This is a genomic window from Tamaricihabitans halophyticus, assembly GCF_004340875.1.
Lineage (GTDB): Bacteria > Actinomycetota > Actinomycetes > Mycobacteriales > Pseudonocardiaceae > Tamaricihabitans > Tamaricihabitans halophyticus.
Window position 1 is genome coordinate 57,672 of record NZ_SLXQ01000016.1, and the last position, 52,871, is coordinate 110,542.

Sequence of the window (52,871 nt, forward strand, 5' to 3'; positions counted from 1 at the left end):
AGGCCTATGTCGCGGTGTTCGACGATTTCGTGCGTCGAGTGCGACCGGATGGCGTGCTGATCGTCTGTGCCGACGATCCGGGCGCGGTGGCCCTGGCCGAGCGGGTGCACGGGGTGCGTGTTCGCTACTACGGGCGCTCGGCGACGGGTTCCTCGGACGCAACGGTGCTTGACTACCGGCCAAGCGGTACTGGTGGGGTAGTCACCGTGGCGCTCGAGGGCGCGGAGTTCGCGGTGCGAACCTCGGTGGTCGGCGAACATATGGCGGGTAACGCGATCGCCGCGCTGCTTGCTGGACTGGAACTCGGCGCGCCAAGGGAAGCGTTGCTGGACGGGCTCGCCGCCTTCGGTGGGGTGCGGCGGCGCTTCGAGTTCAAGGGGCGCAGTGTCGGTACCCCGCAAGGAGTGCGGGTCTATGACGACTACGCGCATCACCCGACCGAGGTGGCCGCGCAGTTGCGCGCGGTGCGCGAGGCCGCCCGCCCAGGCAGGGTGATCGTGGTCTTCCAGCCGCACCTGTACTCGCGTACCCGCGCCTTCGCCACTGAGTTCGGCACGGCCCTCGGCCTGGCCGACGAAGTCGTCGTGCTGGACGTCTACGGCGCGCGCGAGGAACCGGAACCGGGGATCAGCGGCGCGCTGATCGCCGAAGCGGTGCCGCTGCCGGCCGAACACGTGCACTACGAGCCCGCCTTCGATCGGGTTCCCGGACTGGTTGCGGATCTGGCCGCGGACGGCGATCTGGTGGTCACCATGGGCGCCGGGGACGTCACCATGCTCGGCCCCGAGGTGATCGTCGAACTGGACCGGCGTGCGGAAGGGGCCCCGCAGGGATGACCACGACGCGGCGCGCGACGAGCAGGGCGCGAGCTCGCCGTGCTCGGTATGAGCGCCAGCGCGAGCGGGTCAACCGGTCGGACCGACATCCGAAACTGCCGAGCAGGCGCAGGGCACACGCGCGCCGTTGGGTGGCGCTCCTCGTCCTGCTCGGGGTACTCGGGGTGGCGTACCTGCTGCTGTTTTCCGGCGTGCTTGGGGTGCGTTCGGTGGAGGTCGACGGCACCACGGGGTTGTCCAAGCACGAGGTCCGGGCGGCGGCCGAGGTGCCGATGGGACAGCCGATGTTGCGAGTGGACACCGACGAGCTGGCCACCCGAGTGGTGGACAAACTGCCGAGGGCGGCGACCGCGGAAGTCTCCCGATCCTGGCCGAGCACGCTGCAGATCCAGGTCACCGAACGGGTGCCGATCGCCATTTTCGAAGCCGACGACGGTCCCCGGTTGGTGGACAAGCACAGCGTCGCGTTCAAACCGGCTGGCGACGTGCCCAAGGGGCTGCCGCGGCTGGAGTTGGACGCGGTGTCTCCCGAAGACAGGATCAGCACAGCCGTCATCAAATCCCTGCGGTCGATGCCGGAAGGGCTACGCGGGAAAGTGACATCCATGACCGCCGACACACCCGGCAGCGTGGAGTTCCGGTTGGCCGACGGAAAGCTTGTGCGCTGGGGTAACGCCGCCGACGGGGAGCGTAAGGCCGCGGTACTCGCCGCATTGCTGCAACAGCGGGGGAAGATCTTCGATGTATCCAGTCCCGAGCTGCCCACCGTGTCCTGAGCCGTCGACCGAGCCGAACCGAGACGTGCGCCGACCGGGTCGCTGGTGTGCCGTCAGTGGGACGCGGACCAGGGGATATTACTCGGTGGCATCGGGGCTAACGAGGGGCCCGGCGAACAACCGCCAGGTGAGCGGAAATTAATCTCCCCTTGCCGACACGCGGCGTGGCTGCTGGACCATGGCAGTCAGGATGCCTACCGTCCAGCAGAACGTTGGTAGTTGACATAACTCTAACCCTCTGGTTGAGGTTTAGGTTACGCGTTCGGTGTCGACCACACAACGGTGCAGTCAGTACCCATGATCAGGAAGGCGGATCCGATGACGCCCCCGCACAACTACCTCGCGGTGATCAAGGTCGTCGGTATCGGCGGCGGCGGGGTCAACGCCGTGAACCGGATGATCGAGGTCGGCCTGAAAGGTGTCGAGTTCATCGCGGTGAACACGGATGCGCAGGCCCTGTTGATGTCCGACGCGGACGTCAAACTGGACATCGGTCGGGAACTGACCAGGGGACTTGGCGCGGGCGCCGCGCCGAGCGTCGGGCAGAAGGCCGCCGAGGACCACCGTGACGAGATCGAGGAAGTCCTCAAGGGCGCCGACATGGTGTTCGTGACCGCCGGCGAAGGCGGTGGCACCGGGACCGGCGGAGCGCCCGTGGTGGCGCAGATCGCGCGCAAGCTCGGCGCGCTCACCATCGGCGTCGTCACCCGCCCGTTCTCGTTCGAGGGCAAACGTCGCGGGCAGCAGGCTGAGGACGGAATCCAGGAGCTGCGAAACGAGTGCGACACGCTGATCGTGATTCCCAACGACCGGCTGCTGCAGCTCGGCGATATCAGCGTCTCGCTGATGGACGCGTTCCGCTCCGCGGACGAGGTGCTGCTCTCCGGTGTGCAGGGCATCACCGATCTGATCACCACTCCCGGGCTGATCAACCTGGACTTCGCGGATGTGAAGAGCGTGATGTCCGGCGCGGGCAGCGCGCTGATGGGCATCGGCTCATCCAGGGGCGAGGGACGTGCCGTGCAAGCGGCCGAGAAGGCGATCAACTCGCCACTACTCGAGGCTTCCATGGACGGCGCGCATGGCGCGCTGCTGTCCATCGCCGGCGGATCCGATCTCGGCCTTTTCGAGATCAATGAGGCCGCCTCGCTGGTACAGGAGTCGGCGCATCCGGAAGCCAACATCATTTTCGGCACGGTGATCGATGACTCGCTCGGTGACGAGGTTCGGGTCACGGTGATCGCGGCCGGATTCGATGGCGGGACGCCCACGCACAAGAAGCTGGACCCGACGACGGTCGGTTCGCGGGGTGCCGCGACGGCTTCTGCCGAAGCGGGGCAGGTCGGCGGCGCGGCGGATGGGAGCGGTGCCGCGGCGCAGTCCGCGGGGGCGCAATATCCCGCACAGCCCAACGAACCGGCGGGTGGCCCGCAGCAGTCGGCAGCTCCCGCGACGGGTACCGGCCCCGGGGCCGGAGCGTCGAACCCGATGGGCGGCCCGATTGGTAACGGTGCCGCCGGTAATGGGCACGGCGGCAACGGATACGGCGGTAATGGGCTGGCGGGTAACGGACAGGCTCCGGTCACGCATGGTCCGGTAGGTGGCCCCCCACAGCCAGGGGCGACCCATCGTGGTGTTCCCGGTGAGCGTGGTCACCAGGGAAACCTGCCTGCCAGGGCCGTACCGGTCACCGAGGACCCCGGCGACGACGAGGTTGACGTCCCACCGTTTATGCGCCGCTGAGTTCGCACGTAGCAGAATGCGAGGGTGAGGCCCGAAAACGGTTCGGGCGGCACAACCGGTGAGGTGCAGGGTGCGAGTTCGGCGAGTAATAACCACGCGCGATGGGGGAGCCTCGCGAGCGCCCTACGACTCGTTCAACCTTGGCGACCACGTCGGCGACGAGTCCGCCGCCGTCGGCACCAATCGCGCACGGCTGACCAGCGAGCTTGGCCTCGGCGCGGATCGCGTGGTGTGGATGGAACAGGTGCACGGCCGTACCGCCAGCGTGGTCAGCGGCCCGCGATCCGGGCCGGTACCGGCAACCGATGCGCTGGTCACGGCGCAGCCGGGGTTGGCGGTGGCGGCACTGGTCGCCGACTGTGTGCCGGTCCTACTCGCGGATCCGGTCGCAGGCGTCGTCGCGGCCGCACATGCCGGCAGGGTCGGTGCCAGGGTCGGGGTGGTACCCGCGGCGCTCGCCGCGATGCGCACCGCCGGTGCGGAGCTGGCCAGAGTGGAGGCACTGCTCGGCCCGTCCATCTGCGGTGCCTGCTACGAGGTGCCCGCCGAGATGCGCGATGACGTGGAGGCGCGACTACCAGGCAGTGGCTGCACGACCCGGAATGGATCGCCAGGGCTGGACCTGCGAGCTGGCCTGTGGCACGAGCTCACCGCCGCCGGAGTGGCCAAGATCGGCGTGGATCCGCGCTGCACGCTCGAGGAGCGCAGCCTGTTCAGCCACCGCCGAGAGGGCACCACCGGCCGATTCGCGGCGGTGACCTGGGTCGAGGCGGCGTGACCGAACAGCGCAAAGCCGAGCTGGCCGAAGCGCTCGCCGAAGTCCGTGCGCGGATCGAGCGAGCCTGTGTACGCGCCGGCCGGTCACCGAGCGAGGTACGCATGCTCGCGGTCACCAAGACCTTTCCGGCCAGCGACGCCGCATTGCTCGCCGATCTCGGCGTCACCGATCTCGCGGAGAACAAGGTGCAGGAGGCCGCCGGCAAAGCGGCTGAAGTGGGGAGCCTGCGACCGGACGCGACGGTGCGCTGGCATCTGGTGGGGCAGCTGCAGCGGAACAAGGCCCGGTCGGTGGCGCGCTGGGCAGCGGAAGTGCAGACGGTCGACTCCACGCGGGTGGCCGGCGCGCTGGACAGGGCGGTGCGGTCGGCCCGGGAGAGCGGCGAACGGACCGGCCCGCTGGATGTTCTGGTGCAGCTGAGCCTGGACGACGATCCGGCGCGTGGCGGCTGCCCGGCCGCCGAACTTCCCGAAGTGATCGACAACATCACTCGTTCGAGTGAAATGTCGTTCCGTGGCCTGATGGCCGTGGCCCCGCTTGGTGTGTCACCCGATTCAGCGTTCGAACGGCTCGCGGAGATTGCTGCGCGTATTCGTCATGATCATCCCGAAGCGACCGAGTTGTCCGCTGGGATGAGCGGTGATCTCGACGAAGCCATCGCGCATGGGGCGACATGCGTGCGTGTCGGAACCGCATTGCTCGGTGGCCGACGGTTAACCTCCGGATAGCAAAATCACCCGGTAGGTCCAGCCGTGCGATTCGGCGGCGGGAGTTCCGGGTGGGATCGGGGAGTGAGGGAGCCGGCTCACGGCGCGGGGTCCTTCTCGGCAGTCGCGGAGGAATGGCATGAGCGCACTACAGAAGCTGAAGGCGTACTTCGGCATGGTGCCGGCGGACGAGGACGACTACGGCCCCGAAGACGATTACCGCGGCGATTACCGAGACGGTTACCGGGACGACGACTACTACTACGACGACGAGTATGACGATCTTCCGGAACGTCCAGGGCGGTCTCGGCGCGGTTTTGACGGGGCACGTAGCGGATTTCGGTCCGACGATCTAGACGATGACTACGAGCCGACGCCGCGGGGTGGCGGTGGTCGGGGTGGTAGCCGACCGATGCCGGCGGTGCAGGGGGCGCTGGCGATGGACTCACGGCCGGAGCCGGTTGCCCGGCTGCGGTCGGTCCCAGAGAACGCCCGGCAGTCGAGCAGTTACCCAATGGGAAGGATCACCACGCTGCACCCATCGAGTTTCCAGGAAGCTCGTACCATCGGGGAGAACTACCGGGAAGGTACCCCGGTGATCATGAATCTCACAGATTTGGACGATGCCGACGCGCGTCGGCTGGTCGATTTCGCGGCGGGACTCGTGTTCGCCATGCGCGGCTCGATGGACAAGGTCACCAACAAGGTGTTCTTGCTCTCACCGCCGGATATTGACGTCACCGCGGAAGACACCCGGCGTATTGCTGAGGGTGGGTTGTTTCACCGTGGCTGACAGATGGCAGAGTAGTAGGCGTGGATCCGGTCTTGATCGCGGTGTACTACCTGCTATTCGCGTTCTGGCTGCTACTCACGGCACGTGTCGTGGTTGAGCTGGTTCGTGCGTTTTCGCGTGAGTGGCGTCCCGCCGGAGGGGTTGCGGTGACGCTGGAGACCATCTACACAGTGACCGACCCACCCGTCCGGTTAGTCCGTCGGTTGATTCCGATGGTTCGGATTGGCGGCGTCGGACTGGACTTATCGATTATGGTGCTGCTGTTGGTTGTGTTCATACTGATGCAACTGGCATATCCCGGGTGATCGGGGCTCCCGGGTGCCCGCAGAGCCATGGAGTGCGTGAGGTGATCTGATGTCGTTGACCCCCGCTGACGTACATAACGTCGCGTTCAGCAAGCCTCCTATTGGCAAGCGGGGCTACAACGAGGACGAGGTAGATGCCTTCCTCGACCTGGTTGAGACGGAACTAGCTCGACTGATCGAGGAGAACAACGACCTGCGGCAGCAGGTTGAGCAACTGGACGCGCAGCTGGAGACGGCGCGTTCGGACCTCGACAGCGCGCGGTCCAGCGCGAGCAGTTCGAGTGCGAGTCTGACGCCGCCCCGGGCGGCCGAGGAACCGCGTCGACTAGCCCCGGTGCCGCCACCCAGCGCGTTGGAGCAGACCGCGGGTGGAGCGGATGGCGGTGACCACCATGTGCAGGCCGCGAAGGTGCTTGGCCTGGCGCAGGAGATGGCCGATCGGTTGACCGGTGAGGCCAAGGCCGAAGCCGACGGCATGGTGACCGAGGCGCGGACGAAGGCCGAACAACTGCTTTCGGACGCGCGGTCCAAGTCGGACTCGATGGTGAACGAGGCACGTACGCGTGCCGAGACCATGCTCAATGACGCGCGTACCCGTGCCGAGACGCTCGATCGGCAGGCCCGCGAGAAGGCCACCAGCTTGGAGCGCGAAGCGCAGCGCAAGCACAACGAAGTGATGAGCACGATCAACGCGGAGAAGACCAGCCTCGAGAAGAAGATCGAGAAGCTGCGGACATTCGAACGCGAGTACCGGACGAGGCTGAAGGGCTTCCTGGAGGCCCAGTTGCGCGAACTCAGCGACCGGGGGTCGGCGGCACCGTCGTCACCGCCGTCGAACGAGGAGGGGCATTCCGCCTCGGCGTCATCCGGTCAGGGGTATTCGTTCGGCCCGCGTGCCGCGGAGGCAGGCTGAGCTAACCTGCAGTAGATTGGTCCTGATCCGGCACGGGGATGCCGGATCAGGACTACTGCTGCACGGGAAGCCAATTTGCTCTACATCGTTCTCCTCCTTGCGCTTGCCGCGCTAGGTCTACTGGTTGCCGCGATCGTTCTCGCGGAGACCCTGTGGGCCTGGATTTCGATCGGCGTGAGTGTCCTCGCGGCGATCTTGTTGTTGACGGACCTGATTCGGCAGCGCAAGAAGCGTGCCGAGCGGGCTGCCGCTGAGGAATCGGCGGCTGGCGCGGCAACAGCCGACGCCAACGAGGCCGACAGTCCGGACGCGGGTCCCGAGGACGACGGTGCCGGTTCGGTCGATGAGGCCTCGACCGAACCGCCGGCGGAGGAAGCCACCGACGCCGCCGATCTGTTGATCGTCTCCGAACTCGATATCGAGGTCCGGGTCGTTGACGAGTATCCCCGATACCACCTGGTCAGTTGTCGCTGGTTGATCGACCGCGACACGATTTCGGTCGCCATAGCCGAGGCCCGTGACCTCGGGTTCACCCCGTGTGCGTTGTGCACTCCGGACGCCACGATCGCCACTCACCACCGGGAAGGCAACGGCGCGGACGCGGCCCAAGCCGACACCGCTGGACGAAGTCAGGAATCCTGAGCCGGCGCGAGTAGCTCCTCGGCCGCGTTGCTTGACCGCAGCACGTCCACGACCAGAACAGTCGCCAGCAGATCGTGCTCCGCGTCCAACGCGGAGCCAGGATTGGTCGGCAGGTTCCCGAGCGAGTCGCCCTCGGACCGGTTGTCCAGACGACCCCGTTCCGTGCCGGGCGCGCGTAGCGTCGCCGCGGACCAGTTCAGCCATGGCAGGAGCGGTGCGGGTACGCCGTCGACGAGCAGCGTGGCACAGACGTTGTGTACCCCCCACAAGCCGTCGGCGAGTCGCGTCAGTGCCTGCTCGGTTGCTTCGGGTGGCTGGGCACCGCCTGGCTCGAACGCGGTGAGTTGCTGTTGCGCGAGGCTGGCCGCACGGTACCGAGCGCTGAGTTCGCGAGAATCCGGCTGCCCGGACGGCCGGTCGGCCACCTGGTCCAGTAGCGCGCTTGTCGCGGCGCGGGCCGACCGCACCCGCTCCGCGACACTTGGCGGCCGGACTCCCGGGATCGCGGCAAAGCCGAACAGCAGGCCGATCGCCACGGCCAATGCGATCAGCAGCAAGTACTCGATCAGCAGTTCCCGCGGGTCCAGCTGCCGCGTCGTCGCGTTCATACCCACGGCCATCAGCACGATGCACCCGTTGAACACGGTCGGCGCGGTGCGCATCACGGAGGCGCCGAGCAGTACCGCCACCAGCGCGACGGGCAACAGCGCGGATTCGGGTAGCAGCCAGAGCACGAGACCGAGCAGCACCGCGCCACCCACCGAGCCGAGCACCCGCTGTCGCGCTTTGCTGAGGCTGTCCCGCCAACTCGGCTGCATCACCGCGAAGGTGGTCAGCAGGAACGAGATGGTCAGTGGATCGCCCGGATGCAGGCGGGCGACCGCCAGGGCAAGGCAGACCCCCAGCGCGCAGCGCACCGCGTGGCGCAGTTGTGCCGAGCGCCAGGACAGCGTGCCGCGCAGCGTCGACCTCAGCAGGTCCGCGCCCTGGCGTCGGGGTGGTCGCACCCGGCCGGTGGCGCGCTCGGTGCTGGCGGCGTGCACGCGGTCCAATGCGGCCCACAGTTCGGTGAGCAGGTCGACTGCGCCCGCGGGCATCGGCGGCTGCTCGGCCCGTGCTACCTCGGGGGCCGAACCAGCGGCGGCCGGGGCCCGCACGTGCTCGGCGAGCCGCGCCGCTTCGGCCGAGGCCGCCCGCAGCGTGGTGCTAACCCGCTTGGCTTCGGTGCTGGTCAGTACACGCGTCTGGGTGCGGAGTAGGCCACGCACCGAGTGATAGCGCAGGGCCGCGCCGAGCACCTGGCCGGTCCAGCGCGGCGGCCGGTCGCCAAACCACAGACGGCCGGCCCGTTCGATGGCGTCGGTCGGGGCGCCTACTGGTTGCTCGCCGGCCGGCGCGTCCTGCTCACTGGCGAGCAGATCGGCGATGGCGGTACGGGTTGGCTTGCTCGGATCGCGTGCCCCGGCGAGCAGGCGGACCACGATCGCGAGGCCGACCGCGAGCGCCGGCGCTGCGAGTAACTGGCCGATGCTGGCCGCCCCGGTCAACTGGTAGCCGTAACTGAACAGTGCTGCCATGCCCAGGCCGAGACCGACGGTCACATATCGACTACCGAAGGCGGGCAGCAGCCCGGCACCGAAGATGATCACAGTGAGCAGCGCGATCGCGCCAACCACGGTGATCTCGGCAAGCAGCCGGGGTGCGGTGGCGGCCAGGATCAGCGTCGGGCCGAACCGGGCGAGCAGGCGCAGATCAGCATGTAGCGATCCACCGAACGCCGCCAGCATGCAGAACATCGCGCACAACGCCGCGAGTACGGCCGCGTTACCGAGGCCGAGTAGCACTCCGAGCCCGCTGATCCCGCCGATGACCACGATGAGCAGGACTGGTGTCAGCAGTGCTTTCATGACCGCGCCCACGTCGACATGACGGTCAATGTAAACGCGGTTGAGCCGGCCCGCTAACCTGGAGTGATACGGCGTTGATCCGGCGATCACCGGGAAGCCTCCGGAAGAACGGGCACGTTGCGAGCGGCCTCAGTAGAACCGGACGGGTACGGCCCGTCACAGCCGAACGAAGAGGCGCTGTCGTGAACGCGCGACAGGCAAGCGGGGTGGTACCGCGGTATCCCGCCAGCTGCCAGGCGAAGCAACGCCGGGCAGCCGGTGGTGTGTCGTCCCCGTGTGGGTCTTCCGGCCCGTGCGAGTGACGAGGTAACCGCGAGGAGCACCAACGATGGCCTATCCCAAGGCAGTGCACGGCAACGGCACCGGCGAGGTGCCGGCACAGCCGTCGTTTCCCGAGCTGGAATCGGCGGTGTTCGACTACTGGGACGCGGACGGCACTTTCGCGGCCAGCGTCGAGGCGCGCCCGGCCGGTGAGCACGGCGCGAACGAGTTCGTCTTCTACGACGGGCCGCCCTTCGCCAACGGCTTGCCACATTACGGGCATCTGCTGACCGGCTACGTGAAGGACATCGTGCCGCGCTACCAGACGATGCGCGGCAAGCGGGTGGAGCGCCGGTTCGGGTGGGACTGCCACGGCCTGCCGGCCGAGGTGGAAACCGAACGCCAGCTGGGCATCGCGCACAAGAACGATATCGAGGCGATGGGCATCGAGAAGTTCAACGATGCCTGCCGGTCCTCGGTACTGCGCTACACCGGGGAATGGCGCGACTACGTGACCCGCCAGGCGCGCTGGGTCGATTTCGACAACGACTACAAGACACTCGACCTGCCCTACATGGAAAGCGTCATGTGGGCATTCAAGTCGTTGTGGGACAAGGGATTGATTTACGAGGGATTCCGCGTCCTCTGGTACTGCTGGCGATGCGAGACCCCGCTGTCGAACACCGAAACGCGGATGGACGACGTATACCGGGACCGGCAGGACCCGGCGGTCACCGTCGGCCTTCGACTGTCCGCTTCGGACCCAGCACTGGACGGCGCGCTCGCTCTGGTGTGGACGACCACCCCGTGGACGTTGCCGGCGAACCTGGCCGCCGCGGTGCATCCGGCGGTGGACTACGCGCTGGTCCGCGTGAATGGGGAGCGCTACCTGCTTGCCGAGGCACGCGTCGCCGCCTACGCGCGGGAGCTGGGCGAGGACCCCGAGATCATCGCTCGCTACCGGGGAGATCAGCTACTCGGCCTGCGCTACCAGCCACCGTTCGACTTCTTCCTCGGCCAGGACAACGCGCACCAGATGCTCTCCGCCGACTATGTCACCACCGACGACGGCACCGGCATCGTGCATATCGCACCGGCCTACGGTGAAGAGGACAAAGTGGTCACCGACGCGGCCGGTATCGACCCGGTCACTCCGGTGCTCGCCAACGGGCAGTTCGGCGCGGAGGTTCCGCCGTACGCGGGGATGCTGATCTTCGAGGCGAACCCGGTGATCATCCGGGACCTGAAGGCGAGCGGGCTGCTGCTGCGGCACGAGACCTACGATCACCCGTACCCGCACTGCTGGCGGTGCGACAACCCGCTGATCCAGCGGGCGGTCTCCAGCTGGTTCGTCGCTGTCACGAAGTTTCGTGACCGGATGGTCGAGCTGAACAAGCAGATCAACTGGGTGCCCGAGCACATCCGGGACGGCCAGATGGGTAAATGGCTGGAAAACGCCAGGGACTGGTCGATCTCCCGGAACCGGTACTGGGGTTCGCCAATCCCCGTGTGGATATCGGATGACCCGGCCTATCCGCGGACCGATGTATACGGTTCGCTGGATGAGCTGGCGCGGGACTTCGGGGTGCGCCCGGCCGATCTGCACCGGCCGCATGTGGACGAGCTGACCCGGCCGAATCCGGATGACCCGACCGGTAAGTCCGCCATGCGTCGAGTGCCCGAGGTGCTCGACTGCTGGTTCGAGTCCGGGTCGATGCCGTTCGCGCAAGTGCACTATCCCTTTGAGAACGCCGAGTGGTTCGAACACCACTATCCCGGCGATTTCATCGTGGAGTACACCGCGCAGACCCGCGGCTGGTTCTACACCCTGCATGTGCTCGCCACCGCGCTGTTCGACCGGCCGGCTTTCCGGAACTGCGTGGCGCACGGCATCGTGCTGGGCAACGACGGCTACAAGATGTCCAAGTCGCGGAACAACTATCCGGACGTGAACGAGGTGTTCGCGCGGGATGGTTCGGACGCGATGCGGTGGTTCTTGATGGCCAGCCCCATCCTGCGCGGCGGCGACCTGGTGGTGACCGACCGAGGTATCAGGGACGCGGTTCGGCAAGCCGTGTTGCCGCTGTGGAACTCCTGGTACTTCCTCGCGCTCTACGCGAACGCCGAGGGCATCGAGGGACGCTGGCGTACCGACAGCCAGCACGTGCTGGACAGGTACGTGTTGGCCAAGACGCACGAACTGGTGACCGATGTCAGCGCCGCGATGGACGGTTATGCCATCGCGGACGCCTGCACCACGGTGCGCGAGTTCCTCGAGGTGCTGACGAACTGGTATGTCCGCCGCTCCCGGGAACGGTTCTGGGCAGGAGACCGGGATGCCATCGACACACTGCATACCGTGCTCGAGGTGACCTGCAGGGTGGTCGCTCCACTGCTCCCGCTGACCTCGGAGCAGGTGTGGCGCGGGCTGACCGGGCAACGCTCGGTGCACCTCACGGACTGGCCGAGTGCGGTCGACGAGCTCCCCTCGGATGCCGCGTTGGTCGCCGCGATGGACGGCGTGCGCACCGTGTGCTCAGCAGCGCTGTCGCTACGCAAAGCCAACAAGCTGCGGGTGCGGTTGCCGCTGGCCAGGCTGCTGGTCGCGGCCCCGAACAGCGCGGACCTGGAACCGTTCGTGGCGCTGATCGCCGACGAGGTCAACGTCAAACAGGTCGAGTTGACCGCGGATGTGGCCGCGCACGGCCGGTTCGAGCTCGTGGTCAATGCGAGGGCCGCCGGCCCCCGCCTGGGTGGTGCGGTCCAGCAGGTGATCAAGGCGGTCAAGGCGGGCGAATGGTCGTGGACGGCCGACGGCGACGTAGCCGCGGCTGGGGTGGAGCTGCGCGAAGGGGAATACGAGCAGCGGCTGGTGGCCACCGACCCCGGTGCGGCCGCGGCCTTGCCTGGCGGGCAGGGCCTGGTCGTCCTGGGCACCGAGGTGACCGAGGAACTCGCCGCCGAGGGAGTGGCGCGCGACCTGGTGCGGGTGGTGCAGCAGGCACGGCGGGCGGCCGAACTGGCGGTCTCCGATCGGATCACCGTCACGGTGCAGGCCGCCGAGGACGTGTGCTCGGCGGCACGGGCGCACCAGGATTTCCTCGCTGGGGAAACGCTGGCAGACGAGGTGCGCTATGCCGACGTCAGCGATGGTTTCACTGGTTCCGTTGGGGATGGGGAAGCGGTCTCGGTGCGGGTCGTCCGCGTCGCTGAGTCCTGAGCAACGGGTGCGGCCGGACATGGTCCGGTCGCACCCACTCGGTGAAGATGAAAAAATCCTCATGCTGTACTCACCTCATTCACGGCATGCGTCAGGGACGGTGGAGCCATGAGTCGCGCACCCCGTGCCGCCGCGCTCGCGGCGGTGATCGCCCTGCCTGTCGGCGCGGGCTTGGGTGCATACCTGTTCATGTCGACACCGGATCCACCGACGGCCCCGCCGATGGTGCGGATCGGCTCGGCCGATCCGTCCGTGACTGGTGGGCCCGCCGAACCGACCACGACCACCGAAACCACGAAGCCCCCGCCGAAAAGGACCCCGCTGCCACCGCCGCCACCAGTGGATGACGACGATGACGATGATGACGACGACGATGACGACGATGACGACGACTGAGCCGGGCTCGGCTGTCGCATCGCCGTATGGGGCGCTAGTGGAATTGTGGGCGGGCCGTTGAGCCAAACTGGGCCATTGGGTCAAATTGGGCCCCCGCCGCCGACCCGTCCGTTATCCCTCGGCGGACCGCCATCGGACAGGCGTACCCAGCCGATGGCGACGGCCGCCCGGCTACGGCGTGATCCGGGAAAACTGGGTGGCAGCCGGGTACCCGCGCGGCTGCAGATCGTCGGCTGGTTCGTGCTCGTGATGGCGGTCGGCCTGATCAGTGTGGTGTTGCTGCTGCGGCATTCGCTGGTCAGCGAGATCGAGGAACGGGCCAATCGCGCGCTGGAACAAGATGCTGAGGAGTTCCGGAGCTTCGCCGCCGCCGGACACGACCCGACGACCGGGCAACAGATCAACGATCCGCAGCTGTTGATGCAGCAACACCTGCGGAGTCAGTACACCGATTCCGCCGAACTGCTCCTCGCCGTTACCCGAACACGAGACGGTCTGGACATCCAGGAACAGGGCAACGAATCGGTCCGCCGCGTACCGCTTGGCCAGCAGCGGCTGCGTCCGGTCGTTGAGGGTGCCGCGAACTCCGGAACCCTGGAGACCGCGCGCGGCGAGATGCGCTGGATCAAGGTGAACGTGCTGCCCGCGAACAGTGCCGCGCAAGAGCCGCAAGCATGGTTCGTGGCCGGCTATTTCCTTGACGCCGCGCAGGAATCCGCGGAGAGCACGGTACGCACGCTGTTGATTGCCAGCGGGTTCGCGCTGCTGTTGGGGGCCGGCGTGTCCTGGGTCGTCGCGGGGCAGATCCTCGCGCCGGTCCGCACCGTGCGCCAAGCGGCGGCCGCGCTCACCGAACATGACCTGACGCACCGGATTCCCGTGCAGGGGCGCGATGACATCGCCGCGCTGGCGCAACAGTTCAACGCGATGCTGGACCGGCTGGAAAGCGCGTTTCGTAACCGCCAGCAGTTCCTCGACGACGCTGGCCATGAACTGCGCACGCCCATCACCATCGTGCGTGGCCATCTCGAGGTGATGGGCTTCAGTTCGGCCGGTTCGCCGGATTCGGCCGAAGCGGCCGAGCGCGCCGAGGTGATCCGGCTGTGTACCGATGAGCTGGATCGGATGGCCCGGATCGTCGAGGACCTGTTGCTGCTCGCCAAGGCGGAGCAGCCCGACTTCGTGACGCCCGTTGATACCTCCGTTCCCGAACTCACCAGCGATATCGATGCCAAGGTGCGGGCGATCGCGCCGCGCAAGTGGACACTGGAGCGGATCGGCGAGGGCAACGCCTGGCTTGATCCGCAGCGGGTGACCCAAGCGGTGCTGCAGCTCGCGCAGAACGCGGTCCAGCACACCAGCGATGGCGACGAGATCCGGATCGGTTCGACGATCTACCGCGGAGTGGTGTCCTTCTGGGTCACCGACACCGGGCCGGGTGTGCGCCAGGAAGACGCCGAGCGCATCTTCCAGCGGTTCGCGCGAGCCCCTGGCAGCGCGCGGCAAAGCGAGGGTGCCGGGTTGGGGCTGTCCATTGTCAAAGCGATCGTCGACGCGCACCACGGGCGGGTACGCCTGGTTTCCCAGCCGGGCAACGGCGCGACGTTCGGTATGGAGTTGCCGGCACGGCCGGATATCGAGTTGGGAGGGTAAGCGTGCCCCGGATCTTGATCGCCGAGGACGAACAGCGAATAGCATCCTTTGTGGACAAGGGACTGCGGGCGAACGGGTTCACCACGGTGATCGTCGCGGATGGCAACGCAGCACTGGCCAGTGCCGTCGCGGAACCGTTCGACCTGGTCGTGCTCGACCTCGGGCTGCCAGGTAGGGACGGATTCGACGTGCTGCGCGCCATGCGCCAGTCCAATGTGCACACGCCGGTGATCATTCTGACCGCGCGGGACGCGGTCGGCGATACCGTGGCTGGCCTGGAGGGCGGCGCCGACGACTACATGACCAAGCCGTTCCGGTTCGAGGAGCTGCTCGCCAGGGTGCGGCTGCGGCTGCGCTCGCCGGAACGGCCGAGCGAGGTCACCGTGCTACGGCACGCGGATCTCTCGCTCGATCTGCGCACCAGGAAGGCGCAGACGGAGCACGACACCATCGATCTGACCGCGCGGGAGTTCGCGCTGCTCGAGTTGTTCCTGCGGCACCCTGGGCAGGTGCTGTCCAGAGAGCAGATCCTCTCCCACGTCTGGGGCTACGACTTCGACCCTGGCTCCAATGTGGTCGACGTGTACGTGCGCACGCTGCGACGCAAGATCGGTGACGGCTACATCCAGACGGCACGTGGAATGGGCTACCGGCTCGGCGGCTGAGCCCCGCTAGCGGTGGGCACGGGCGAGGCGTAGATGAAAGCGCCCTCATCTTCGCCTCACGGTCGGCTCAGGCTGGCTTGGCAAGGTTCTTGGTATGCCCGCCAAAACCGAGCCCGTCACCAGGCCGCTGGCCTGGCAGCCGAATCGTGCGCAGTGCGAGCAGCCGACCACCGAGCTGCCCGCGCAGGGCCAGCTCACCAGGTATGCCACCGCGCCGCGGCCGAGGGTGCCGCAACCCGAACCGCAGCGGAAGATCCCGCGCGCGGCGATTGGCCTGACGGTCGCGGTGCTGGCACTGATCACGCTTGCGTTGTTGTTGCCGGGAGCAGACAGCGGGCTGCCTGGCGCCGGGCGGATCACGCTGGTGGTGTTCGCCGCCGCGGTACTCGCCTGGATGTTCAGCCCACTCGACGACACCTACATCGGGTTGTGCGCGGTGTTCGCACTGGTCGCCACCGGCGTGCTCAGTGCCGATGAGCTCTTCGGCGCGCTCGGCGGGGAAACGATCTGGCTGCTGATCGCCGCGTTCGTCCTCGCCGCGGGACTGTCCAGCACCGGGTTGCCCACCAGGGTCGCGGTGCTGCTGATCGCGCGGGCACGCAGCGTGCGCGGGCTGGCACACCTGATCACCGCGGCGTTGGTGCTCACCGCGTTCGCCGTGCCGGCGACGTCCGGGCGGGCGGCGCTGGCGCTTCCGGTGTTCCTCGGCCTGGCGAAGGCACTGCGCGACCGGGAGAAGGTCGTGCGGGCGCTGGCCGTGCTGTTTCCCGCGGTGATCCTGCTTTCCGCGGTGGCCACCGTGGTCGGCGCGGGAGCCCACCTGATCACCAGCCAGATCCTGGCAAACACCGTTGGTACCGGTATCGGTTACGGGCAATGGTTGCTGCTCGGCGCGCCGTTCGCGATCGTCAGCTCGCATCTCGCCGCGGAGCTGGTGCTACTGCTGATGGTGCCGCGTGCGCAGCGGCGGCTCCGGCTGACCCTGTCCGCGGAACAGCTCGCCACCGAGGCGGGTACCGCCGTGCGGGGCCCGCTCACCAGCGCGCAGCGTCGCGCGTCCGGCATCCTCGCGATCGTCGTCGGGTTGTGGTGTACCGAGTTCCTGCACGGTATGTCACCGGCGCTGATCGCGCTGTTCGGCGGATTGCTGATCACCGCGCCGAAGTTGGGCACGGTGGGTATGTCCGGCGCGCTTGGCTCGATCCCGTGGTCGCTGCTGCTGTTCATGGCATCGACCGCGGTGCTCGGTGGTGCCCTGGCCAGTTCCGGGGCAGCCGGGTGGTTGACGGCAACGGTGTTTGGCACCGGCGGCGGCTCGCCCGTGCCGTTCCTGCTCGGCGTGATCGTAGTCAGCGCCGCGGCACATCTGGTGTTGCAGTCGCGGTCCGCGCGTTCCTCGGTACTCGTTCCACTGCTGGTGCCGCTCGCCGTATCAGCCGGCCTGAACCCGATCGCCATCGCGTTCGCGTCCACGGTGGCCGCTGGGTTCTGCCATACGCTGCCGTCCTCGGCGAAACCGGTCGCGATGTTCGGTGCGGTCACTGAGGTGCCCACCTACCGCCGCACGGATCTGCTGCGGTTCTCCGCCATCGCCGGTCCGCTGCTGGTGCTGCTCGTTCTTGGCTTCGCGTTGTATGTCTGGCCGCTGCTCGGTCTGAGCCTGCGCTGAGATTCTGTCCACTATGGAGGTCACAATGTCCACTCACCAATCCCTGCGCATTGTTATCGCGCCGAGCGGTTTCAAGGAATGTCTGGATGCCGAGGCGGTCGCGGCTTCGATCGGACGCGGCGTCGGCAGGGTGTTGCCGGACGCGGTCGTGGACTCGATCCCGCTTGTCGACGGTGGTGAGGGGTCCGCGCGTACCTTGGTTGCCGCCACCGGCGGCCGGCTGGTTCCGGTGCGGGTGACCGGCCCGCTGGGGGAACGGATCCGGTCACACTTTGGCATTCTGGGCGGACCGGGTCCGCGAACGGCGATCGTGGAGATGGCCGCCGCGGCCGGCTTGCGTTTGGTGCCAAGGGATCGGCGCGATCCAGGGGTTGGTTCGACCTACGGTGTGGGTGAGTTGATTCGTGCCGCGCTGGACGCCGGGGCGCGGCGGATCGTGGTCGGCTGTGGTGATTCGGGTACTTGCGATGGCGGCGCTGGCGCACTTCGGGCGCTGGGGGTACGGCTGCTCGACGCCGCGGGCGCGGAGGTGGCGTCAGGAGGCTATGGCCTTGCCGATGTCCGCACGATCGACCGGTCCGGAGTGGATCCGCGGTTGGCCGGTGTGGACATGGAGCTGGCCTGCAACCCGCACAATATGTTGACTGGCCAGCGCGGAGTGGCGCGGGTGTTCGGGCCGCAGAAGGGCGCGGACGAACACCAGGTGCGGCTGCTGTCGGCGGCGATGGACAACTGGGCGCGGGTGCTCGCCAACCACGGCGCCGAGGTGCGGACACTGCCAGGAAGTGGCGCTTCGGGTGGGCTCGGCGCCGGGCTGGCCGGCCTTCTCGGGGCACGGCTGCGGCCACGGTTCGAAGTGTTACTCGGGCACGTTGACCTGGACGCGCGCCTTGCCGATGCCGATCTGGTGATCACCGCCGAGGGGGCGATCGACCACCAGACCCCGCTTGGCAAGGTGCCGGCTGAGGTTGCCCAACGCGCCAAGCGCTTCGGCAAACCGGTGATCGCGGTGGCTGGCACGATCGGCGATCGTGCGCACCGGAACTACGCCGCGGGTATCGACGCGTTCAGCGGGATTCTGGCCGCGCCGGTAGCGCTCGCCGAGGCCATCGAGCACGCGCCCGAGCTGATCGCCGATGCAGCCGAGCGCTGCCTTCGGCTGGTGCTGGTGGGGCGCGCGCTGGGGGTGACTCCCGCGACGGTGCCGGCCGCGTGACGGAAATGCGTGTTTTTGCCATGATCGGACCATGGATGCGGGTTTCCGGTTCGCGGTTCGGGTGAAGCCAGGCGCCAAGCGCGAAGCCGTTGGGGGCTGCTGGTCCGGCGCCCTGGGTGACGCGCTGGTGGTGGCGGTTGCCGCGCCGGCGGTGGAAGGGAAAGCCAACGCTGCCTTGTGCGCCGCGCTCGCCGGTGCGTTCCAGGTGCGGGTCAGCGCGGTCCGAGTCGTTCGGGGCGAGCGCGGGCGGGACAAGCTGGTTGAGCTGGATCCGGCGCCGGAGGGCGCGCCGGACCGGCTACGCCAGCTCCGCGCCCGCTGATCGGCACCGGTCAGCGGGACGGCTTCAGTTCCTGCCGTGCCCGTGTAGCGCAAGCCGGTGAAAATCGGCGCGCACCCACTCGATATCCGGATTCTCCCTGTTCGGATGTACCCGGTTGGTGAGTAACACGGCATAGCGGCCGGCCGCGGGGTCGATCCACAAGCTGGTGCCGGTGAACCCGGTGTGGCCATAGGAATCGTCGCTCACCATATCGCCGACCGGACAGCCCACGGAGTCCTTGCCCTGCCAGCCGAGCATCCGCCGCAGGCCAAGGTGCTCGGTCTGGCAGCTGATCATCGTCGCGTGCGTTTCCGGTCGGAGCAGCGTGGGGCTGCCGCTGAGCAGTTCCCTGCCGAGCAGGTCCAGATCGGCGCGGGTGCCGAACAGTCCCGCGTGGCCGGCGATTCCGCCGAGTACGACGGTGTTCTCGTCATGTACCTGGCCAGTGACCAGCTGGCCACGCCATGCGCAGTACTCAGTGGACACCGCGCGTCGCGCGCCGGAACTTCCCGGCAGGAAAGCGGTTTCGTGCATCCCGAGCGGCCGGCAGACCAGTTCGGTGATCAGCTCGGCAAGCCCGCGGCCAGTGGCCGCTTCGGCGAGTAAACCGAGCAGGATGAACCCGGGGGAGGAGTACTCCACCAGGCTGCCTGGCGCGCCGCGCAGCGGCACGGCGTAGAGCGCCTCGAGCAGTTCGGCTCGACTCGGATGCGACCGGAACAACGGCACCCCGCCCGGCAGCCCCGAGGTGTGCGCGAGCAGCTGCCGCACGGTGATCCGCGCTTTGTCGCCGCCGCGCGACTGGGGGAGATACCGGTCGACGGGATCGGACAACCGTAGGGCCCCACGATCGGCGAGTGCGAGTACGGCCAGACCGACGATCGGTTTGGTCACGGAAGCCAGGTCCCAGAGTTCGGTTCCGTCCACCGCTGGCCCATCCCAGCGCCGGGTACCGAGCTCGCCGGCGGTGAGTGTGCCCTCGGTGGTGCCGACTGACCAGGCGGCGGCGGAGTAGACGCGCCGGCTTCGCCCTTCATGCAGCAGCTCGGCGACTGCGCTCACGCCGTTCCTCCTTCGATGATGCCGAATGCCCGCGCGCGCGAAATGGCGCCGATTCCTTGACTGCCAAGGGATCGCGAGACCTGCTCCGCCGCTTCGGCAACCAGCGGGCCGAACACCGCGATGCTGTCCTCGTCCAGGGTGAACGTCAGTCCGGACACGCTGATCGCGCCAGCAACCTGGCCGAGCCCGTCCAGTACGGGCGCGGCCACACAGCGTACGTTCGCCTCGTTCTGCTCGTCCTCGACGATGTACCCGCGCTCGTCCAATGCGGACAGTTCGGCTCGGATGTCCGCCGGATCGGTCAGGGTTCGCGGAGTACGGGCGAGCAGCTCGCGACCGTCCAGGATCTCGGCCACCTCCGCCTCGGGCAACCTGGCGAGCATCGCGCGTCCCACCGCGGTGCAGTACAACGGCACGTTCCCGCCGACCTGCGAGGTCATCCGGTACGCCTGTGCCGGTTCGATCTTGGCAAGGTACACCGCGCTGTGGCCATTGCGGATCGCGTAGTGCACGGTGTGCCCGGTGCGCCGCTGTAGCTCGACGAGGGCGGGCCGAGCCAGCTGGCTGTCACTACTGTCCGCGAGCGCCGCCGCGGCCATGCCGAGTAACCGGGGGCCCGCGTGATAGCTGCCGCCCGGCGCGCTGACCGCGAAACCGGCGTCACTGAAGGTCTGGAGCATCCGGTGCACGGTCGGTTTGGCCAGCCCGGTGTGTTTCGCCAGCTCGGCCAGTCGGTGTGGACCACCAGGGCGAACCAGCGCGCTGAGCACGTCGAGTGCCTTCTCTACCGCCCCCTTGCCTGGCCCCACGCCGGGGGCCTGCTCGCCGTTTCCTGGTTCGTCCGCGTTCGCTGGACCGCCGTTGACAACCGTCGCCATGCGTTCTAGCTTAGCGAATCAATATTCCATGTGACGGAATGCTATGTCGATGAATAGAACGACGTAGAGGAGTCGTGTAGGTGAGCACTCAGCACCCGCCTCGCCAGGGACCGCGCTACACCAGGCGGGACCTGCTTCGGTTCGGTGGGCTCGCGGTTCCGGCACTGGGGGCGAGCTGGTTGTTAGCCGGCTGCGGCGGGCCGAGCGCCGCCAGCGCGGCCGGCAACGTGCTTCGGGTGACCCAGTCCGAGGACCCCAAGACCCTTGACCCGCAGAAGCAGGGCGATATGCCCTCCATGAACGTGCTGATCAACATGTTCGACACGCTGACCAGTAGGGACCAGCGCAACCGGCTGGCACCGCGACTCGCGTTGTCCTGGGCCTCGCTGGACGAGCACACCTGGCGGTTCCGGCTCCGGCCTGGTGTTCGGTTCCACAACGACGAACCCTGTGATGCCAACGCGGTGAAGTTCAGCCTGGAAAGACTGCTCGATCCGAGCACCGCCTCGCCGATCGTCGAGTTGCGCTACGTTGCCGGTGCCACCGTGATCGACCAGCACACCGTGGATGTGCACACCAGCCAGCCCGACCCCATCCTGCCGGCCAAGGTTTCGTTGTTCGGTGGGGTGATCGTGCCGCCGAACTACCTTGACCGGGTCGGTTCGGACGGCTTCGCTCGCGAGCCGGTAGGCACCGGGCCGTTTCGGTTCGAGAGTTGGGAACGCGATCACGAGCTGCGGCTGCGCGCCAATCCGACGCACTGGTCAGGGAAACCGGCGCTGTCCGGGCTGGTGTTCCGGCCGATGCCGAACCCGGCCTCGGCGCTGGCCGCGCTGCAGAGCGACGAGGTTGACCTGGTCGCGAACCTCACGCCGGACGCCGCGCGGCAACTGGACGGTTACGCCGGCGTCACCATCGACAGCTACCCGGGTATCCGTACCGCCTATCTCTCGTTGAACACCGAGGACGGCCCGCTGCGCGACCGGCGCGTACGCCGCGCGCTCAACCACGCGGTGGATGTCCCGCTGCTGATCGACGCCGTACTGGACGGCAAGGCGCGCGAGGTGCCGACGATGATCCCCCGGGAGTCGTTTGGCTTCGACGACAGCGTGACACCCTTCACCAGGGACGTGGCGCTGGCGAAACGGTTACTCGCCGAGGCCGGCTACCCGGACGGTTTCGACACCACGCTGACCGCGTCCAACGACGATGCCCAGGTGGCGCAGGCGATCTCCGGGCTACTTCGCAAGGCAGGCATCCGGGCGAGCGTGAACCTGCTCGACCCCGGGACCTACTCGGACCGGCTGACCTCGGACAACCGGGCCGCGCTCGGTCCCATCTACCTCGCAGCGAGCACCGGCTGGACGGTCGACGGCCAGAGCAATGTGCAGTCCAACGTGCGCAGAGACCGGCGGCAGAGCAGGTGGCGTTCAAGGGAGGCCGATCAGCTTATCGATGCCCAGGAACTGTCCACGTCGGACTCTGAGCGGCTACGCGCGTTCGGCCGGCTGCAGCGGCTGCTGAAAGAGGAAGCGCCGTTCGTTTACCTGTATCAGCTGGACTCGATTTTCGCCCGGAACGACCGTCCACGCTGGCGGCCGAACGTCGTTGGCTCGCTCAACATGGCCAGTGCGGAGGTGACCGATGGCTGAGCTCACGGTCCGGGATCGAGAAGGCTCGCCTGGCAAGAGTGCGGAACCGAGGACCGGCGCCGGTGCCGGGTTGCTGCGCGGCATCGCGACGAAGCTCGGCACCGCGCTGATCGTGTTGTTCTGCGTGGCCACCGTGTCCTTCTTTCTCGTGCGCCTTTCCGGTGACCCGGTGAAACTGTTGCTGCCGCCGGAGGCCACCGTCGAGCAGGAAGCGACCCTGCGCGCCAGCCTGGGGCTCGACCGTCCGCTGCTCGTGCAGTACCTGGACTATCTGGCCGGGCTGCCCAAGCTCGACTTCGGGACCTCGCTGTTCTACGACCAGCCGGTCGCCGAGGTCCTGTTCGGACGTCTGCCGGCCACCCTGCTGCTCGCCGGCGCGGCCATGGTGGTGTGCCTGCTGATCGCGATCCCCGCGGGGATCATCGCCGCGCTGCGCCGTGGTCGGGCAACCGACTCCGGAGTGATGGCCGGTGTTCTGATTGGACAGTCGACGCCGCCGTTCTGGGTGGGCATCCTGCTGATTCTGGTCTTCGCGGTGCAGTTCCAGGTACTTCCCGCATCCGGGTACGGAACCTTCGCGCATCTGATCCTGCCGGCGATCACCCTCGCCGTGTACTCGGTCGCGGTGATCGCCCGGCTGCTGCGCTCCTCGCTGATCGACGTGCTCGGCTCGGACTACATCCGCACCGCCCGCGCGAAGGGGCTCGGCCCACGCGGCGTGATCGTCGGCCACGGCCTACGCAACGCCTCGTTGCCGGTGGTGACGGTCATCGGCCTGGAACTGGGCAGCCTGCTCGGTGGCGCGATCCTGACCGAGCAGGTGTTCTCCTGGCCGGGTATCGGCCGGCTCACCGTCGAGGCGATCACCAATCGGGATTTCCCGCTGGTGCAAGCATCCGTGCTGTTCTTCGCGGCGGCCTTCGTCGTGGTGAACCTGCTCGTCGACGTGTCCTACACGCTGCTTGATCCCCGAGTGAGGTTGCGGTCATGACGATGACACTGGCCCCCCGCGCGGGCGGCGCGCGGACCGGGATGCTGCGCGCGGTACTGCGTAACCGCCTGGCCGCCGGCGCACTGCTCGTCCTGTTGCTGATGGTGCTGGCCGCGGTGCTCGCGCCGCTGATCGCCCCACATGATCCGAACGCGCAGGATCTGCTCGCTCGGTTACGCCCGCCAGCCTGGCATGCCGAAGGCGATGCCAGCTACCTGCTCGGCACCGACCAGTTGGGCAGGGACCTGCTCAGCAGGATGATCTATGGTGCCCGCGTTTCGCTGCTGGTCGGCGCGGCGGCCGCGCTGCTTGCCGGCACGCTCGGCGCGATCATCGGGTTGGTCTCGGGTTTTCTCGGTGGCTGGTTGGATCGCGTGCTGATGCGGTTGGCGGATGTGCAGCTGGCCTTCCCGTCGATCCTGCTGGCGCTGGCGATCGTCGGCTTCGTGGGCTCCGGGCTGTGGACCGTGGTGCTGGTGCTCGGCTTCACCGGGTGGGTCGCCTACGCCAGGGTGGTTCGTTCCGAGGTGCTGTCCTTGCGCTCGAGGGAGTTCGTCACCGAAGCGCGGGCGATCGGGGTGCGGGACCGAACCATCATGCGCCGGCATCTGCTGCCCAACGTGCTGGCACCGCTCGCCACGATCGCCACGTTGCACGTGGCCGCGGCGATCGTGGCCGAAGCCTCGCTGAGCTTTCTCGGTCTTGGCGTCCCAACGGACATCGTGACCTGGGGAGGGATGCTCTCCGACGGCCAGCTGTATCTGGGCACCGCATGGTGGATAGCGGTGTTCCCCGGTCTCGCCCTGATGCTTACCTCACTGTCCATTAACGTCACTGGCGACGCGCTGCGCGACGTCGCGGATCCGAAGGCCTATCGCCGATGAGTCCGGTATTGCGGGTAGACGAACTCAGTGTCCAGTTTCGACTCGGTACGGAAACCGTGCACGCGGTACGGGATGTGAGCCTGCGGGTCGACCCTGGCGAGATCCTTGCCGTGGTTGGCGAGTCGGGTAGCGGCAAGACCGCGACCGCGCTTTCCGTGCTCCAGCTCAACCCGGTTCCGCCCTGCGTGTACGCGGGCGGCGAGATCCGCCTCGACGACCGGGATCTCCTTCGGCTGTCCGAAAAGGACATGCGAGCGGTGCGCGGCAATGATATCGCGATGATCTTCCAGGACCCGATGACCAGCCTGAACCCGCTGAAGCGGGTGGGCGCGCAGGTAGCCGAGGTACTGCACCGACATCAGGGCGTATCCAGGGCGAGCGCGCGAGCGGCCGTACCGCCCGCCCTGGCCGAGGCCGGTATCGCGAACCCCGAACTGCGTGCCGAGCTCTATCCACATCAGCTCTCCGGCGGTCTGCGGCAACGCGTGATGATCGCCATGGCGCTGATCGGTCGACCACGGGTACTGATCGCCGACGAGCCGACCACCGCGCTGGACGTCACCGTGCAGGCGCGGATCCTGGACTTGCTGGTGGAGCTTGCGCAGCGGCGCGATATGGCGGTCATGCTGATTACCCACGATCTGGGTGTGGTCGCGGAGGTCGCGGACCGGGTCGCGGTGATGTACCAGGGCCGGGTGGTCGAGGACGGTTCGGTATCCGAGGTGTTCGGCGCGCCAGCAGATGACTACACCGCGCGGTTGCTGCGCGCGACGCCGCGATTGGAGCGGGTATGAGCCTGGTGGAATTGGACAACCTGCGCAAGGAGTTTGGTACGGGGCGGCAGGCCGTGCCGATGGTCGCGGTGGACGATGTGAGCCTGTCGGTGACCGAGGGCGAGACCTTCGCGCTGGTCGGCGAATCCGGTTCCGGTAAGACCACCCTCACCAGGTTGCTGCTCTGGCTGCTGGAACCGAGTAGTGGCACCGTGCGCTTCGACGGACAGGACCTGGCCACGCTGTCGGCGGCGCGGATGCGTGCGGTACGGCGGCAGATGCAGGTAGTGCTGCAGGATCCGTATTCCAGTATGAACCCACGGATGCGGGTGACCGACATCGTGGCCGAACCACTGGTCACCCACGAACCAGGGCACCGCGGCCGGCGGGCTCGCGGGAAACTTCGTGCCACCGTGGGCGAGTTGCTCGATGCCGTTGGCCTGGCGCCCGACGTGCAGGACCGCTATCCACACGAGTTCTCCGGTGGCCAGCGTCAGCGAATCTCGATCGCCCGCGCGCTCGCCCTACGGCCACGCTTGGTGGTACTCGACGAGCCAACCAGCGCGCTCGATGTGTCGGTACAGGCTCAAGTGCTTGATCTGCTGGCGGACTTGCAGCGGCGATTCGGGCTGACCTACGTTTTCGTCTCGCACAATCTCGCCGTGGTACAGCGGATCGCCGACCGGGTCGGCGTACTGGCCGGTGGTCAGCTCGTCGAAGTGGGGCAGGCCGCGCAGGTGTTGCGAACACCGGAGCATCCGTACACCCGGGCACTGGTCGACGCGGTTCCGCATCCCGATCCGGTTTACGCGCGGCGGCGCAAGGCGGCCTCATGACTACCCGATGCGCGGTCAGAGCCGGGAAAGCACCAGACCCGCCGCGCCGAGCAGCGCGATGTCGTCCACATCGGTGTCCGCGACCGACACGGTTGGCTGTTCGGCGCCATGCCGCCAGGAGGAATCCTCGTGCAGCCGATGCTCGATCAGTTCGCGGAACCGGTCGCCGCCCAGCCTGGCCTCGCCGTGCAGCACGAACAGCCCTGGAGCGAACAACTGTTGGATATTGAGCAGCCCCAGTGCCAGATTGTCCGCGTACTCCGCGAGCACGACGCCCGCCGCGGGATCCGCGCTGGCGGCGAGCGAGGCCACACTGGCTCGTTCGCCGAAGCCGGCGGTCGCCGCCCGGGCGCGCAGCCATGGCGTGGTGGCCACCGTCTTCCAGCAGCCGCGTGCGCCGCAGGTGCACCGCGCCCCGCTGGCCGCCACGGTCATATGCGCGCCACTGCGGCCACCAGGCGGGGCAAGCACCTGCCCGTCGTACAGGATTCCCACGCCAAGTACCTCGCCGGTGGACACCGAGGCGAAGGTACTGCGCCCCCGCCCGGCGCCGAACCAGCGATCGCCAAGCACCTGCAGCCGTGCGCGGTGTTCGATGTGGACCGGAACCGGCGAGACCGTCCGCAGCACCTCGGCGATCGGGTATCCGCGCAGCGCCGGTACTTCGTGCGCCTGCAGGATCACGCCGGCTTCCGCGTCCACCAGGCCGGCCGCGGCGACCCCGATGGCCACCGGCTGATCCGGACCGAAGCATTCGGTCGCCACGGCCCTGAGCGCCGCGTCGATCTGGGCGGTATCCGGAGTGCCCGTCGGGTAACTGACCTGTGTGCGCCGCAGTACTCGACCGGTGCGGTCCAGCAGGGCCGCCCGGACACGCCCGGGCAGCAGTTCCAGCGCGCCGAGTCCGCCGTGGCTGGCGGGCTCGGCCGCGGGCTGCTCGGCCGGCTCCTCGACAAGGCGCAGCGCCGCTCGGTGCCGACTGCCAGAGGTCATCCGCACACCATGCCACGACGAGCGCGAAAGGTGGAGCAACGATGCGTCAACTAACGGAGCTGACCTGGCGGGAGGTTCGCGAAGCCGGGAGCGGGGCGATCGCGGTGCTGCCGATCGGCTCGCAGGAACAGCACGCCGCGCATCTGCCGATGGGCACAGACACCATGCTGGTCGAGGCGGTTCTCGACCGGGCGGCAGGGCTGCTGACCGGTTCGCCGGAGCTGATCCGGCTGCCGGGTCTGCCGTTCGGGCACAGCCAGCATCATTTGTTCGCGGCGGCGGTATCGCTGCGGCCGCAGACGCTGCATGCCGTACTGCTGGACGTGTTCGACTCGCTGGTCACCAGCGGGTTTCGACGGGTACTCGTGGTCAACGGGCACGGCGGTAACGAGGAGATGATGCGGGCCGCGGTCAAGGAGTTCGCGCTGCGTACCGACGTGGCCATGGGCGCCTGCTCCTACTGGGCGCTGGACCCGGCGGATCCGGGGAGCTCGCCGGGCCACGCCGGCTGGTTCGAGACCTCGCTGATGTACGCGGTGCACCCGAAGCTGGTGCGGGTCCCCGTGGCTCCGCGCCCGGCGGGCCCGGAGCCACTGTTCCACCGCCCCCCACATCCGGGGCTCGTGGTGGAGCGGTACGGCGAATGGGCACGTGCCGGGGGAGCGACCGACGACGCCTCCCAGGCCAGCGCGGACAGCGGGGCGGAACTGCTGGCGGCACGCGCGCGGGGCCTCGCCGAAGCGATTCGGTCGTTCGACGCGGCGACCAGCGACAGCCACGGCTAGCCAGGTTTCAGTAGCCAATCTCTACGGGCGGAGTACATGAAGATCACCGAAGTGGACGTATGGGTCGTCAACCTACCGCTGACCAACCCGTTCACCAGTTCCTTCGAAACCAAGACCGGCGAAACCCGGACGATCGTCCGGCTACGGACGGATGCGGGTATCGAGGGTTGGGGCGAAACGATGTGGGGCGCTCCGGTCGCCAGGCTGGTGCGGGAGCTGGCCGATGACCTGATCGGTACCAGCCCGTTCGCACTGGAAGCGTTCCACCGCAAGCAGCATATGGTGCCGTTCTTCTACGGCTACCTCGGCTATGCCGCGCTCGCCGCGCTCGATGTGGCTTGCTGGGACGTGATCGGCAGGACAACCGGCCAATCGGTCACCGATCTGCTCGGCGGCGCGGTCCGGCACGAAGTGCCGATCACGGCGCTGGTCACTCGAGCGGACGCCCCAGCGGGGCGGGATATGGCGAAGGGGATCGCCGAGCACGCGGCGGCGGTTGTCGAACACGGCGGGTTCGGCGCGGTGAAACTGAAGGGCACCAGCGATGTGGCCGGCGATGTGGCGATCCTGCGGGCGATCCGCGCCGCGCTGCCCGAGGTGAACCTGCGGGTGGATCCGAACGCCGCGTGGTCGGTGCCGGATACCGTCCGTGTGGGGCCGGCACTGGAGGAGCTCGATCTGGAGTACCTCGAGGACCCGTGTGTCGGTATCGAGGGGATGAGCCAGGTACACCGCAAGGTTCGGATCCCGCTGTGCACCAACATGTGCGTGGTTCGCTTCGAGGATTTCGCGCCGGCCGTGCGGCTGCGCGCGGTGGATGTGGTGCACGGCGACGTCTACAAATGGGGCGGGATCGCCGCGACGAAGGCGCTCGCCGCGCACTGCGAGACCTTCGGGTTGGGCATGAACCTGCACAGCGGCGGCGAGTTGGGAATCGCGACCGCGGCACATCTGGCGGTGGTGGCCAGCACCCCGATCCTGTCCAGGGCGATCGACAGCATGTACTACCTGCACGCCGACGATATCGTCGCGCCGCTGGAACTCACTGAGGGGCGATTGGCGGTGCCGACCGGCCCCGGTCTCGGGGTCACCGTGGACGAGGACAAGCTCGCGCATTACGCCGCGGTGAACGCCCGCGACGGTGACCTCACCGGCTGAGCAGTGCTCGGTGACCGCGATGGTGCGGGATCTTCGCGGTCACCGAGCGTCGCGCTAGCTCGTCGCGAGCGTCCAGAGGGCATACGCGATCGCGTCGGTGTTCCGGTCGAGCGCGGTCTCGTTGACGTTGTCCACCGTGTCACATGACTGGTGGTAGCAGCCGTCGAAGGCCTCGCCAGCGGTGCCGTCCCACTTTTGCGCCTGCTCCTCGGTCATCTGGCCCTCGGCGCCGGTGAAGGTGCCACCCGTCGGCACCCCGGCGTCCGCGAACGCGGCATGGTCGGAGCGGCCACCGAGATCGATCAGTTCGGTCTCGACCCCGGTAGTGTCGAAGTACGCGTTGAGCGTGTCGGTCAGTTCGGCCGAACCTTCCGGCTGCCCCTCCGGGGAGTACACGAAATACCCGGCGTTGGGCGAGCCGGTCATATCGAAGTTCAGGTACCCGCTGAGTTTGTCCAACTCGGCCGCCGGCAGGTTCTGCACATAGTGGCCGGAGCCGAGTAGCCCCAGCTCCTCGGCTCCCCACCAGGCAAACCGGAGTTGTTTGTTCGGCTGTAGATCCTGCTCGGCGACCGCCCGCGCGACCTCGAGCAGCCCGGCCGTGCCGGTGCCATTGTCATTGATCCCCGGGCCGTTCGGCACGCTGTCCACGTGACCGCCGAGCATCAGTACCTCGTTGGCATTGCCAGCCGGCCAATCGGCGATCAGGTTCCATCCCGTGTCGCCGTCCGCGGAGAACTCCTGGACCGTCGTTTCGAATCCCAGCGCGTCCAGTTCGGACTGCAGGTAGTCCACAGTAGCCTTGTGACCTGGTTGTCCGTGTGCCCGGTTTCCGCCGTTCTCATCGGCGATCCGTTGTAGCTCGCCGAGCTGGGCCTGCACATCGGCCACCGGAATGTCTGGTGGCGCGATCGCGGGGCTAGCGGCCGGCGCGGCAGCGGCCGAACCGCCGGCGACCAGCACCGTCGCCGCGAACAGGGCCGGCAGGACAGCGCGTAGTGGGGAACGAACGGTCACGACGCCTCCTCAGTCGAATGTGCTCGGTGCGTCACAGGGCCTCTCATCGTGCCCCGCGTCACGATGTACTGGCTAGGTTCTTTCGGAGGGAACGCGCGGGAGGAGGCGGCGGTTGGAACTCGCGGAGATGATCGGTATCGGCTCCGCGGTCGTGCTGATCGCGGCGCTGGCGGTACGCGTCTCGACCCGCCTTGGGCTGCCATCTCTGCTGCTCTACCTGGCGATTGGGGTGCTGCTTGGCGAGGCAGGTATTGGCATCGAGTTCGATAATCCGCGGCTCACCCAGCATCTCGGCATTGCCGCCCTGGTGATGATTCTTGCCGAGGGCGGGTTGACCACCCGCTGGTCGAATGTTCGACCAGCGCTCAAGGAAGGGTTAGCCCTTGCCACCGTCGCCGTCGCGGTGAGCGTCGGTGTCGCCGCGGTGGGCTTCCACTATCTACTCGGGCTCGATTGGCATACCGCGTTTCTGTGGGGTGGGGTGCTGGCTTCGACCGACGCGGCGGCCGTCTTCAGCGTGCTGCGCTCGGTGGGGGTGAGTAAGCGGCTGGCTGGCACGCTCGAACTGGAATCCGGACTCAATGACGCCCCGGTCTATATCGTCGTGGTCCTGCTGGTGTCTTCCGCGACGGTGGACTGGGGTTTCCCGCTGCTCATTGGCTATCAACTGGTGTTCGGCGGGGTAATCGGCTTGGCCGCGGGCTGGTTGGGTGCCAGGGCACTGCGCAGGGCCGCCCTGCCGGCGACCGGTCTCTATCCACTGGCCACCGTCGCGGTGTGTTTCGCCGCCTTCGCCGCGGGGCAGCTGAGCGGCGCTTCGGGATTGCTGGCTACCTACGTCGCTGGCTTGGTGCTGGGCAATTCCCGCTTGCCGCACCGTTCGGACACGCTCTCCTTCGCCGAAGGGGTTGGCTGGCTGGCCCAGATCGGACTGTTCGTGTTCCTCGGGTTGTTCGCCTCGCCGGGCAGGTTGCTCGATGCGCTGGTGCCGGGACTGGTCGCCGCCGGTGTCGTCTCGCTGCTCGCCCGACCGATCTCGGTGGTGCTTTCCGTGTACCCGTTCCGGATGCCGTGGCGCGAGCAGGCGTTCCTTTCCTGGGCTGGGTTGCGCGGGGCGGTGCCGATCGTGCTCACCACCATCCCGCTCAGTGAAGGGCTTCCCGGCGCCGCGTACCTGGTCGATGTGGTGTTTGTACTGGTCATCGTGCTGACCCTGGTGCAGGCAAGCACGCTGCCGGCGCTCGCCCGACTGCTGCGCCTCGAGCGCGGGGCCGAGCCGAGGGAGGTCGAGGTGGACGCCGCGCCGTTGGACACCATGGGCGCCGAACTACTGCAGGTACGTATCCAGCCGGGATCCCGGCTGCACGGGGTGTACCTTTCCGAGCTGCGCCTGCCGGTTGGCGCGAGTTTGAGCCTGATCGTGCGCGATGGCGCGGGGTTCACTCCGCAACCGGGCACCCGATTACAGGAACGCGATCAGCTGCTGGTTGTGGTGACGGCGCGGCAGCGCGAGGCGACCGAACGGCGGATCAGGGCGGTGGACCGCGCCGGCAGGTTCGCGCGCTGGAAGGGCGAGAGCGGCCGCTGATAATCCCGCTAAACCTTGAAGAACGCGGTCACGGATCGTCGCCGATTCAACGGCGCGGGGTGGGTCGCGTGGCTGGCGAGCTTCCGCTACGCTGTCGGCGAAGGTCATGAGTGCCAGCGCGAAGCCCCGGCTTGCTGGCCGGCAACCCTCCGACCGCGGTGGGGTGCCCCGGGTGAGGACCTGGCCAGTACCAACACCGGTACGGGCAAGCGCGGGCCCAGCGGGTCCGAGGACCTCCTGGGAGGCTTTGGTTTGACCACCACATGTGATTCGCCCACATTCGACTCACCCGGCACGGCCGCCGTTCGGACGGCGCGCAGCCAGCCGGCGATACCCGCGGTGCTCGGCGCCGAGCTCACCGTGCCGCTGGTGACCGGCGAGCGGGTGCCCTACGCCAACTTCGACCACGCGGCAAGCACACCGTGTCTTGCCCAGGTGCGCGACGGCATTGACGAACTGCTGCCCTGGTACGCGAGCGTGCACCGGGGCGCCGGGTTCGGCTCGCAGGTGACCACCAAGGTCTACGAGCGCGCTCGGCGGATCGTCGGTGAGTTCGTCGGTGCGCGGCGTGGCGATGACGTGATCTTCACCAGGAACACGACCGACAGCTTCAACCTGCTGGCCCGCGCGCTGCCGAAGCACACTGCGGTGGTGCAGTTCGATACCGAACACCATGCGGCCCTGCTGCCATGGCGCGGCCCGTACGTGTCCCGGCTCGCCACCCCGGAAAGCGTGGCCGACGCACTGTCCGCCGTGGACAGCGCGCTGGCAAGTAGTCCGGTCGGCCCCCGGTTGCTTGTGCTCTCCGCGGCGTCCAATGTCACCGGCGAGCTGTGGCCGATTCGCGAACTCAGCGCGGTGGCGCGCAAACACGGCGCCAGGGTGGCGCTGGACGCGGCCCAACTCGTCGCGCACCGACCGGTCGACATGACCGAGTTCGATGTGGACTATCTGGTGTTCTCCGGGCACAAGCTGTACGCGCCGTTCGGCGCGGGTGCGCTCATTGGCCGGGCCGACTGGTTGCGTGCCGCACCGCCGTATCTGGCCGGCGGTGGCGCGAGCAAGCAGGTGCGCGCCGAAGCGGGAACGCTGCACGTGAGTTGGCAGGACGGTGCCCAGCGGCACGAAGCCGGCTCGCCCAATGTGGTCGGGGTTCACGCCATCGCCATCGCTTGTGCGACGCTCAGCCGGCACTGGACGGCGATCGAGCGGCATGAGCGGGAGTTGACCCACCGGCTGCGTGCTGGTCTCGACACGGTGCCGGGGCTACGCCGGCTGGCGTTGTTCACGCCGGAGCGGGCCGGGCTGGGTGTGATCAGCTGCGGTATCGCCGGTACCGATCCCGGACTGCTTGCCTGCGCGTTGTCCGCCGAGCACGGGATCGGGGTCCGCGTGGGCGCGTTCTGTGCCCATTTGGCGACTCGCCGCTTGCTCGATGACCAGACCGAAGGACGTGCGGCCCTGCGGGTGAGCATCGGTCTGGGTACCACCGAGGAGCAGGTGGATCGGCTGGTCGCCGGGCTACGTGGATTGGTCCGGAACGGGCCCCGGTGGAGTTACGAGGTGCTGGACGGGGACTGGGCGCCGCGGCCGGATCCGCGCCCGCTGCCACCGTTTCTGGATTGACCTGGACAATGGGCAGGTGACCACCGAACCAGACGAGCAGTCCGGCCCCGAATCGCAAGTCGAGGTCAACGAGCCCAAACGTCGAGTCGGCGTCCTTGCCCTGGTGGCGGTCGTGATCGTCATACTGGATATCGTCACCAAGGTCATCGCGCTTGCCGCCCTGGAAGGCAGCGAACCCGTCCGCCTGCTTGGCGGCGCGGTCTACCTCCAGATCGTGCGTAACCCGGGCGCGGCGTTCGGCATGGCCACCGGGATGACCTGGCTGCTCAGCCTGATCATGATCGCGGTGATCATCGCGATCCTGGTGCTGGCTCGAAAGCTACGCTCCGCGGGTTGGGCATTCGGGCTCGGCCTGATTCTGGCCGGTGCTTTCGGCAACCTCATCGACCGCATCTTCCGCGCACCCGGACCGTTGCAGGGGCATGTGGTCGATTTCGTTTCGGTGTTCGCGCCGGACGGTCGGATCTGGCCGGTGTTCAACGTCGCTGACTCATCGATCGTGGTGGGTGGAATCCTGATCGTGTTGCTCTCGTTGCTCGGCAGGGACTACGACGGGCGGCGCGCGACCCGGCGCGGGCGCGATGGCGGCGATGCGGAAGAGGCGCGGTCATGAGCAACTCGCGGACCCTGCCAGTGCCGGACGGTTTGGACGGTATGCGGGTGGATTCCGGGCTGGCGAAGCTGCTCGGGCTGTCCCGTAGCAACGCGGCCGCGCTCGCCGAATCCGGCGAGGTTCTTGTGGATGGCGCGCCAGCGGGTAAATCGGACCGGCTGACGGCCGGCGCATTGCTGGACGTGACGCTGCCGGAACCCGCTCAACCGGTGCCGGTGGCGGCCGTGCCGGTGGCCGGGCTACGGGTATTGCACGCGGACGAACACATCATCGTGGTGGACAAACCGGTTGGGGTCGCGGTGCATCCGAGTCCAGGATGGACTGGTCCGACGGTGATCGGCGGCCTTGCCGCCGCGGGCTATCGCATCTCGACCTCTGGAGCAGCGGAACGGCAAGGTGTCGTGCACCGGCTGGATGCGGCAACTACCGGGGTGATGGTGGTGGCCACCAGCGAACACGCCTACACGGTGCTCAAGCGAGCCTTCGCGCAGCGCACCGTGGACAAGCTTTACCACGCGCTGGTGCAGGGCCACCCGGATCCGTCGGTGGGCACGATCGACGCGCCGATCGACCGGCATCCGCGGCATGACTACAGGTTCGCCGTTGTCGCCACCGGTAAGCCGAGTGTGACGCACTATGAGGTGGCCGAGGCGTTCCGGGCCGCCTCGCTGCTCGACGTGCATCTGGAGACTGGGCGTACCCACCAGATTCGGGTGCATTTCTCGGCGATGCGACATCCCTGCGTCGGAGATCTGACCTATGGCGCCGATCCGGTGCTGGCCAAGCGGTTGGACATGAGCCGGCAGTGGCTGCATGCCAGAACCCTGCGCTTCGCGCATCCCGAAGACGGCCGGACCGTCGAATACACCAGCGAGTACCCGGACGATCTCGCGCACGCGCTCGAGGTGCTCCGCGCCGAATCATGACCCACCCTCCGCCACCGTGCGATCCCTCAAGGACATGGTCAGGTGGGGCAGGCGGCTGTGCTCAACCGGGTGAGGTGATAGGCAAGTACCCGGCGCGCCGAGTCCGGAGTGTGCCTGCCGAGCAGTAGCGCGTCGCCGATACCGGCGATCACGGTCAGCAGGATGTCCGCCTCGAGGATCGGATCGAGCCCGGTGGGCAGTTCGCCGGCGCTCTGCGCGAGCGTCAGTTGGTCGGCGAGCAGGTCAAGAAGTCGTTGCTGACCACTCTGGTACGTGGCTGCCAGCTCACGGCTGGCGAGCACCCGAACGAAGAACGCCGAGCTGACCAGCGCCTCGGTGCGGCCTTCCGCGTCGAGCGGGAGCAAGGCTTCGGCCAGCGCGCGGACCACCGCCAGCGGTGTGTCCGGCGCCGTCCATTCCAGCCGCGCCCGCACCTTGGCATCCACCCGCTCTCGCAGGTGGGTCGCGGTGAACGTGAGCATCTCCTCGCGCGAGGAGAAGTAGTGCTGTACCCGGCCCTTGGACACCTGGGCTTCTTCGGCAACCCTGGACAGGCTGACCGCTTCCAGGCCATCCCGTGCCGCGATCCGCCAGAGGGCTTCGGCGATCTGCTGGCGCCGCTGCGTGTGATCCACCTGCTTGGGCAAGTCCACTCCTCAATCGCCGGGTCGAGTCGCGACGTCTGCCAGACTCGTTTACAATCCGATCGTACCGTAAAAAGGATGGTTGCTGTGCGAGTAGCTCACTTCACCAGCGTCGAGGGACGGTCGCGGTTCCGAGCCGCCTATGACCGTGCGATGGACGCGCTTCCCGTGCCCGCGCTCACCCAGGACGTGGACACACCGTTCGGCAGCGTGCGGATGCTGCGATTCGAACGCGCCGGCAAGTCCACTGTTGGCGGATCCGGAGCCGCTGGCGGCGAACCGTTCGTCCTGTTGCCAGGCAAGGCGGCACCCGCCGCGATGTGGGCACCGAATCTGGCCGCGCTCACCGCCGAACGCACCGTGTACGCCATCGACCTGCTCGGCGAGCCGGGGATGAGCGTGCAGAGCGTGCCGATCCGGCGTACCGCGGATCAGGTCAGCTGGCTGCGCGCGGCGCTTGCCTCGATCGAGGCGGACCGGGTGCATCTCGTCGGCCACTCCATTGGGGGTTGGCATGCGCTCACCTTCGCCGCGCATGCGCCGGAGCACCTGGCTTCGGTGGCCATACTCGACCCGGCGAACACCCTTGATCGCATCCCGATGTCGACCGTGGTGCGTTCGATCGGAGCCACCTCGATCGCGCCCGCCTGGCTGCGCCGCCGGTTTTTCGCGTCGCTGGCCGATGACACCGAGGTGGACACCCAGGATCCGATCGTTGACCTGCTGGATATCGCGATGCGCTGCCACAGCTCGGCGTTGCCGCTCCCGGAACGCCCGAAACCCGCGATGCTTCGCTCGGTTCGGGTGCCGGCACTGGTCGTTCTGGGCGGCCGGAGCACGATGCTGGACCCGGAGCGGGCCCGCGCCGTCGCCGAGGCGCAGCTGCCGGACGCGCGGGTCGAAGTGTGGTCGGACGCCAGTCATGCACTGCCGGGTGAACATCCAGAGCGGACAGCCGCCCGGCTACTCGAATTCGCCAGGGAGGCGCGGCGGTGAACAATCCACAATCGACTGATATGGCGGATGCCGACCGCGAGTCGGGTACCACCGCCGATGTCCCAGCCGGGAAGTCCACGGGCGGCAATCGTGAGTTGATCACCGTAGCGATCCTGGACATCGTCGCGCCAGTGGCGCTGTACTACGGGCTACGCGCACTGGGCCTCACGCCATGGTTGGCGTTGTTGCTCGGCGCTATCCCGCCGGCCGCGCGGGCGTTGTTCTCCCTCGTGCGGCATCGGCGAATCGAGTGGTTCGCGGTACTCGTACTCGTGCTGATTGCGGCAAGCGCGGCCACCTCGTTCCTCAGCGGCAGTCCGCGATTCCTGCTCGCCAAGGACGGCGCGATCACTGCGGCGCTGGCGGCCGTGGTGCTGGCTACCGTGCGGGCGAGCAAACCGGCGATGTACTCGGTTGGCCGGATGATGGTCTCCGGATCGGGGCACGATCCGAGTGATTGGGACGAGCGGCTGCGGACATCGGCCCGGTTCCGCCGGATCTGGCAGGTACTGACCGTGCTGTGGGGAATCGGTCTGTTGCTGGACTCGGTGCTGCGGGTGGTGTTCGCCTACACGCTGCCGGTGGATGTCGTCCCCGGGCTCAGTACCGTCCAGTGGCTCGTGCTGCTGGTGGCCTTGCAAATAGTTAGCCAGGTGTACCTGCGCAGGCCGGCGAACCGGCCACTGGTGTTCGACTAGCCGTCAGTCTTCCACCAGCCAGGTGAGTGCGCGCGTCTCGTCGCCGGGTTGCGCGCTCCACCGGACCTCGCGCAGTGCCACGGTCTCGCTGAGGACGAATACCGTATGCCCGCCCGCGGTCTCTCCGGGATTCACCCCGATGCCATGGGCAGGGCGCGACGAAAGGGAGACCGGGGTCTTGTTGATGGTGCGACCGTCCGTGGTGATCAGCACCAGGTAGTTGTCCGGTAGCGAGGGGAACGGCACCGTGCCGTGATTGGCCAGCTCGGTGTGTACGACCACCGCGCGTTCCCCCTCGGCGAGTTGGTATCCCGCCGCGGTGAACAGGAAATCGGCCGGATCCTGCAATTCGACGAGCTGGATGGACAGGGGTTCACCTTCCAGGCCAACCGTTTCCAGTGTCTCGCCGACTTTCCCGGAGCGCCGCCCACCGCCGACCGGCCGGGTTCGTTCCATATCGGCCGCACCGTGGCCGGATCCCTGGTGCGTCGCACCGGCGAGGCCGCTCTGCTGATCACCCCTTGCCCAGTTGGACAGCTGCGGTGGACCCCACACTCCAAAGGTGCTGCCGCCTGGCTGCGGCTGCGCGGAGAACCGCGGCGGTCCCGCCGGGTGGGGCGTGGCGTTGGGTGGCATCGATCCCAGCGGTGCCGACCCCGGTGGTACCGCCGCTGGCTGCCGGCCGGCGGCCGGTGCCGCTGGAGGTGGCGGCTGGGCGGCGGGCCGGGGAGGGGGGTACGGCCCGGAAGGGGTACCGCGTACCGAATACGGTCCCGAAGGCGTTCCATGCACCGGATAGCGCCCGGACGGCGTGCCCTGCGGATGTCCACCGGCGGCGTTGAGCGCCGCCCGGATACCGTTCGGATCACATTCGACGCCGACGAGCAACGGCAGTCCGGACGCCGAAAGCGCGATGAGTCGGGAGGCCACTTCGCGCGGATCCATCCCGAGCCGGGCGGCGACATCATGAACCGCGGCACGGCCCAGCTCGGCCACGGCGGCCAGCAGGCGGGCGTCTACGGGATCTGTCGCTACCACGGAGTGTCACGCTACCGCCTTGATCCAAGCCGTGTGCGACTACGTCCCCGCGCGGGGCGGCCGCGAACGCGGTCAGCGCTCGGTGGCTACCCGTAGCGCCGGGCGCCGTGGTTCGTCGACGCGTAACACCGTATCGGCGACCACAAGTGGATTCACGGTCCGCTCGTAGCGCTGATAAGCCGGCAGCGCCCAGTGCTCATCCGGCGGGGTTTTCCTGGCCAGTGCCGGGTGCGAGAGCCAGAGGTGCACGACGTGGTCGAACGGCAGTTGCCGGCCAAGTAGCAGCTCGCCGTCAAGCAGCAACACGCCTGGCGTGGGCAGGGGCTGCCGGCTGGCCCGTACGGAGCGGTCGGTTGTGGTGTCCCACAGCGCGGGCAGCAGGTAGCCGTTGCCGTCCTCGCCCAGCGGGAGGAGTACTTCGCGGCGCAGCGCCCCGGCGTCCACCCAGTCGGCGGATCGCGCGGCTGGGTTGGTTCGACCCCGCTCGAGCCGCACGGAGGCCGGCCGCTGGAAATCCCACGCGGACACCCGAACCGTCGCTATCCCGCGCAGTCGGAGCGGATCGACAAGGGTGTCCGCGAGCTCCTCGGGTCGAGCCGCGGGAGCACCGTCCACCGCGACGCGCAGCCGACTCCGCTCGCGGGCGCCTGCGGCCAGGGTGTCGGCGAGTTCGTCAACGAATCGTTCCGGGGTGATGGGCCGTAACCGCACGAGTCCATGGTGCCGGTAGCGGGGTCGGCACGTGGGGTCGGCCACGTTCTGGCCAGCCGCGGGGTATTCGGGTTGCCGGGCGCGCCGTGCTGCCAGAGACTGCGCGAATGCTCCTCATCCGGCAGGAATGCGCGGGCGACGCCGAGGTGATCGCCGCGCTGCACGCGGTGGCCCATACGGATACGGACATCAGGGTTCCCGCGCTCGTCGGGGAGCTGCGCAAGGGGTCGGCATGGATACCGCAGCTGTCGCTGGTCGCCGTGGAAAACGACGATATCGTTGGGCATGTCCTCGGTACCCGGTCCTCCGTCGGTGGTCGGGATCTGCCGGCGATCGCGCTGGCCCCGCTCGGCGTACGGCCGGATCGGCGGGGCAGGGGGATTGGTTACGCGCTGTGTAGCGCGGCGATCGCGACCGCCGACGCGGCGGGGGAGTCGCTTCTCGGCATCTGTGGCCCCGCCGAGTTCTGCGCCCGCGCGGGGTTCGTGCCCGCCGCCGATTACCGGATCGATTGGTCCGGCCCCGCCGAGTTGTACGTGCGGGCGCTGAACGCCTATCAGCCCGCGTTCCGTGGTGAGTTTCACTACGCCGCCGAGTTTGGTGCGCCCGTACCACAGCAGCCCGTAGGGTGACGACGGTGACACCCGAAGAACTGCTCGCCGCTGACCGCGCCCACGTCTGGCACCCGTACGCTCCGATGCCCGGAACCGGTGAGCCGCGGTTGGTTTCGGAGGCGAGCGGGGTCCGGCTGCGGCTGGCCGATGGGCGCGAGCTCGTCGACGGGATGTCCTCGTGGTGGTCGGCGATCCACGGTTACCGGCACCCCGTCCTCGATGGGGCGGTTACCGAACAGCTCGGCAGGATGAGTCACGTGATGTTCGGCGGGCTCACCCATGAGCCGGCGATCCGGCTGGCCAGCACGCTGGTGGAGATCACACCGGAGCCGCTACGGCATGTCTTCCTCGCCGATTCAGGATCGGTGTCCGTCGAGGTCTCCATCAAGATGTGCCTGCAGTACTGGCGCTCGATCGGGCAGCCGGCCAAACGGAAACTGCTGACCTGGCGAGGCGGGTATCACGGGGACACCTTTCACCCGATGAGTGTCTGCGACCCGGAAGGTGGGATGCATTCGCTGTGGCGCGGGGTGCTCCCGGAACAGGTCTTCATCGAGCGGCCACCGATGGGCTTTCAGTCCGGTGTGGACTCGTCCTATGTGGAGCAAATGGCGAAGGTCTTCGCCGAGCAAGCCGATGAGCTGGCCGCCGTGATTATCGAGCCGGTCGTACAGGGCACGGGCGGGATGCGGTTCCACGATCCCCGCTACCTGCACGTGTTGCGGGAACTCTGTTACGCGCACGACGTGCTGTTGATCTTCGATGAGATCGCCACCGGTTTCGGGCGCACTGGCGCGCTGTTCGCGGCCAACCACGCCGAGGTGAGCCCGGACGTGCTGTGCCTTGGCAAGGCGATGACCGGCGGCTACCTGACCATGGCCGCGACACTGTGTACCGAGCGCGTGGCCGACGGCATCTCCCGCGGTGAGCTCCCGGTACTTGCCCATGGGCCGACCTTCATGGGCAACCCGCTGTCGTCCGCGGTGGCGAACGCCTCGATCGAGCTGCTGCTCAGCGAGGACTGGCGTGCGCGAGTCGGTCGCATCGAGAGCGAGCTGGTCGCGGGGTTGGCCCCGGCGCGCGAGCTGCCCGGCGTGGCGGACGTGCGTGTCCTCGGCGCGATCGGGGTGATCGAGCTGGACCACCAGGTGGATATGGCGAAGGCGACCGACGCGGCCATCGCGGCGGGGGCGTGGCTGCGTCCGTTCGGCCGGCTCATCTACGCGATGCCCCCGTTCATCTGCGACAGCGCGGAGGTGGCCGTGATCACCCGCGCGATGGTCGCCGCGGCCACTGCCGGGTGATCCACCCGATCTAGTACCCCGCCGGGTTGCGCCGCACCGGCACGGTCGTAACCTGATCGTTCGTGAGCGTGCTGGTGATCACTGGAACGGGTACCGGAGTCGGCAAGACGATGGTCACCGCGGCGATCGCGGCGCTCGCGGTCGCCGACGGTCAACGAGTCGCCGTGGTCAAACCGGCACAGACCGGAGTTTCCGCCGACGAACCGGGCGATGTGGCCGAGGTTGTCCGGCTTTCCGGGGCGGGGACCGCGCGGGAGTATGCCCGCTATCCCGAACCGCTGGCTCCGGCGACCGCCGCGCGCCGAGCTGGGATGGCCCCGGTGCGGCCGGCCGAGGTCGCCGCAGAGGTGGCAGAGCTGGCCTCGACCCACGATCTGGTGCTGGTGGAGGGCGCTGGCGGGTTGCTGGTGCGATTCGACGACGAGGGCGCCACGCTCGCCGATATCGCCTGGTCGTTGAGCGCGCCACTGCTGGTGGTCGCCGAAGCCGGCCTGGGCACCCTGAACGCGACCGCGTTGACCACCGAGGTGGCCGAGGGTCGCGGCCTGCACAGCGCGGGCGTAGTGATCGGTTCATGGCCAGCGGGTCCCGGGCTCGCCGAGCAGACGAACCTGCACGACCTGCCTGTCGTCGCGGGCGCGCCATTACTCGGCGTGCTACCTGAGGCGAGCGCGGGTGTACCGGCCAGCGAGTTTCGGCAACGGGCTCGGCGTTGGTTGTCCCCGGTCTTCGGCGGCGAGTTCGACGCGGACGCATTCGTCCGCTCCGGGTGTGCTCAATAGTGGCGAGCGTGATCTGGCTCGCATCGGTCGCCTATCGTTGTACGGCAGACTGACCGGCGGCCCATTACCACCTGACGGGGAGGCGAAGTGACCGCAGCGGCAACGCACCAGGCCGAAGGTAACCAGGCTGAGCAGGACATTCTGCAGGTCGCCAGGGAACAGGTCGTCGAGCGCGGCGTCGGGTTGTCCGAGGAACAGATCCTCGCCGTGCTTCGGCTGCCGGACGAGCGGATCTCGGACCTGCTTGCCCTCGCGCATGACGTGCGGATGCGCTGGTGCGGTCCGGAAGTCGAGGTCGAGGGGATCGTGTCGGTGAAAACCGGCGGCTGCCCCGAGGACTGCCACTTCTGTTCGCAGTCCGGCCTCTTTCCCAGCCCGGTGCGCGCTGCCTGGCTGGATATCCCCGGGCTGGTGGAGGCAGCGCGGCAGACAGCCGCGACCGGTGCCACTGAGTTCTGCATCGTGGCCGCCGTGCGTGGCCCGGACAAGCGGCTGATGTCGCAGGTGCGGGACGGGATCAAGGCCATCGCCGATGCGGGGATCGACATCCAGATCGCCTGCTCGCTCGGCATGCTGACCCAGGAACAGGTCTACGAGCTGGTCGAAATGGGGGTGCACCGGTACAACCACAACTTGGAGACGGCCCGGTCGCACTTCCCGAACGTGGTTACCACGCACACCTGGGAGGAGCGCTGGGAAACGCTGCGTATGGTGCGTGAGGCCGGTATGGAGGTCTGTTCCGGCGGCATCGTGGGGATGGGCGAGTCGGTCGAACAGCGCGCCGAGTTCGCCGCGCAGCTCGCCGAGTTGCGGCCGCACGAGGTGCCGATGAACTTCCTCATCCCACAGCCGGGCACGCCGTACGAGGACTTCGAGATCGTCGAGGGTAAGGATGCGTTGCGGACCGTGGCGGCCTTCCGGCTGGCGTTGCCGCGGACGATGCTTCGATTCGCCGGCGGCAGGGAACTGACCCTGGGCGATCTCGGAGCGGAGCAGGGCATGCTCGGCGGGATCAACGCGATCATCGTGGGCAACTACCTGACCAATCTCGGCCGACCGGCCAGCAAGGACCTGGAGATGTTGGCCGAGCTGCAGATGCCGATCAAGGCACTGAGTGACACCCTGTGACCGGAGCCAGCGACGAAGCAGCCGAGCCGCGCGAGGCGGCCGCGTTCTGTTCCTGGTGCGGTAAATCGGCGGTCGAGGGCGGCCATGACACCTGCCGGATGCGGTTGACCGCGATCGACCCGCCCCGGTACTGCCCGCGGTGCGCGCGTCGAATGGTGGTGCAGGTGACCCCGGCCGGATGGACCGCGCGGTGCAGTCGGCACGGGGAAACGGCGTCCACACCGGCCACCGGATAAGGTCTGACTCGTTACGCAACGAGGAGGTCCGGTTGTCCCAGGCAGAGATCGGCAGGGATGAGCTCGCCGCGTCGTTTGTCGCGCGCCAGCAGCGTCCCAGAGTTGTGATCAAGGCCGATCTGCTTCCCGCGATCAGCGTGCTGTCCACTATCGGGTTGATCGGGATACCGCTCGGGTGGTTGTGGTCCGAGATCGCGCCCGCACAGCAGCTGCAGGTGGTCGAAGGCGGCACCGTGCCGCTGCCCGCGGAGACCTACCACCGGTTCGACGGATTGGTCATTTTCGTCTTGCTCGGCCTGGTGGCTGGCCTACTCACCGGGATAGGGGTGTGGCTGCTGCGGGAGCGGCGCGGTCCGGTGATCATGCTGGCCGCGGTGCTCGGTTCGACACTGTCCGGGTGGCTCGCCCTCCAGATCGGTGGCTCCTTCGCGCAGAGCGCCTACGAGATCACCGGAACGCCGGAGATCGGCGACGTACTGGCGAAGGCACCGGAGATCGAATCCGCCTTGGTGCTCATCGCGCAGCCGTTGACCACGGTGTTGGCTTACGGACTGCTGGCCGCCTGGAACGGGATGGATGATCTCGGCAGACGACTCGGTTGAGCGCGCGGCGATCAGTTCATTGAGGTGTGGTGGGCGAGTTCGGTGCCGTGTGTTGGCACCGCGCGTAGCCTGCTGAGCAGGCCGGCTTCCATGGCGAGTAGTTGGCTCACCATGCGCAGTCGCCGCAGCGGATGCCGTTCGGCCAGCAGCCGCTGCCGGTCCGTCGACGCCAGTAGGCAATCGGCGGCTAACAGGTAGGGGAGTTCACCGGGGCCGGTGTCCGGATCGGGGCTGGCCCAGTCGCTCCGCTCGGCGGCGGCGGCACGGTACCGCTCGTACGCGGCACGCGCTGTGTCGACGAGCCGGGTTGTCGTATAACTGGCCCGCGAGGGTAGCTCGATATCTGGCAGCCACTCGACCTCGGCCATCAGGTACGGCTTGCGCTCCGCGTCGATCGCCCGGATGCGGAACCGATGTTGACCGTCGGTGTGGATGTCATATCGGCCGTCCGGCAGCTGCGTGGTCTCCCGCAGTACTGTCGAACAGCCGATCTCTTGTACCTGGTCGAGCCGTTCGATCTCGGTTGACCAGGCGTCCCGGATAGCGACTACGCCGAACCGGCGGTCCGGCACGGTGCCGCGCACCAGATCGACGGTCAGTTGCCGGTACCGCGGCTCGAAAATATGCAGCGGTAGCGGCGTTCCCGGCAGCAGCACGGTGCGCAACGGGAACAGCGGAAGCACGTCAACCACGCGTCAACAGTACGTCGACCGATGGTGGTGTGCTGGCTCAGCTTCGCGTGCCGGGTGGGCGTAGTACCGCGAACGGATCGGTGACCTGCATACCGTGTTCGGTGAAGCGGAACAGCGCGGCGGGACGCCCGCCGGTTCGACCCGGTCTGGCCGCCTCTCCGGTGGGTTCGAGCAGACCACGACGGGCGAGCACCCGTTGCAGATTGGTCGCGGACACCCGGTAACCCAGCGCGGCCGAGTACAGCTCACGCAGCGCCGAGATGGTGAACTGGGGTGGCGCGAGCGCGAAGCCGATATTGGTGTAGGAGAGCTTGGCGCGCAGCCGGTCGCGCGCGTCGAACACGATCCGCTGGTGGTCGAACGCGGTCGCGGGCAACGCGTCGACCGGATGCCAGGCGGTATCCGACGGGATCGCCGGGTCGTTGTCCGAGGGCACCAGCCCGAGGAAGCCGGTGGCCAGTACCCGATGGCCGGGGACCCGATCCGGCGCACTGAACACGGACAGTTGTTCAACATGCGCCAGCTGTTGCACGTCCACCTTCTCCATGAGTTGCCGGCGGATGGAGCCTTCCACGTCCTCGGTCGCGCACAGTTCGCCACCGGGCAGCGACCACCGGTGCCGATGCGGCTCCTGAGCCCGTTGCCAGAGCAGGACCCGCAGTGATCCCGCTCGCACTTGCAGCACCGCGGCCAGCACCGCATGGCGAAACGGGGTGGGTTCGGTGGTAGTATCCGACATGTTTTCGATTATAAGGCGAAAACCTAGGGATCGAGAACCGGGGTCGCCACGGGCGGCCACGAACCAACGACGAGGAGGAGTCGATGGCGGCGACAACCGAGACGGCTACCGCCACGCGACCGGATACCGCCTGGCGGGACGAGATTCGTCGACTGGCCGCCGAGCGGGACGCGGTGCTGCTCGCGCATAACTACCAGTTGCCGGAGATCCAGGAGGTAGCCGATCACACCGGCGACTCGCTAGCGCTGAGCCGGATCGCCGCGGAATCCGAGGCATCGGTGATCGTCTTCTGCGGCGTGCACTTCATGGCCGAGACCGCGAAGATTCTCAGTCCGGACAAGACGGTACTCATCCCGGATGCCCGTGCCGGCTGCTCGCTCGCGGACTCGATCGACGGCGCGCAGCTGCGCGACTGGAAGGCCGAGCATCCCGACGCGGTTGTCGTGTCCTATGTGAACACGACAGCGGAAGTCAAGGCGGAGACCGATATCTGCTGCACGTCCTCGAACGCGGTCGATGTGGTGCGCTCGATTCCCGCGGAGCGCGAGGTGCTGTTCTGTCCTGATCAGTTTCTTGGGGCGCATGTCAAACGGGAGACCGGCAGGGAGAACCTGCACGTGTGGGCGGGTGAATGCCATGTGCACGCGGGAATCAACGGCCCAGAGCTCGCCGAACGGGCCGCGTCGGTCCCGGACGCGGATCTGTTCATCCACCCGGAATGCGGCTGCGCTACCTCGGCGCTCTACCTCGCGGGCGCCGGCACGGTGCCGGCCGAGAAAGTGAAGATCCTGTCCACAGGGGATATGGTCACGGCGGCGCGGGAGACGGAGGCTAGCTCGGTGCTCGTGGCGACCGAGATCGGAATGCTGCATCAGCTGCGCAAGGCCGCTCCGGAGATCGACTTCCAGGCGGTGAACGAGCGAGCCTCCTGCCGCTATATGAAGATGATTACCGCGGATGCGCTGCTGCGCTGCCTGCGGGACGGTACGGACGAGGTGCGGGTCGATGCGGCGACCGCGCAACGCGCGCGGGACGCGGTCCGCAGGATGATCGCCATCGGTCAGCCTGGTGGTGGCGAATGACGGATCCGCGCTGGGAGACCGCGGCCGATCTGATCGTGGTCGGCTCGGGCGTGGCCGGGCTGACCGCCGCGCTGCGGGCACGGGAACGCGGGCTGCGGGTGCTGGTGGTGACCAAGGCCGAGGTGACCGAGGGCAACACCCGTCTGGCGCAGGGCGGGGTTGCCGTGGTGCTGCCGGACGCCCCCAGTCGGGATGAACGGGGTCAGGATGAATGGGGCCAGGGTGATCGGGGCCAGCGGGATTCGGTCGAGGCGCATATCGCCGATACGGTGACCGCGGGAGCCGGGTTGTGCGCTCCCGCCGCCGTTCGGGAGATCATCAGTGCCGGCCCTTCGGCGGTCACCGCGCTACGCGAGCTGGGCGCGCGGTTCGATATCGGGACGGACGGCTCGCTGGCACGCACGCGAGAGGGCGGTCACCGGGCTTTCCGGGTGATCCACGCTGGCGGCGATGCCACCGGTGCCGAGATATCCCGCGCGTTGACCGATGCCGCGCGCGCCGGTGGGTTGCCGGTGCTCGAACGGCATACCGCGGTGGATCTGTTGCGTACGCCGACCGGCGCGGTGGGTGGCCTGTGGGTGTTGGACGCGGACGGCGTGCCGGGAATCCTGCGCGCACCGGCCGTGCTGCTCGCCACCGGCGGTTTCGGCCAGCTTTACCAGGCGACCAGTAACCCGGAGCTGGCTACAGGGGACGGTCTCGCGCTCGCGCTGCGGGCTGGCGCGGTCGCCGCCGACCTGGAATTCGTGCAGTTTCACCCCACCGTCCTGTTCGCGGAAGGGGCCACCGGACGCCGCCCACTGATCACCGAGGCGGTGCGTGGCGAAGGAGCGGTGCTGGTGGACGCGGCGGGCGCGCCGGTGATGACCGGCGTGCATCCGCTCGGTGATCTGGCGCCACGGGACGTGGTGGCCAAGGCGATCAGCCGGCGCATGGCCGAAAGTGGCGGCACGCACGTCTACCTGGACGCGACCATGGTCCCGTCGTTTCGCGAACGGTTTCCCACGGTATCCGCGGCCTGCGCCGCCGCCGGTATCGATCCGCGCGCGGAACCCATTCCGGTTGCCCCGGCGGCACATTTCGCCTGCGGTGGGCTCCGCGCCTCCGTAGCCGGGCGAACCGAGTTGACCGGGTTGTACGCGGCAGGTGAGGTCGCTCGAACCGGGCTACATGGCGCGAATCGCTTGGCGTCCAACAGTTTGCTCGAGGGCATGGTGGTCGGCCGCGGCGCGGCCGAGGCGGTGGCCGCCGACAGGGCGAGCGGCATACTCGGCGACCCGCGCCTTGCGGAGGTCACGCCACCGCCGGCGATGCCCATCGCGGACCGGGCGATCGTGCAGCGCCTGCTGAGCAGGCATGCGGCGATCGGGCGGGATGCGGCAGGACTGGCCGAAGCCGCGGAACGGATCGTCGGCGCCACGGTGGTGCGCCAACCAAGCACCCGTACAGCGGTGGAAGACGCGGCGTTGAGCCTGGTCGCCCGCACGTTGTTGTTCGCGGCCGCGGAGCGCGCCGAGTCCAGGGGCGCGCATGTGCGTCTCGACTATCCGGATACCGACGATGCGCGATTCGCGCGCAGCCAGGAGGTCCGGCTGGACGTGTCCGGTCGGCCGATCGCGACAAGGCTCGAATCCGCGCGGAGCGTGGCATGACTGAGATGGCGCCCGAGATCCACGCCCCGAGCAGTCAGGACGTGCACGATGTGGTGCACGCGGCACTCGCCGAGGACCTGCGCTACGGCCCGGACGTGACCACCGCGGCCACCGTTGCCGCGGACACCGTCGCGCGCGCCGAGTTCACCCCGCGCGCCGCGGGCGTGCTCGCCGGGATTCCCGTGCTGCACGCGGTACTCGACGCGGTGCTACCCGGTGCGTACGAGGTATGCGCGGCTCGGCGGGATGGCGATCGACTGGTCCGCGGCGAACCCGCGCTGGTGGTCCGCGGTCGGGTGCGGGAGCTACTGACCGCTGAGCGCACCGCGCTGAACCTGGTGTCGCAATTATCCGGAGTGGCGACGGCCACCGCCGAATGGGTGGCCGCGGTCGCCGGCACCGGCTGCGCGATCAGGGACACCCGTAAAACCGTGCCGGGGCTACGCGCGCTGCAGAAATACGCCGTGCGATGCGGCGGCGGCGTGAACCACCGGCTCGGGCTTGGCGACGCCATCCTGATCAAGGACAACCACGTGGCCGCGGCCGGCTCCGTGGTGGCCGCCTTGCGCGCCGCACGTGCGTACGCGCCGGAGCTGCGCTGTGAGGTCGAAGTGGACACCATCGATCAGCTCCGGCAGGTACTCGAAGCCGGAGCCGACGAAGTCCTGCTGGACAACTTCAGTCCCGCCGGCTGCGCGGAGGCCGTGCGGCTGCGGGACGCGATCTCCGCACGGACCACGTTGGAGGCATCGGGCGGGCTGCGACTCGTGGACGCGATGGCTTTCGCGGAGTCCGGTGTGGACTATCTCGCGGTTGGCGCGCTGACGCATTCGGCGTCAGTGCTGGACATTGGCCTCGATCTGCACTGACATCACAGTGCAAGCGCGGGACCAAAGCCCAAGCGTGGCTCAGAGTCGGCGATTGGCCAGTACCGCGATAGTTTCCCTGGCGCGCTCGGCTACGGCCGTGTCGATATCCGCGACCAGTACGTTCGGTGCGGCGCCCAGCTGGGCGTGGACTCGACCGAACGGGTCCGCGATGGTGGAGAACCCGATTCCGGTCGGTGCCGTCCCGCTCGGCTCGATACCCGAGGCGCGCGGATCGGCCTGACCGCAACCAATCACCCAGCAGCCACTGTCCAAACCGCGGGCGCGCACCAGCAGTTCCCACTGCTCCCGTTTGCCTTCGCCGGCGCCCCAGGACGTAGGCAGCAGCACGGCGCTGGCACCTCGGTCGGCAAGTGCCCGGAACTGTTCGGGAAACCGCACGTCGTAACAGGTCGCCACACCCAGTGTCACCCCGTCCACGGAAGTCGTCACCAGTTCGGCACCCGCGGCGACGGTACGCGACTCGGCGAAGCCGAACGCGTCGTAGAGGTGGATCTTGTCATAGCCACGGTGTTCGCCCAGCCCGGTCACCAGCAGCGTGTTGTACACCCTGCCGTCTTCCGTGGGCGTGAACATCCCCGCGACCAGCCGAACGCCGTGCGTCTCGGCGATGTCGCGCGCCGCGCTCGCCCAGGCGCCGTCCAACGGCTCGGCGATGTCGCCGAGCGGCACGCCGAAGCGGCACATGGTCGCCTCGGGAAAGACCACCACGCGCGCGCCGGACTCGGCGGCTTGCCGCACGCCGTCGCCGAGCAGCGCCAGGTTCGCCTCCGGGTCCGTGCCTGAGGTGATCTGACACACGCCGATCCGCACCGACTGGGCCGTTTCCGTCATGAGCACTCCTCACTTGTTGCCATAGCTTGGCAATAGTCTCTAATCTTCGACACCATGCGCTCTCGTGCCATACTGCCCGCCATCGCGATCACGGCCGCCGTAATCGCCGCGGGCTGTACCGCACCAGCCGATCCGGACGACGACCAAACTAACGATCCGCGGTCGATGGTGCTTGCCGACTCCTACGAGCCCGATTCGCTCAACCCGCTGCTCGGTTACGCGGCAGAAGGGGCGGCCAAGTTCTACGATGGCTTGCTTGCCTTCGACGGTCAGCGTGATCTGCGCCCCGCACTGGCGGACGAACAACCCGAGGTGTCCGCGGACGGCAAGAGCTGGACCGTGTCGCTGCGTGATGACGTGACCTTCCACGACGGCTCCGAACTCGACGCCGACGATGTCGTGGCCACCTACAACGCGCTGATCGACCCCGCGTACGCCTCCACGCTCAGCTCCGAGTTCCGGATGCTGGACAAGGTGACGAAGGTCGACGCGAACACCGTCCGGTTCAGTCTGAAGTTCAGCTATGCGGCGTGGCCGGCCAAGATGGTGTTGGGCATCGTGCCGAGCGAGGCCCTGCGGAACAAGGCTCCGCTCGAGGACTCCGCGCTGAACTCCGAGCCGGTAGGTACCGGGCCATACAAACTCGTCGACTGGCGCAAGGGTGACCAGATGGTCTGGGAAGCCAACCCCGACTACTGGGGCGGCGTGCCCAAGATCAGCGAGATCACCGTGGTGTTCGCGCCCGACGACAACACCAGGGCGCAGCGGATGCAAAGTGGTGAGTTCGACGGCACGGTACTCCCGCCGACGCTGGCGAAGAGTTTCGAGGATTCCGACACCTACCGCACCGTTTACCACAAGTCCGCCGACTTCCGTTCGATCACCTTGCCGAGCGACCATCCGGTCACCGGCGATTCCGCGGTGCGCGAGGCACTGAACCTCGCGGTGGACCGCCAAGCCATGGTCGACGGCCTACTCGGCGGGCACGGCTCGCCGGCGTCCACACCGTTCAGTCCGGCATTGCCGGAGTTCGTCGAACCGGAGGCGACGTTCGATCACGACGTGGCGGAAGCCGAACGGATTCTGGACGAAGCGGGTTGGCGTGCCGGCGACGATGGAGTCCGCGCCAAGGGCGGCCAGCGGGCGGCGTTCACCGTGATGTACTTCGCGGACGACAGTCTCCGTAAGGAGCTGGCACAGGCGTTCGCCTCCGATGCGAAGGACATCGGTATCGAGGTCGAACTGGCCGGATTGGATCGCACCGCGGTGCAGCCACGGTTGGCGAAGGACGCGATCGTGCTCGGCGGCGGCAACCCGATCGATCCGGACCCGCAGGCCTACGACGCGCTGCACTCCAGCCGCGCCGGCGACGGCTACGCCAATCCGGGGCACTACCGCAACGACGAGGTGGATACCGCGCTGGACAGGGCGCGCGGCACCACCGATCCGGCGCAGCGCGCCGCCTACTACCGCCAGGTGCAGAAGGCATACGTAGCCGACCCCGGACTGGTCTATCTGGTGTTTCTGGAACACGCCTACCTGATGCGCGAGCGGTGGAGTGGCTACCAGCCCGTCGTTGAGCCGCATACCCACGGCACCACCTGGGGGCCGTGGTGGAACGTGGAGAAGTGGGCGCCGCGCACGTGACCACGCCATCGGTGCAGCCAGCCGGTCCCGCACTGTCCCGGAATACCCGGCGGCGCGCGATACTCGGGTTGATCGCCCGCCGGCTTGCCTTCGCGTTCCCGGTATGCGGTGTGGTGTTGTTCGGCGTGTTCCTGCTCGCCGCCCTTTCCCCGTTCGACCCGCTCGAGCAGTACTACGGCGTGCGGCTGGAAACGGCAAGCGAGCAGGACATGGCCAGAGTTCGCGCGGAACTGGGTGTCGACGACCCGGTTCTTGTCCAGTTCGGACACTGGCTCGGCGGGCTGTTCTCCGGCGATCTCGGTACCAGCCGATCTTTCCGGCAGCCGGTGGCCGAGGTGCTTGCCGAGCGACTGCCGTGGACGGTGTTGTTGTGCGCGGCGGGTTTGCTCGTGGCGATCGTGCTTTCCGTGACGCTCGGCGTGCTCGCCGCGTGGCGGCAGGGGGGTTGGCTGGACCGGGTGATCACCTCGGTTGGTCACGCCCTCGAGGGAATCCCGCCGTTCGTGCTCGCGCTGGTCAGCATCGCGGTGTTCGCGCTCGCGCTCGGCTGGTTGCCGGTGGCCGGGCTCACCGACGCAGGCGCCGCGCTTTCGGTCGGCCAGGTCGCTCGCCATCTCGTGCTGCCCGCCGTGGTCCTGGGTATCTCGCAATCCCCGTGGCTGGTGCTGCATCTGCGGCAGTCGCTGCTCACCGCGTTGACCGAGGACCATGTGACCGGTGCGCGGGCGCGCGGGCTCAGCGAACGCATGGTCGTGTTGCGACACGCTTTGCCCACCGCGCTACTCCCGCTGATCACGCTGATCGGCGTGCGGGTGCCCGAGCTGGTGACCGGGGCGGTGCTTGTCGAAGAGGTGTTCTCCTGGCCGGGGGTGGCCGCGGCGGTCGTGCAGGCAGCGCTCGCCGTGGATTTCCCACTGCTGGCCATGTTGACGGTGCTCGCTACCGCGGCGACCCTGTTCGGTTCGCTGTTCGCGGACGTGACCACCGCGCTGCTCGACCCGAGGGTGGCCACCGATGGCTGAGTTACCGCAGGACTGGCTGGCCGCTGGTCGTGATCGTGCCGGCACGCCACGCGGCGGGCAGCTGGGCACCAGGGCGCGGCTGCGCACCGTGGTCGGGCTCGGCGGTCTGGTCCTACTGGTGCTTGGCGCGATTCTGCTGCCCTGGCTCGGCGGACTCGATCAGACCAATGTGGACTACTCCGCGCGGTTCATCGCTCCGGGGGTGGCGCATCCGTTCGGCACCGACGCGAACGGCAATGATCTGTTGCTGCGGTCGTTCGCCGGCTTGCGTGTCTCGTTACTCGTCGCCGCGCTCTGCGCGGTGGTATCCACCGTGCTCGGCGCGCTGTTCGGCGCGCTCAGTGGAGCGCTCGGCGGGTGGCCGGACCGGCTGCTGATGCGCCTGGTCGATACCGTCAACGCGGTACCGCATCTGTTGCTCGGCATCGTGATCGTCGCGCTGTTTCGGGGAAATCTGTGGGCGGTGGTCGCCTCCATCGCGCTGACGCACTGGACCAGCGTGGCCCGGATCGTGCGTGCCGAAGTGCTCGCGCTGCGCGAGCGTCCGTTCATCGATGCCGCGATTTCCGGCGGCTCCTCGCGGATACGGGTGCTGCGCAGGCATCTGCTACCGGCCATCGTCGGCCAGGCGGCGATCTCAGCCGTACTACTCCTGCCGCACGCGGTCTGGCACGAGACCGCATTGAGTTTCCTCGGACTCGGCCTGCCGCCACATCTGGCCAGCATCGGCAACATCCTGACCGATGCTCGGCAGGCGGTACTGCTCGGATCCTGGTGGGTGGTGGTGTTTCCGGCCCTGCTGCTCGTGTTGACCACCCTCGCGACCTCCGGGATCGCCGCTGGCTGGCGCGACCGGTTGGTGCCCCGACGTCGATCGGAGCTCGCGCTGTGACACCCCTTGTGTCAACCTCAAGATCAGAATTAGGCCGCGATGTGCTGCTGGACGAGGTGTTGAGCGCCGCCGTGCTGGGCTGGGTCG

General features: G+C 68.0%; 52 protein-coding genes and 1 riboswitch (1 of these 53 only partly in view). Of the genes, 41 read left to right on the forward strand and 11 right to left on the reverse strand.

All coding sequences use genetic code 11. From position 1 onward, the window contains the following. From murC to EV191_RS25375, 9 genes are all read left to right on the forward strand, one after another. Positions 1 to 836, forward strand: partial view of a UDP-N-acetylmuramate--L-alanine ligase gene (murC, locus tag EV191_RS25335; protein WP_132880054.1) — the 3' portion only. 637 nt of this gene lie to the left of the window's left edge; 836 of the gene's 1,473 nt are visible here — the last part of the coding sequence; its start codon lies off the left edge, out of view; its stop codon occupies positions 834 to 836. Continuing rightward, a complete protein-coding gene (locus EV191_RS25340; protein WP_132880056.1) occupies positions 833 to 1,612 on the forward strand; it encodes a cell division protein FtsQ/DivIB in 780 nt (259 codons plus the stop codon). Before murC ends, EV191_RS25340 begins: the two co-directional genes overlap by 4 nt. 318 nt (positions 1,613 to 1,930) lie before the next feature. Further along, complete coding sequence (gene ftsZ, locus EV191_RS25345) at positions 1,931 to 3,355, forward strand: cell division protein FtsZ (RefSeq protein ID WP_132880057.1); 1,425 nt, start codon at positions 1,931 to 1,933, stop codon at positions 3,353 to 3,355. Between the two features lie 70 nt (positions 3,356 to 3,425). Further along, positions 3,426 to 4,133: a peptidoglycan editing factor PgeF gene (gene pgeF, locus EV191_RS25350; RefSeq protein ID WP_132880059.1), complete on the forward strand. Its 708-nt coding sequence runs from the start codon at positions 3,426 to 3,428 to the stop codon at positions 4,131 to 4,133. Next, positions 4,130 to 4,861 (forward strand): YggS family pyridoxal phosphate-dependent enzyme, encoded by a 732-nt coding sequence (locus tag EV191_RS25355; RefSeq protein ID WP_132880061.1) that lies wholly within the window; start codon positions 4,130 to 4,132, stop codon positions 4,859 to 4,861. Before pgeF ends, EV191_RS25355 begins: the two co-directional genes overlap by 4 nt. A 118-nt stretch (positions 4,862 to 4,979) precedes the next feature. Beyond that, positions 4,980 to 5,633: a cell division protein SepF gene (locus EV191_RS25360; protein WP_132880062.1), complete on the forward strand. Its 654-nt coding sequence runs from the start codon at positions 4,980 to 4,982 to the stop codon at positions 5,631 to 5,633. A 20-nt stretch (positions 5,634 to 5,653) separates the two neighbouring features. Next, positions 5,654 to 5,938, forward strand: coding sequence for a YggT family protein (locus tag EV191_RS25365; protein WP_243659226.1), 285 nt, complete (start codon positions 5,654 to 5,656; stop codon positions 5,936 to 5,938). A 49-nt stretch (positions 5,939 to 5,987) separates the two neighbouring features. Then, entirely contained in the window at positions 5,988 to 6,851 is an 864-nt protein-coding gene (gene wag31, locus EV191_RS25370; protein ID WP_132880064.1) for a DivIVA-like cell division protein Wag31, read from the forward strand. A 75-nt stretch (positions 6,852 to 6,926) separates the two neighbouring features. Further along, a complete protein-coding gene (locus EV191_RS25375; RefSeq protein WP_132880065.1) occupies positions 6,927 to 7,493 on the forward strand; it encodes a hypothetical protein in 567 nt (188 codons plus the stop codon). Here the strand turns inward: EV191_RS25375 and EV191_RS25380 are convergent. Next, positions 7,481 to 9,400: an FUSC family protein gene (locus EV191_RS25380; protein ID WP_132880067.1), complete on the reverse strand. Its 1,920-nt coding sequence runs from the start codon at positions 9,398 to 9,400 to the stop codon at positions 7,481 to 7,483. The genes EV191_RS25375 and EV191_RS25380 overlap by 13 nt on opposite strands. A 328-nt stretch (positions 9,401 to 9,728) precedes the next feature. On the opposite strand from EV191_RS25380, the gene ileS reads away from it, so the two are divergent. From ileS to EV191_RS25415, 7 genes are all read left to right on the forward strand, one after another. After that, positions 9,729 to 12,881, forward strand: coding sequence for an isoleucine--tRNA ligase (gene ileS, locus EV191_RS25385; protein WP_132880069.1), 3,153 nt, complete (start codon positions 9,729 to 9,731; stop codon positions 12,879 to 12,881). A gap of 108 nt (positions 12,882 to 12,989) precedes the next feature. Beyond that, the gene (locus EV191_RS30395; RefSeq protein WP_132880070.1) at positions 12,990 to 13,277 is read left to right on the forward strand and encodes a small secreted hydrophilic protein; all 288 of its coding nucleotides are present in this window, start codon (positions 12,990 to 12,992) and stop codon (positions 13,275 to 13,277) included. 153 nt (positions 13,278 to 13,430) lie between these two features. Then, entirely contained in the window at positions 13,431 to 14,930 is a 1,500-nt protein-coding gene (locus EV191_RS25395; protein WP_132880072.1) for a sensor histidine kinase, read from the forward strand. Between the two features lie 2 nt (positions 14,931 to 14,932). Next, on the forward strand, positions 14,933 to 15,595 hold the full coding sequence (locus EV191_RS25400) for a response regulator transcription factor (protein ID WP_132880073.1): 663 nt from the start codon (positions 14,933 to 14,935) through the stop codon (positions 15,593 to 15,595). Positions 15,596 to 15,689: 94 nt separating this feature from the next. Then, positions 15,690 to 17,264, forward strand: coding sequence for an SLC13 family permease (locus EV191_RS25405; RefSeq protein WP_132880075.1), 1,575 nt, complete (start codon positions 15,690 to 15,692; stop codon positions 17,262 to 17,264). A gap of 25 nt (positions 17,265 to 17,289) precedes the next feature. Next, the gene (locus EV191_RS25410; RefSeq protein WP_132880077.1) at positions 17,290 to 18,480 is read left to right on the forward strand and encodes a glycerate kinase family protein; all 1,191 of its coding nucleotides are present in this window, start codon (positions 17,290 to 17,292) and stop codon (positions 18,478 to 18,480) included. 31 nt (positions 18,481 to 18,511) lie between these two features. Then, positions 18,512 to 18,802 (forward strand): DUF167 family protein, encoded by a 291-nt coding sequence (locus tag EV191_RS25415; protein ID WP_132880078.1) that lies wholly within the window; start codon positions 18,512 to 18,514, stop codon positions 18,800 to 18,802. 24 nt (positions 18,803 to 18,826) lie between these two features. Here EV191_RS25415 and EV191_RS25420 read toward each other — a convergent pair whose 3' ends face one another. Beyond that, positions 18,827 to 19,864, reverse strand: coding sequence for a serine hydrolase domain-containing protein (locus tag EV191_RS25420; RefSeq protein ID WP_132880080.1), 1,038 nt, complete (start codon positions 19,862 to 19,864; stop codon positions 18,827 to 18,829). Then, positions 19,861 to 20,742: an IclR family transcriptional regulator gene (locus EV191_RS25425; protein WP_132880081.1), complete on the reverse strand. Its 882-nt coding sequence runs from the start codon at positions 20,740 to 20,742 to the stop codon at positions 19,861 to 19,863. Before EV191_RS25425 ends, EV191_RS25420 begins: the two co-directional genes overlap by 4 nt. Positions 20,743 to 20,822: 80 nt before the next feature. On the opposite strand from EV191_RS25425, the gene EV191_RS25430 reads away from it, so the two are divergent. The 5 genes from EV191_RS25430 to EV191_RS25450 are packed head-to-tail and all read left to right on the forward strand — an operon-like array spanning position 20,823 to position 25,878. Continuing rightward, a complete protein-coding gene (locus tag EV191_RS25430; RefSeq protein ID WP_207894696.1) occupies positions 20,823 to 22,394 on the forward strand; it encodes an ABC transporter substrate-binding protein in 1,572 nt (523 codons plus the stop codon). Continuing rightward, positions 22,387 to 23,385 (forward strand): ABC transporter permease, encoded by a 999-nt coding sequence (locus EV191_RS25435; RefSeq protein ID WP_132880083.1) that lies wholly within the window; start codon positions 22,387 to 22,389, stop codon positions 23,383 to 23,385. The genes EV191_RS25430 and EV191_RS25435 overlap by 8 nt, the downstream gene beginning before the upstream one ends. Further along, positions 23,382 to 24,269, forward strand: coding sequence for an ABC transporter permease (locus tag EV191_RS25440; protein WP_132880084.1), 888 nt, complete (start codon positions 23,382 to 23,384; stop codon positions 24,267 to 24,269). The genes EV191_RS25435 and EV191_RS25440 overlap by 4 nt, the downstream gene beginning before the upstream one ends. Then, positions 24,266 to 25,063 (forward strand): ATP-binding cassette domain-containing protein, encoded by a 798-nt coding sequence (locus EV191_RS25445; protein WP_132880086.1) that lies wholly within the window; start codon positions 24,266 to 24,268, stop codon positions 25,061 to 25,063. Before EV191_RS25440 ends, EV191_RS25445 begins: the two co-directional genes overlap by 4 nt. After that, the gene (locus EV191_RS25450) at positions 25,060 to 25,878 is read left to right on the forward strand and encodes an ATP-binding cassette domain-containing protein (protein ID WP_132880088.1); all 819 of its coding nucleotides are present in this window, start codon (positions 25,060 to 25,062) and stop codon (positions 25,876 to 25,878) included. The genes EV191_RS25445 and EV191_RS25450 overlap by 4 nt, the downstream gene beginning before the upstream one ends. 15 nt (positions 25,879 to 25,893) lie before the next feature. Here the strand turns inward: EV191_RS25450 and EV191_RS25455 are convergent, their stop codons facing one another. After that, entirely contained in the window at positions 25,894 to 26,871 is a 978-nt protein-coding gene (locus EV191_RS25455) for an ROK family protein (RefSeq protein ID WP_132880089.1), read from the reverse strand. 41 nt (positions 26,872 to 26,912) lie between these two features. Here EV191_RS25455 and EV191_RS25460 point away from each other — a divergent pair, with 41 nt between their 5' ends. Then, a complete protein-coding gene (locus EV191_RS25460; protein ID WP_132880091.1) occupies positions 26,913 to 27,656 on the forward strand; it encodes a creatininase family protein in 744 nt (247 codons plus the stop codon). Between the two features lie 36 nt (positions 27,657 to 27,692). Next, entirely contained in the window at positions 27,693 to 28,814 is a 1,122-nt protein-coding gene (locus EV191_RS25465; protein WP_132880092.1) for a mandelate racemase/muconate lactonizing enzyme family protein, read from the forward strand. Between the two features lie 54 nt (positions 28,815 to 28,868). On the opposite strand, the gene EV191_RS25470 is transcribed toward EV191_RS25465, so the two are convergent. Then, positions 28,869 to 29,831 (reverse strand): M28 family metallopeptidase, encoded by a 963-nt coding sequence (locus EV191_RS25470; protein WP_243659227.1) that lies wholly within the window; start codon positions 29,829 to 29,831, stop codon positions 28,869 to 28,871. 127 nt (positions 29,832 to 29,958) lie between these two features. Here EV191_RS25470 and EV191_RS25475 point away from each other — a divergent pair, with 127 nt between their 5' ends. The 4 genes from EV191_RS25475 to EV191_RS25490 all read left to right on the forward strand — a co-directional run bounded on the left by EV191_RS25475 (position 29,959) and on the right by EV191_RS25490 (position 34,584). Continuing rightward, the gene (locus EV191_RS25475) at positions 29,959 to 31,419 is read left to right on the forward strand and encodes a potassium/proton antiporter (RefSeq protein WP_132880142.1); all 1,461 of its coding nucleotides are present in this window, start codon (positions 29,959 to 29,961) and stop codon (positions 31,417 to 31,419) included. Between the two features lie 102 nt (positions 31,420 to 31,521). Continuing rightward, positions 31,522 to 31,637, forward strand: a riboswitch (SAM riboswitch). Positions 31,638 to 31,671: 34 nt separating this feature from the next. Continuing rightward, on the forward strand, positions 31,672 to 33,045 hold the full coding sequence (locus tag EV191_RS25480; protein WP_132880094.1) for an aminotransferase class V-fold PLP-dependent enzyme: 1,374 nt from the start codon (positions 31,672 to 31,674) through the stop codon (positions 33,043 to 33,045). A gap of 16 nt (positions 33,046 to 33,061) precedes the next feature. Continuing rightward, complete coding sequence (lspA, locus tag EV191_RS25485; protein ID WP_132880096.1) at positions 33,062 to 33,658, forward strand: signal peptidase II; 597 nt, start codon at positions 33,062 to 33,064, stop codon at positions 33,656 to 33,658. Further along, entirely contained in the window at positions 33,655 to 34,584 is a 930-nt protein-coding gene (locus EV191_RS25490) for an RluA family pseudouridine synthase (RefSeq protein ID WP_132880097.1), read from the forward strand. The genes lspA and EV191_RS25490 overlap by 4 nt, the downstream gene beginning before the upstream one ends. 38 nt (positions 34,585 to 34,622) lie before the next feature. Here EV191_RS25490 and EV191_RS25495 read toward each other — a convergent pair whose 3' ends face one another. Continuing rightward, a complete protein-coding gene (locus EV191_RS25495; protein WP_132880099.1) occupies positions 34,623 to 35,231 on the reverse strand; it encodes a TetR/AcrR family transcriptional regulator in 609 nt (202 codons plus the stop codon). Between the two features lie 84 nt (positions 35,232 to 35,315). Between EV191_RS25495 and EV191_RS25500 the strand changes: the two genes are divergently transcribed. Next, the gene (locus EV191_RS25500; RefSeq protein WP_165913093.1) at positions 35,316 to 36,224 is read left to right on the forward strand and encodes an alpha/beta fold hydrolase; all 909 of its coding nucleotides are present in this window, start codon (positions 35,316 to 35,318) and stop codon (positions 36,222 to 36,224) included. Further along, positions 36,221 to 36,922 carry a VC0807 family protein gene (locus EV191_RS25505; RefSeq protein ID WP_132880102.1) on the forward strand — a complete coding sequence of 234 codons (702 nt, stop codon included), beginning with the start codon at positions 36,221 to 36,223 and terminating at the stop codon, positions 36,920 to 36,922. Before EV191_RS25500 ends, EV191_RS25505 begins: the two co-directional genes overlap by 4 nt. 3 nt (positions 36,923 to 36,925) lie before the next feature. On the opposite strand, the gene EV191_RS25510 is transcribed toward EV191_RS25505, so the two are convergent. Next, positions 36,926 to 37,960 (reverse strand): AsnC family protein, encoded by a 1,035-nt coding sequence (locus EV191_RS25510; RefSeq protein ID WP_132880103.1) that lies wholly within the window; start codon positions 37,958 to 37,960, stop codon positions 36,926 to 36,928. 72 nt (positions 37,961 to 38,032) lie between these two features. After that, the gene (locus EV191_RS25515) at positions 38,033 to 38,671 is read right to left on the reverse strand and encodes a nucleoside/nucleotide kinase family protein (RefSeq protein ID WP_132880105.1); all 639 of its coding nucleotides are present in this window, start codon (positions 38,669 to 38,671) and stop codon (positions 38,033 to 38,035) included. 107 nt (positions 38,672 to 38,778) lie between these two features. Between EV191_RS25515 and EV191_RS25520 the strand changes: the two genes are divergently transcribed. From EV191_RS25520 to EV191_RS25545, 6 genes are all read left to right on the forward strand, one after another. Continuing rightward, entirely contained in the window at positions 38,779 to 39,303 is a 525-nt protein-coding gene (locus tag EV191_RS25520) for a GNAT family N-acetyltransferase (protein WP_132880107.1), read from the forward strand. Positions 39,304 to 39,308: 5 nt separating this feature from the next. Continuing rightward, a complete protein-coding gene (locus tag EV191_RS25525) occupies positions 39,309 to 40,589 on the forward strand; it encodes an adenosylmethionine--8-amino-7-oxononanoate transaminase (RefSeq protein ID WP_132880108.1) in 1,281 nt (426 codons plus the stop codon). 62 nt (positions 40,590 to 40,651) lie between these two features. Then, the gene (gene bioD, locus EV191_RS25530; RefSeq protein WP_132880110.1) at positions 40,652 to 41,371 is read left to right on the forward strand and encodes a dethiobiotin synthase; all 720 of its coding nucleotides are present in this window, start codon (positions 40,652 to 40,654) and stop codon (positions 41,369 to 41,371) included. An 87-nt stretch (positions 41,372 to 41,458) separates the two neighbouring features. Further along, positions 41,459 to 42,499, forward strand: coding sequence for a biotin synthase BioB (bioB, locus tag EV191_RS25535; RefSeq protein WP_132880111.1), 1,041 nt, complete (start codon positions 41,459 to 41,461; stop codon positions 42,497 to 42,499). After that, complete coding sequence (gene bsaP, locus EV191_RS25540) at positions 42,496 to 42,735, forward strand: biotin synthase auxiliary protein BsaP (protein WP_132880113.1); 240 nt, start codon at positions 42,496 to 42,498, stop codon at positions 42,733 to 42,735. Before bioB ends, bsaP begins: the two co-directional genes overlap by 4 nt. Positions 42,736 to 42,767: 32 nt before the next feature. Continuing rightward, a complete protein-coding gene (locus EV191_RS25545; RefSeq protein WP_243659228.1) occupies positions 42,768 to 43,337 on the forward strand; it encodes a DUF2567 domain-containing protein in 570 nt (189 codons plus the stop codon). Between the two features lie 11 nt (positions 43,338 to 43,348). Here EV191_RS25545 and EV191_RS25550 read toward each other — a convergent pair whose 3' ends face one another. Together EV191_RS25550 and EV191_RS25555 are read right to left on the reverse strand one after the other, a co-directional pair. Then, entirely contained in the window at positions 43,349 to 44,029 is a 681-nt protein-coding gene (locus tag EV191_RS25550) for an LON peptidase substrate-binding domain-containing protein (protein ID WP_132880116.1), read from the reverse strand. 37 nt (positions 44,030 to 44,066) lie between these two features. Then, the gene (locus EV191_RS25555; protein WP_207894698.1) at positions 44,067 to 44,768 is read right to left on the reverse strand and encodes an NUDIX hydrolase; all 702 of its coding nucleotides are present in this window, start codon (positions 44,766 to 44,768) and stop codon (positions 44,067 to 44,069) included. Positions 44,769 to 44,797: 29 nt separating this feature from the next. Here EV191_RS25555 and nadA point away from each other — a divergent pair, with 29 nt between their 5' ends. From nadA to nadC, 3 genes are read left to right on the forward strand one after another with little or no spacing between them, the layout of a single operon-like run. Continuing rightward, positions 44,798 to 45,850, forward strand: coding sequence for a quinolinate synthase NadA (gene nadA / locus EV191_RS25560; protein WP_279388463.1), 1,053 nt, complete (start codon positions 44,798 to 44,800; stop codon positions 45,848 to 45,850). After that, positions 45,847 to 47,502, forward strand: coding sequence for an L-aspartate oxidase (locus EV191_RS25565; protein WP_132880119.1), 1,656 nt, complete (start codon positions 45,847 to 45,849; stop codon positions 47,500 to 47,502). Before nadA ends, EV191_RS25565 begins: the two co-directional genes overlap by 4 nt. Next, positions 47,499 to 48,371: a carboxylating nicotinate-nucleotide diphosphorylase gene (gene nadC / locus EV191_RS25570; RefSeq protein WP_132880121.1), complete on the forward strand. Its 873-nt coding sequence runs from the start codon at positions 47,499 to 47,501 to the stop codon at positions 48,369 to 48,371. Before EV191_RS25565 ends, nadC begins: the two co-directional genes overlap by 4 nt. A 39-nt stretch (positions 48,372 to 48,410) precedes the next feature. On the opposite strand, the gene EV191_RS25575 is transcribed toward nadC, so the two are convergent. Next, entirely contained in the window at positions 48,411 to 49,223 is an 813-nt protein-coding gene (locus EV191_RS25575) for a carbon-nitrogen hydrolase family protein (protein ID WP_132880123.1), read from the reverse strand. Positions 49,224 to 49,277: 54 nt separating this feature from the next. Between EV191_RS25575 and EV191_RS25580 the strand changes: the two genes are divergently transcribed. Genes EV191_RS25580 through EV191_RS25590 form a run of 3 tightly spaced genes read left to right on the forward strand, consistent with a single transcriptional unit; the run spans position 49,278 to position 52,784 of the window. Next, positions 49,278 to 50,870, forward strand: coding sequence for an ABC transporter substrate-binding protein (locus EV191_RS25580; RefSeq protein ID WP_132880124.1), 1,593 nt, complete (start codon positions 49,278 to 49,280; stop codon positions 50,868 to 50,870). After that, entirely contained in the window at positions 50,852 to 51,892 is a 1,041-nt protein-coding gene (locus EV191_RS25585) for an ABC transporter permease (RefSeq protein ID WP_243659229.1), read from the forward strand. The genes EV191_RS25580 and EV191_RS25585 overlap by 19 nt, the downstream gene beginning before the upstream one ends. Next, entirely contained in the window at positions 51,885 to 52,784 is a 900-nt protein-coding gene (locus EV191_RS25590; RefSeq protein ID WP_132880126.1) for an ABC transporter permease, read from the forward strand. Before EV191_RS25585 ends, EV191_RS25590 begins: the two co-directional genes overlap by 8 nt. Positions 52,785 to 52,871: the final 87 nt, after the last annotated feature.

What these genes read in the sequence shown, in the direction of transcription:
- ftsZ (WP_132880057.1), top strand. Translation starts at nt 1,931, where the DNA reads ATGACGCCCCCGCACAACTACCTCGCGGTGATCAAGGTCGTCGGTATC.
- EV191_RS25575 (WP_132880123.1), bottom strand. Translation starts at nt 49,223, where the DNA reads ATGACGGAAACGGCCCAGTCGGTGCGGATCGGCGTGTGTCAGATCACC.
- EV191_RS25405 (WP_132880075.1), top strand. Translation starts at nt 15,690, where the DNA reads ATGCCCGCCAAAACCGAGCCCGTCACCAGGCCGCTGGCCTGGCAGCCG.
- EV191_RS25580 (WP_132880124.1), top strand. Translation starts at nt 49,278, where the DNA reads ATGCGCTCTCGTGCCATACTGCCCGCCATCGCGATCACGGCCGCCGTA.
- ileS (WP_132880069.1), top strand. Translation starts at nt 9,729, where the DNA reads ATGGCCTATCCCAAGGCAGTGCACGGCAACGGCACCGGCGAGGTGCCG.
- EV191_RS30395 (WP_132880070.1), top strand. Translation starts at nt 12,990, where the DNA reads ATGAGTCGCGCACCCCGTGCCGCCGCGCTCGCGGCGGTGATCGCCCTG.
- EV191_RS25460 (WP_132880091.1), top strand. Translation starts at nt 26,913, where the DNA reads ATGCGTCAACTAACGGAGCTGACCTGGCGGGAGGTTCGCGAAGCCGGG.
- EV191_RS25455 (WP_132880089.1), bottom strand. Translation starts at nt 26,871, where the DNA reads ATGACCTCTGGCAGTCGGCACCGAGCGGCGCTGCGCCTTGTCGAGGAG.
- EV191_RS25380 (WP_132880067.1), bottom strand. Translation starts at nt 9,400, where the DNA reads ATGAAAGCACTGCTGACACCAGTCCTGCTCATCGTGGTCATCGGCGGG.
- EV191_RS25360 (WP_132880062.1), top strand. Translation starts at nt 4,980, where the DNA reads ATGAGCGCACTACAGAAGCTGAAGGCGTACTTCGGCATGGTGCCGGCG.
- EV191_RS25425 (WP_132880081.1), bottom strand. Translation starts at nt 20,742, where the DNA reads ATGGCGACGGTTGTCAACGGCGGTCCAGCGAACGCGGACGAACCAGGA.
- EV191_RS25565 (WP_132880119.1), top strand. Translation starts at nt 45,847, where the DNA reads ATGACGGATCCGCGCTGGGAGACCGCGGCCGATCTGATCGTGGTCGGC.
- nadC (WP_132880121.1), top strand. Translation starts at nt 47,499, where the DNA reads ATGACTGAGATGGCGCCCGAGATCCACGCCCCGAGCAGTCAGGACGTG.
- EV191_RS25445 (WP_132880086.1), top strand. Translation starts at nt 24,266, where the DNA reads ATGAGTCCGGTATTGCGGGTAGACGAACTCAGTGTCCAGTTTCGACTC.
- EV191_RS25410 (WP_132880077.1), top strand. Translation starts at nt 17,290, where the DNA reads ATGTCCACTCACCAATCCCTGCGCATTGTTATCGCGCCGAGCGGTTTC.
- wag31 (WP_132880064.1), top strand. Translation starts at nt 5,988, where the DNA reads ATGTCGTTGACCCCCGCTGACGTACATAACGTCGCGTTCAGCAAGCCT.
- EV191_RS25590 (WP_132880126.1), top strand. Translation starts at nt 51,885, where the DNA reads ATGGCTGAGTTACCGCAGGACTGGCTGGCCGCTGGTCGTGATCGTGCC.
- EV191_RS25520 (WP_132880107.1), top strand. Translation starts at nt 38,779, where the DNA reads ATGCTCCTCATCCGGCAGGAATGCGCGGGCGACGCCGAGGTGATCGCC.
- EV191_RS25555 (WP_207894698.1), bottom strand. Translation starts at nt 44,768, where the DNA reads ATGTCGGATACTACCACCGAACCCACCCCGTTTCGCCATGCGGTGCTG.
- EV191_RS25440 (WP_132880084.1), top strand. Translation starts at nt 23,382, where the DNA reads ATGACGATGACACTGGCCCCCCGCGCGGGCGGCGCGCGGACCGGGATG.
- EV191_RS25435 (WP_132880083.1), top strand. Translation starts at nt 22,387, where the DNA reads ATGGCTGAGCTCACGGTCCGGGATCGAGAAGGCTCGCCTGGCAAGAGT.
- EV191_RS25395 (WP_132880072.1), top strand. Translation starts at nt 13,431, where the DNA reads ATGGCGACGGCCGCCCGGCTACGGCGTGATCCGGGAAAACTGGGTGGC.
- EV191_RS25415 (WP_132880078.1), top strand. Translation starts at nt 18,512, where the DNA reads ATGGATGCGGGTTTCCGGTTCGCGGTTCGGGTGAAGCCAGGCGCCAAG.
- EV191_RS25475 (WP_132880142.1), top strand. Translation starts at nt 29,959, where the DNA reads ATGATCGGTATCGGCTCCGCGGTCGTGCTGATCGCGGCGCTGGCGGTA.
- EV191_RS25490 (WP_132880097.1), top strand. Translation starts at nt 33,655, where the DNA reads ATGAGCAACTCGCGGACCCTGCCAGTGCCGGACGGTTTGGACGGTATG.
- EV191_RS25450 (WP_132880088.1), top strand. Translation starts at nt 25,060, where the DNA reads ATGAGCCTGGTGGAATTGGACAACCTGCGCAAGGAGTTTGGTACGGGG.
- EV191_RS25340 (WP_132880056.1), top strand. Translation starts at nt 833, where the DNA reads ATGACCACGACGCGGCGCGCGACGAGCAGGGCGCGAGCTCGCCGTGCT.
- EV191_RS25465 (WP_132880092.1), top strand. Translation starts at nt 27,693, where the DNA reads ATGAAGATCACCGAAGTGGACGTATGGGTCGTCAACCTACCGCTGACC.